This window comes from Methanohalophilus mahii DSM 5219 (assembly GCF_000025865.1).
GTDB lineage: Archaea > Halobacteriota > Methanosarcinia > Methanosarcinales > Methanosarcinaceae > Methanohalophilus > Methanohalophilus mahii.
Window position 1 is genome coordinate 576,717 of the sequence record NC_014002.1, and the last position, 57,671, is coordinate 634,387.

General features: G+C 42.5%; 59 protein-coding genes and 1 tRNA gene (2 of these 60 cut by a window edge). 28 read left to right on the forward strand and 32 right to left on the reverse strand.

The annotated features are described in order from the left end of the window. Positions 1-954, reverse strand: partial view of a CCA tRNA nucleotidyltransferase gene (cca, locus tag MMAH_RS02780; RefSeq protein ID WP_013037020.1) — the 5' portion only. It extends 384 nt beyond the left edge of the window; only the first 954 of its 1,338 coding nucleotides appear in the window; it begins with the start codon at positions 952-954; its stop codon lies off the left edge, out of view. 259 nt (positions 955-1,213) lie between these two features. Between cca and MMAH_RS02785 the strand changes: the two genes are divergently transcribed. The 5 genes from MMAH_RS02785 to MMAH_RS02805 are packed head-to-tail and all read left to right on the forward strand — an operon-like array spanning position 1,214 to position 3,472. After that, complete coding sequence (locus tag MMAH_RS02785) at positions 1,214-1,729, forward strand: ferritin (protein ID WP_013037021.1); 516 nt, start codon at positions 1,214-1,216, stop codon at positions 1,727-1,729. A gap of 21 nt (positions 1,730-1,750) precedes the next feature. Beyond that, entirely contained in the window at positions 1,751-2,137 is a 387-nt protein-coding gene (locus MMAH_RS02790; protein WP_013037022.1) for a desulfoferrodoxin family protein, read from the forward strand. Positions 2,138-2,152: 15 nt separating this feature from the next. Next, positions 2,153-2,512, forward strand: a complete 360-nt coding sequence (locus MMAH_RS02795; RefSeq protein WP_013037023.1) for a carboxymuconolactone decarboxylase family protein — start codon at positions 2,153-2,155, stop codon at positions 2,510-2,512. Between the two features lie 19 nt (positions 2,513-2,531). Then, on the forward strand, positions 2,532-3,212 hold the full coding sequence (locus tag MMAH_RS02800; RefSeq protein WP_013037024.1) for a peroxiredoxin: 681 nt from the start codon (positions 2,532-2,534) through the stop codon (positions 3,210-3,212). A 35-nt stretch (positions 3,213-3,247) separates the two neighbouring features. Further along, entirely contained in the window at positions 3,248-3,472 is a 225-nt protein-coding gene (locus tag MMAH_RS02805) for a YgaP family membrane protein (protein ID WP_013037025.1), read from the forward strand. Here MMAH_RS02805 and ahbC read toward each other — a convergent pair whose 3' ends face one another. From ahbC to MMAH_RS02835, 6 genes are all read right to left on the reverse strand, one after another. After that, the gene (ahbC, locus tag MMAH_RS02810; RefSeq protein ID WP_013037026.1) at positions 3,473-4,666 is read right to left on the reverse strand and encodes a 12,18-didecarboxysiroheme deacetylase; all 1,194 of its coding nucleotides are present in this window, start codon (positions 4,664-4,666) and stop codon (positions 3,473-3,475) included. Between the two features lie 13 nt (positions 4,667-4,679). Continuing rightward, complete coding sequence (locus tag MMAH_RS02815) at positions 4,680-5,468, reverse strand: uroporphyrinogen-III synthase (protein WP_013037027.1); 789 nt, start codon at positions 5,466-5,468, stop codon at positions 4,680-4,682. 1 nt (position 5,469) lies between these two features. Then, positions 5,470-6,234 (reverse strand): uroporphyrinogen-III C-methyltransferase, encoded by a 765-nt coding sequence (gene cobA / locus MMAH_RS02820; RefSeq protein WP_013037028.1) that lies wholly within the window; start codon positions 6,232-6,234, stop codon positions 5,470-5,472. 105 nt (positions 6,235-6,339) lie between these two features. Further along, positions 6,340-6,738, reverse strand: a complete 399-nt coding sequence (locus MMAH_RS02825; RefSeq protein WP_013037029.1) for a DUF1699 family protein — start codon at positions 6,736-6,738, stop codon at positions 6,340-6,342. Positions 6,739-6,824: 86 nt separating this feature from the next. After that, entirely contained in the window at positions 6,825-8,111 is a 1,287-nt protein-coding gene (gene hisD, locus MMAH_RS02830) for a histidinol dehydrogenase (RefSeq protein WP_013037030.1), read from the reverse strand. 43 nt (positions 8,112-8,154) lie between these two features. Next, positions 8,155-10,344 (reverse strand): ATP-dependent DNA helicase, encoded by a 2,190-nt coding sequence (locus tag MMAH_RS02835; protein ID WP_013037031.1) that lies wholly within the window; start codon positions 10,342-10,344, stop codon positions 8,155-8,157. A 229-nt stretch (positions 10,345-10,573) separates the two neighbouring features. Between MMAH_RS02835 and MMAH_RS02840 the strand changes: the two genes are divergently transcribed. After that, positions 10,574-11,509, forward strand: coding sequence for a mechanosensitive ion channel family protein (locus tag MMAH_RS02840; RefSeq protein ID WP_013037032.1), 936 nt, complete (start codon positions 10,574-10,576; stop codon positions 11,507-11,509). 15 nt (positions 11,510-11,524) lie between these two features. Here the strand turns inward: MMAH_RS02840 and MMAH_RS02845 are convergent, their stop codons facing one another. Further along, positions 11,525-12,826, reverse strand: coding sequence for a TrpB-like pyridoxal phosphate-dependent enzyme (locus MMAH_RS02845; protein WP_013037033.1), 1,302 nt, complete (start codon positions 12,824-12,826; stop codon positions 11,525-11,527). Between the two features lie 118 nt (positions 12,827-12,944). Next, positions 12,945-13,478, reverse strand: coding sequence for a hypothetical protein (locus MMAH_RS02850; RefSeq protein WP_013037034.1), 534 nt, complete (start codon positions 13,476-13,478; stop codon positions 12,945-12,947). Positions 13,479-13,757: 279 nt separating this feature from the next. Between MMAH_RS02850 and hmgA the strand changes: the two genes are divergently transcribed. Beyond that, a complete protein-coding gene (gene hmgA, locus MMAH_RS02855) occupies positions 13,758-15,002 on the forward strand; it encodes a hydroxymethylglutaryl-CoA reductase (NADPH) (protein ID WP_013037035.1) in 1,245 nt (414 codons plus the stop codon). Here the strand turns inward: hmgA and MMAH_RS02860 are convergent, their stop codons facing one another. From MMAH_RS02860 to MMAH_RS02875, 4 genes are all read right to left on the reverse strand, one after another. Continuing rightward, entirely contained in the window at positions 15,003-16,688 is a 1,686-nt protein-coding gene (locus MMAH_RS02860) for an ATP-dependent DNA ligase (RefSeq protein WP_013037036.1), read from the reverse strand. A 16-nt stretch (positions 16,689-16,704) separates the two neighbouring features. Further along, positions 16,705-17,703 (reverse strand): homoserine dehydrogenase, encoded by a 999-nt coding sequence (locus MMAH_RS02865; RefSeq protein WP_013037037.1) that lies wholly within the window; start codon positions 17,701-17,703, stop codon positions 16,705-16,707. Between the two features lie 12 nt (positions 17,704-17,715). After that, a complete protein-coding gene (locus MMAH_RS02870; protein ID WP_013037038.1) occupies positions 17,716-18,222 on the reverse strand; it encodes an amino acid-binding protein in 507 nt (168 codons plus the stop codon). Between the two features lie 90 nt (positions 18,223-18,312). Then, positions 18,313-19,149, reverse strand: coding sequence for a helix-turn-helix transcriptional regulator (locus tag MMAH_RS02875; RefSeq protein ID WP_157198682.1), 837 nt, complete (start codon positions 19,147-19,149; stop codon positions 18,313-18,315). A 262-nt stretch (positions 19,150-19,411) separates the two neighbouring features. On the opposite strand from MMAH_RS02875, the gene MMAH_RS02880 reads away from it, so the two are divergent. The 5 genes from MMAH_RS02880 (at position 19,412) to htpX (ending at position 23,602) form a co-directional block, all read left to right on the forward strand. Beyond that, a complete protein-coding gene (locus MMAH_RS02880; protein ID WP_013037040.1) occupies positions 19,412-21,154 on the forward strand; it encodes a hypothetical protein in 1,743 nt (580 codons plus the stop codon). Next, complete coding sequence (locus MMAH_RS02885; protein ID WP_013037041.1) at positions 21,151-21,414, forward strand: hypothetical protein; 264 nt, start codon at positions 21,151-21,153, stop codon at positions 21,412-21,414. Before MMAH_RS02880 ends, MMAH_RS02885 begins: the two co-directional genes overlap by 4 nt. 75 nt (positions 21,415-21,489) lie before the next feature. Continuing rightward, positions 21,490-22,446 (forward strand): DUF5667 domain-containing protein, encoded by a 957-nt coding sequence (locus MMAH_RS02890; protein ID WP_013037042.1) that lies wholly within the window; start codon positions 21,490-21,492, stop codon positions 22,444-22,446. 79 nt (positions 22,447-22,525) lie between these two features. Beyond that, a complete protein-coding gene (locus tag MMAH_RS10730) occupies positions 22,526-22,654 on the forward strand; it encodes a hypothetical protein (protein WP_013037043.1) in 129 nt (42 codons plus the stop codon). Between the two features lie 93 nt (positions 22,655-22,747). Then, positions 22,748-23,602: a zinc metalloprotease HtpX gene (gene htpX / locus MMAH_RS02895; RefSeq protein ID WP_013037044.1), complete on the forward strand. Its 855-nt coding sequence runs from the start codon at positions 22,748-22,750 to the stop codon at positions 23,600-23,602. Here htpX and MMAH_RS02900 read toward each other — a convergent pair. Continuing rightward, complete coding sequence (locus MMAH_RS02900; protein WP_013037045.1) at positions 23,599-24,042, reverse strand: DUF488 domain-containing protein; 444 nt, start codon at positions 24,040-24,042, stop codon at positions 23,599-23,601. The genes htpX and MMAH_RS02900 overlap by 4 nt on opposite strands. Positions 24,043-24,163: 121 nt before the next feature. On the opposite strand from MMAH_RS02900, the gene MMAH_RS02905 reads away from it, so the two are divergent. The 3 genes from MMAH_RS02905 to MMAH_RS02915 are packed head-to-tail and all read left to right on the forward strand — an operon-like array spanning position 24,164 to position 27,306. Beyond that, positions 24,164-24,817 carry a thymidylate synthase gene (locus MMAH_RS02905; RefSeq protein ID WP_013037046.1) on the forward strand — a complete coding sequence of 218 codons (654 nt, stop codon included), beginning with the start codon at positions 24,164-24,166 and terminating at the stop codon, positions 24,815-24,817. Continuing rightward, positions 24,818-26,101, forward strand: a complete 1,284-nt coding sequence (gene aroA, locus MMAH_RS02910) for a 3-phosphoshikimate 1-carboxyvinyltransferase (RefSeq protein ID WP_013037047.1) — start codon at positions 24,818-24,820, stop codon at positions 26,099-26,101. Positions 26,102-26,109: 8 nt separating this feature from the next. Beyond that, the gene (locus MMAH_RS02915; protein WP_013037048.1) at positions 26,110-27,306 is read left to right on the forward strand and encodes an NAD(P)/FAD-dependent oxidoreductase; all 1,197 of its coding nucleotides are present in this window, start codon (positions 26,110-26,112) and stop codon (positions 27,304-27,306) included. A gap of 2 nt (positions 27,307-27,308) precedes the next feature. Here the strand turns inward: MMAH_RS02915 and MMAH_RS02920 are convergent, their stop codons facing one another. After that, positions 27,309-27,812, reverse strand: coding sequence for an amino acid-binding protein (locus MMAH_RS02920; protein ID WP_048902096.1), 504 nt, complete (start codon positions 27,810-27,812; stop codon positions 27,309-27,311). 281 nt (positions 27,813-28,093) lie between these two features. Between MMAH_RS02920 and MMAH_RS02925 the strand changes: the two genes are divergently transcribed. Continuing rightward, on the forward strand, positions 28,094-29,425 hold the full coding sequence (locus tag MMAH_RS02925; RefSeq protein WP_013037050.1) for a homocitrate synthase/isopropylmalate synthase family protein: 1,332 nt from the start codon (positions 28,094-28,096) through the stop codon (positions 29,423-29,425). Between the two features lie 33 nt (positions 29,426-29,458). On the opposite strand, the gene MMAH_RS02930 is transcribed toward MMAH_RS02925, so the two are convergent. Beyond that, positions 29,459-30,475 carry an isocitrate/isopropylmalate dehydrogenase family protein gene (locus tag MMAH_RS02930; protein ID WP_013037051.1) on the reverse strand — a complete coding sequence of 339 codons (1,017 nt, stop codon included), beginning with the start codon at positions 30,473-30,475 and terminating at the stop codon, positions 29,459-29,461. Between the two features lie 162 nt (positions 30,476-30,637). Between MMAH_RS02930 and MMAH_RS02935 the strand changes: the two genes are divergently transcribed. Together MMAH_RS02935 and MMAH_RS02940 are read left to right on the forward strand one after the other, a co-directional pair. Next, a complete protein-coding gene (locus tag MMAH_RS02935; RefSeq protein WP_013037052.1) occupies positions 30,638-31,480 on the forward strand; it encodes a TatD family hydrolase in 843 nt (280 codons plus the stop codon). An 83-nt stretch (positions 31,481-31,563) separates the two neighbouring features. After that, positions 31,564-31,860 carry a carboxymuconolactone decarboxylase family protein gene (locus MMAH_RS02940; protein WP_013037053.1) on the forward strand — a complete coding sequence of 99 codons (297 nt, stop codon included), beginning with the start codon at positions 31,564-31,566 and terminating at the stop codon, positions 31,858-31,860. A gap of 27 nt (positions 31,861-31,887) precedes the next feature. On the opposite strand, the gene MMAH_RS10830 is transcribed toward MMAH_RS02940, so the two are convergent. From MMAH_RS10830 to MMAH_RS02950, 3 genes are read right to left on the reverse strand one after another with little or no spacing between them, the layout of a single operon-like run. Continuing rightward, on the reverse strand, positions 31,888-32,127 hold the full coding sequence (locus MMAH_RS10830) for a desulfoferrodoxin family protein (RefSeq protein WP_083774859.1): 240 nt from the start codon (positions 32,125-32,127) through the stop codon (positions 31,888-31,890). After that, positions 32,037-32,315, reverse strand: a complete 279-nt coding sequence (locus MMAH_RS02945; RefSeq protein ID WP_013037054.1) for a desulfoferrodoxin family protein — start codon at positions 32,313-32,315, stop codon at positions 32,037-32,039. Before MMAH_RS02945 ends, MMAH_RS10830 begins: the two co-directional genes overlap by 91 nt. 37 nt (positions 32,316-32,352) lie before the next feature. Next, positions 32,353-33,378 (reverse strand): DUF21 domain-containing protein, encoded by a 1,026-nt coding sequence (locus MMAH_RS02950; protein WP_013037055.1) that lies wholly within the window; start codon positions 33,376-33,378, stop codon positions 32,353-32,355. Between the two features lie 264 nt (positions 33,379-33,642). Between MMAH_RS02950 and MMAH_RS02955 the strand changes: the two genes are divergently transcribed. From MMAH_RS02955 to MMAH_RS02965, 3 genes are all read left to right on the forward strand, one after another. Next, positions 33,643-33,846 carry a DUF378 domain-containing protein gene (locus tag MMAH_RS02955; RefSeq protein WP_013037056.1) on the forward strand — a complete coding sequence of 68 codons (204 nt, stop codon included), beginning with the start codon at positions 33,643-33,645 and terminating at the stop codon, positions 33,844-33,846. A gap of 118 nt (positions 33,847-33,964) precedes the next feature. Continuing rightward, positions 33,965-36,790 carry an excinuclease ABC subunit UvrA gene (uvrA, locus tag MMAH_RS02960; RefSeq protein WP_013037057.1) on the forward strand — a complete coding sequence of 942 codons (2,826 nt, stop codon included), beginning with the start codon at positions 33,965-33,967 and terminating at the stop codon, positions 36,788-36,790. 86 nt (positions 36,791-36,876) lie between these two features. Continuing rightward, on the forward strand, positions 36,877-37,062 hold the full coding sequence (locus MMAH_RS02965) for a hypothetical protein (protein ID WP_013037058.1): 186 nt from the start codon (positions 36,877-36,879) through the stop codon (positions 37,060-37,062). A gap of 5 nt (positions 37,063-37,067) precedes the next feature. Here MMAH_RS02965 and MMAH_RS02970 read toward each other — a convergent pair whose 3' ends face one another. Continuing rightward, a complete protein-coding gene (locus MMAH_RS02970) occupies positions 37,068-37,655 on the reverse strand; it encodes an FmdE family protein (RefSeq protein WP_013037059.1) in 588 nt (195 codons plus the stop codon). Positions 37,656-37,663: 8 nt separating this feature from the next. Then, the gene (gene purB, locus MMAH_RS02975) at positions 37,664-39,007 is read right to left on the reverse strand and encodes an adenylosuccinate lyase (protein WP_013037060.1); all 1,344 of its coding nucleotides are present in this window, start codon (positions 39,005-39,007) and stop codon (positions 37,664-37,666) included. Positions 39,008-39,253: 246 nt separating this feature from the next. On the opposite strand from purB, the gene MMAH_RS02980 reads away from it, so the two are divergent. Continuing rightward, on the forward strand, positions 39,254-40,069 hold the full coding sequence (locus MMAH_RS02980) for an FTR1 family iron permease (protein ID WP_013037061.1): 816 nt from the start codon (positions 39,254-39,256) through the stop codon (positions 40,067-40,069). Positions 40,070-40,105: 36 nt separating this feature from the next. On the opposite strand, the gene MMAH_RS02985 is transcribed toward MMAH_RS02980, so the two are convergent. The 4 genes from MMAH_RS02985 to MMAH_RS03000 all read right to left on the reverse strand — a co-directional run bounded on the left by MMAH_RS02985 (position 40,106) and on the right by MMAH_RS03000 (position 45,362). Beyond that, positions 40,106-42,247 carry a histidine kinase N-terminal 7TM domain-containing protein gene (locus tag MMAH_RS02985; protein ID WP_013037062.1) on the reverse strand — a complete coding sequence of 714 codons (2,142 nt, stop codon included), beginning with the start codon at positions 42,245-42,247 and terminating at the stop codon, positions 40,106-40,108. A gap of 143 nt (positions 42,248-42,390) precedes the next feature. After that, the gene (locus MMAH_RS02990) at positions 42,391-43,143 is read right to left on the reverse strand and encodes an ABC transporter ATP-binding protein (RefSeq protein ID WP_013037063.1); all 753 of its coding nucleotides are present in this window, start codon (positions 43,141-43,143) and stop codon (positions 42,391-42,393) included. Further along, positions 43,143-44,216: a FecCD family ABC transporter permease gene (locus MMAH_RS02995; RefSeq protein WP_013037064.1), complete on the reverse strand. Its 1,074-nt coding sequence runs from the start codon at positions 44,214-44,216 to the stop codon at positions 43,143-43,145. Before MMAH_RS02995 ends, MMAH_RS02990 begins: the two co-directional genes overlap by 1 nt. A 15-nt stretch (positions 44,217-44,231) precedes the next feature. Further along, entirely contained in the window at positions 44,232-45,362 is a 1,131-nt protein-coding gene (locus MMAH_RS03000) for an ABC transporter substrate-binding protein (RefSeq protein WP_013037065.1), read from the reverse strand. 314 nt (positions 45,363-45,676) lie between these two features. Between MMAH_RS03000 and MMAH_RS03005 the strand changes: the two genes are divergently transcribed. From MMAH_RS03005 to MMAH_RS03020, 4 genes are all read left to right on the forward strand, one after another. After that, complete coding sequence (locus MMAH_RS03005; protein ID WP_013037066.1) at positions 45,677-48,721, forward strand: FAD-binding and (Fe-S)-binding domain-containing protein; 3,045 nt, start codon at positions 45,677-45,679, stop codon at positions 48,719-48,721. 120 nt (positions 48,722-48,841) lie between these two features. After that, the gene (locus tag MMAH_RS03010; RefSeq protein WP_013037067.1) at positions 48,842-49,111 is read left to right on the forward strand and encodes a ferritin family protein; all 270 of its coding nucleotides are present in this window, start codon (positions 48,842-48,844) and stop codon (positions 49,109-49,111) included. 79 nt (positions 49,112-49,190) lie between these two features. Next, entirely contained in the window at positions 49,191-49,799 is a 609-nt protein-coding gene (locus tag MMAH_RS03015) for a hypothetical protein (protein ID WP_013037068.1), read from the forward strand. A gap of 21 nt (positions 49,800-49,820) precedes the next feature. After that, entirely contained in the window at positions 49,821-50,222 is a 402-nt protein-coding gene (locus MMAH_RS03020; protein WP_013037069.1) for a secondary thiamine-phosphate synthase enzyme YjbQ, read from the forward strand. 204 nt (positions 50,223-50,426) lie between these two features. Here the strand turns inward: MMAH_RS03020 and MMAH_RS03025 are convergent, their stop codons facing one another. The 6 genes from MMAH_RS03025 to MMAH_RS03050 form a co-directional block, all read right to left on the reverse strand. Further along, complete coding sequence (locus tag MMAH_RS03025; RefSeq protein WP_013037070.1) at positions 50,427-50,738, reverse strand: nucleoside triphosphate pyrophosphohydrolase; 312 nt, start codon at positions 50,736-50,738, stop codon at positions 50,427-50,429. A gap of 100 nt (positions 50,739-50,838) precedes the next feature. Further along, positions 50,839-50,923: transfer RNA gene (locus tag MMAH_RS03030), tRNA-Leu, on the reverse strand. A 301-nt stretch (positions 50,924-51,224) separates the two neighbouring features. After that, positions 51,225-52,133: an ornithine carbamoyltransferase gene (gene argF, locus MMAH_RS03035; RefSeq protein WP_048902099.1), complete on the reverse strand. Its 909-nt coding sequence runs from the start codon at positions 52,131-52,133 to the stop codon at positions 51,225-51,227. Positions 52,134-52,143: 10 nt separating this feature from the next. Continuing rightward, the gene (gene purD, locus MMAH_RS03040) at positions 52,144-53,448 is read right to left on the reverse strand and encodes a phosphoribosylamine--glycine ligase (protein ID WP_013037072.1); all 1,305 of its coding nucleotides are present in this window, start codon (positions 53,446-53,448) and stop codon (positions 52,144-52,146) included. Between the two features lie 139 nt (positions 53,449-53,587). Then, complete coding sequence (gene pyrE / locus MMAH_RS03045; protein WP_013037073.1) at positions 53,588-54,130, reverse strand: orotate phosphoribosyltransferase; 543 nt, start codon at positions 54,128-54,130, stop codon at positions 53,588-53,590. A 17-nt stretch (positions 54,131-54,147) separates the two neighbouring features. Then, positions 54,148-54,696, reverse strand: coding sequence for a CDP-2,3-bis-(O-geranylgeranyl)-sn-glycerol synthase (locus MMAH_RS03050; protein WP_281033903.1), 549 nt, complete (start codon positions 54,694-54,696; stop codon positions 54,148-54,150). A gap of 236 nt (positions 54,697-54,932) precedes the next feature. On the opposite strand from MMAH_RS03050, the gene MMAH_RS03055 reads away from it, so the two are divergent. Beyond that, positions 54,933-55,862, forward strand: a complete 930-nt coding sequence (locus MMAH_RS03055; protein ID WP_013037075.1) for a cytochrome c-type biogenesis CcmF C-terminal domain-containing protein — start codon at positions 54,933-54,935, stop codon at positions 55,860-55,862. Next, the gene (gene ccsA, locus MMAH_RS03060; RefSeq protein ID WP_013037076.1) at positions 55,859-56,908 is read left to right on the forward strand and encodes a cytochrome c biogenesis protein CcsA; all 1,050 of its coding nucleotides are present in this window, start codon (positions 55,859-55,861) and stop codon (positions 56,906-56,908) included. Before MMAH_RS03055 ends, ccsA begins: the two co-directional genes overlap by 4 nt. Positions 56,909-56,929: 21 nt before the next feature. On the opposite strand, the gene MMAH_RS03065 is transcribed toward ccsA, so the two are convergent. Further along, a protein-coding gene (locus MMAH_RS03065) for an ATP-binding response regulator (RefSeq protein ID WP_013037077.1) crosses the window boundary here: on the reverse strand, positions 56,930-57,671 show its end. 791 nt of this gene lie beyond the right edge of the window; the window shows 742 of its 1,533 coding nt (coding positions 792-1,533); the start codon falls outside the window, past its right edge; the stop codon is at positions 56,930-56,932.

Below are 57,671 nucleotides of genomic sequence, written 5' to 3' on the forward strand. Positions count from 1 at the left end.
TTTTTCAAGTAATGCTTCCACTGATTTTTGCATTTTGAAAAGCTGGGGATATAGTATATCTTCGACAATTTTGGGGCTCTGGAACTTCAGCACAATTATGGAGCTTGTTCTTTTATTCATTCTCTGGATTATTTCACCATCAGATAGCGGGTTTGCAATCTTCCTTGAAAAGTAGGATTCCTTTGGCTCTTCTAGGTATTGGCGGCAGAGATCAATGAATAGGCAAAACTTGTCAAGTGATAGAGCAGCAGCTACGTTTCTTCCTGCATCTGTGGGGTCAATCACCTGAAGAGGCTCGCTAAATTCTTTTGTAGGCTTCAGGAACTCTATTTTCTGATTCGGCTCCCATGCTGATGCGGCTTCAAGCACGTTTTTGAAAGAGCCGTAATGGATTATTAGCAGTTCAGTGAGATAGCCCGAGAAACCCCGGGTTTTCAGTTCTGAGCCATATATCCTTCCGGCTTTCATGAATTGTTTGAGTAACAGGACATCATCTTCAAGTCCTTTGATTCTCTCTTTTATGAAGCGGTTGTGAAAAGGCGTCCTGTCAACAGCTGAGATTATTCTGGAGGCATCGGTTACACGGTAGCAGGGCACGATATCTACATCAAATCCCGCATAGTTCATTTTAGTGTAGGGGTGTTCTGCATAACCTTCCTCCCAGGACCGGGCTTCTTTTGCAAGTTCGTGCCCTATGAACAAACCATACTCTTCAAGTTTTTCCCGTGGAAGAGTTGGGTCAAAACTTATGAATATATCAAGGTCATGTGTGCCGGTGATCCATGTATTGCGAGCAGCTGAGCCTACCAGCTGGACCTTTGCATCGGTAATACTTTCTCTTTTGGCAATCTGGATCACTCTTTTCATCAGATAACCGGCAGTTTGTTCCAGTTTTTCTTTTTCTTCCAATGAAGGTTTGATATGTTCCAGTACTTTTTTTTCAAGAGGCAGCATGTAAATCCTTTTGATTTCTGTGTTTTTAGTTATGTTATGTATGGTATTTCAGTCATCTTTTGCTATATATTATTTGAAGCTATATACTGTTTCTTTTATTGTTATTTTATAATTTAAATAAACATAAAACTGTCTAACGATAAAAATTTATAGCTATCGATCTTTTCTTCTATGGATAACGGGAGTTTGACAGATGGAGAACAGGTGGGTGCAGTTTTAACTGTCGTTGTCTTTTTTGAGTTGATATTTGGAGGAAAATATGTTAAGTGAAAAGATGACCGATGCGCTGAATGAGCAAATTAACAGGGAAATGTATTCTGCCTATCTTTATATGGCAATGTCTGCTGCAAGTTCCTATAAAGGACTTGACGGGTTTTCTAACTGGTTCATGGTACAATATCAGGAAGAAATGACCCATGCCATGCGCATATATGATTACCTGAAAGGGCAGGGAGCCCAAATTGAACTTAAGGCAATAGAACAACCTCCAAAGGAATTCGGTACGCCCCTTGAGATGTTCAAGGCAACCCTTGAACACGAACAGTTCATCACGAGGTCCATCAATGAATTGGTAACCCTTGCAAATGAAGAGAAGGATTATGCAACAAATATATTTTTGCAATGGTTTGTCACTGAACAGATCGAAGAAGAGAGCAACGATAATGAGATAATCAGCAAACTCCAGCTTGCAGGTGAAGAAGGCAATGGCCTGTTCATGATTGACAAGGAACTCGAGGCAAGAGTGTTCACCCCGCCAGCACAGGAAGGACAGTAATAAGTTAAAGGAGGATTTGATATGGAAATTGAAGAGTTAATTAAAGGAAAAGTATCGGAAGGCAAAGAGAAACATGTACCTGACATTTCAATTGGTAAGTCGCATGGCTCAGACGTGGAAGATCTTGTGACGGTTCATGTAGGTAAGGAAGTTGCACACCCAAATACGGTTGAGCATCATATTGCATGGCTTGAGCTCTACGGTGTTAAAAAAGGAGAGCATGCTGCAGGTTCCAGCTATGGCGGGGATAAATATGGTCAGGTCGTGGATCTGGGCCGTGCAGAATTTGGTCCCTCTTTCACCGAACCCCTTGCGAGATTTAAGGTAAATGTTGCAGATTTCAGTGCTTTATTTGCGATTTCCTACTGCAATGTACATGGTCTGTGGCAAAATATCATCGAACTCTAAAGGATTGGTAAATTCATGGGTACAAATGCAGATAATGTAAAAGAAATCAAGGGTTTTCTTCCAAGGTCCATAAGGTATGCCCAGGACATAAATGAAGACTTCTCTGAAGCTCTTGCGTCCTTTTATACTGCTGTGTGGGAAGATAGGGAGGATGGTCTCTCAATGAAGGAGAAACACCTTCTTGTCTTTTCCATTGCCTGTTCCAATAACAACAGTGAAAGTGCAGTAAAAATTCTTGAAAGACTCAAGAAATTCGGAGCTACCCGTACTGAGGTCACGGATTGTATGATGATCGCTGCCTGGACAGGCGGGATCCAGAATTTCACTGATTTCAGCAGACAGGTATTAAAACAGATGGATAAATTGGGATTTTGAAATAAAGTGGGGATTAATTATGGAAGAAGCAGAACCAACAAGAATGCCTTTGATAGGCGATGAAGCACCGAGTTTTAAAGCAACAACCACACAGGGAGAAATTAATTTCCCGAAGGATTATAAGGGTAAATGGGTAGTCCTGTTCAGCCATCCGGCAGATTTTACACCGGTCTGTACTACCGAATTCATGACCTTTGCTACAATGGAGGATGAATTCAGGGAATTGAATACCGAACTCATCGGACTTTCCATTGACGGTATCCATGCACATATTGCCTGGCTGCGTACCATTAAAGAGAAAATCGAATACAAGGGTATGAAAGATGTAGAGGTCAATTTCCCTGTAATTGCGGATATCAAGATGGAAATAGCGAAGAAATTCGGTATGGTCCAGCCTGGTGCATCGGATACTCAAGCCGTACGTGCGGTATTCATTATCGACCCGAAGAACAAGGTACGTGCAATCCTCTACTACCCACTCAGTAACGGACGGAATATGGATGAAGTCAAGAGACTTATTATTGCCATGCAGAAATCCGATGCCGAACAGATTGCCACTCCGGCAAACTGGCAGCCCGGTGACGATGTGATTATACCTCCACCCGGTTCATGTGGCATGGCAAAGGAGAGGGTCGAGACCAAAGAAGATGATAAGTATTGTCTTGACTGGTTCATTTGCTTTAAAAAGGATAAGAAATAAGCAGGCATAGTCCTGCTTTCTTTTATAGGTGGCCTATGACTTTAAAAGATATATTGCTCGAGGAAAATGTTGGCGGATTTGATCTGGTTTTCAGGGCCCTAATTGGTTCAGTGGCAACGATAGCATTGGCTATGGACCTTGTGGAAACTTCTCCCTGGAACTGGCTGGTTGCACTTGTGGCTTTGGCCGGATTATTTACGGCAATGACAAGGCACTGTACACCCTATCATTACCTGAGTATCAATACCGCAAAAAAATAATTATTCCAGCCCGATCTCTTCATCTGTAAGATAACAGGCCGGGTCATCTGCCCAGACATTGCCATAAACAGCTTCTGCACGTACTCGGAAATTTCCGTTACAGATGTCCAGCCACTTGCACTGGCCACATCTTTTTGCATTTTCCTTCAATAGAGGTTTGCGATCCTTCAGGCCTGCAAGTAAGTTGTCGCTGAGGTCTGTCCATATCTCGCTGAAAGGTCTTTCCCTGATATTCCCGATGGTGTAATGGCGCCAGAACTGATCCGGGTGCACTGTACCATCCCAGGACACACAACCAATTCCTACACCGGTGGAATTGCCTCCGTTCATTTTCATAAGATCGAGGACCTCGGCTGCACGTTCAGGTTCTTTCCCCTTCAATTTCATGTAGAGGTATGGGGCATCACAATGATTATCCACTGTGAGTACCTCTGGTTTAATTCCCTTTTCATACAGCTGTTTTGTACGATCCATAATCAGATCTACGGTCTCCCTGCTTTCTTCATGTGTCAGGTCTTGTTTTATGAGGTCGCTACCTCTGCCTGCATACACAAGATGATAGAAACAGATCCGTGGAATTTTTTCTTCTTCCAGCAGGTCGAATATTGCAGGGATTTCCCGGAAATTACTCTTATTAATTGTAAAACGCAGACCAACCTTGATTCCTGCTTTCATGCAGTTGTGGACGCCTTCAAGTGCTTTTTTGAAAGCCCCCTGTTGTCCCCGGAACCTGTCATTTGTCTCTTCCGTGCCGTCAATAGATATTCCAACGTAGGACAGGCCGATTTCCTTTAGTTTTTTTGCCATGTCCATATCTATCAGTGTGCCATTTGTGGAAATTACTGCTCTTAGGCCCTTTGAGACGGCGTATTCAGCCAATTCGGGCAAATCTTTCCTGACAAGAGGTTCTCCTCCGGAAAAAAGTATGACAGGCGTTTTGAATGCTGCCAGGTCATCGATGAGTCTTTTTCCTTCTTCTGTGGAAAGTTCACCTTCAAAATCTTTATCGTCTGCCTGGGCATAACAGTGAATGCATTTGAGGTTACATTTGCGGGTGATATTCCAAACTACAACAGGTTTCTTGTCTTTTGAGAACTGGAGTAGGTGGGAAGGTAATCTGGAGGAATGTCTTCCGTATCTCAGGGCATCCGATGGTTCGACAGTTCCGCAATAGAGCTTTGAAATACCTATCATTTCTAAACCTTCTTTAATCAAAGTATTCGTCTTTAATGGTCCTTAGCATTTCATCGAAGGTGTACTTGCAGGGCTTTATAGTTGTTTCCACGCCATATTCCTGAATGGTATTTGCCGTAGGTGTACCAATTGCAGCCACGATAGATTTTTTCATAACTTCCTTTATGTCATCGGTTTTTCCCATCTCTTCTGCCAGACTGAAGAAATTGCGTACCATCATGGAACTTGTGAAGGCAAAAATAGCAATATCCCCGGCTGCCGCTCTTTTGATAAGCTCCTTTTGCGTGTCTCCTTCGGGTCGCACAAGTGTATATACCTGTGTTTCCAGAACCGATGCGCCACATTTTTCAAGCCCTTCTATGAGCAGGATTGAACCATAAGCACTGCGCGCGGTATCAACTATCTTTCCCTTAACATCAGGACAGAGATATTCAACCAGTCCTTCTGAGCTGTAGACACCTGGTATACCAAGAACTTCAATATCAAGTTCTTCTAGTCTCTTTTTTGTATTTGGGCCGATGGCTATCACTTTTGTTCTGTTCAGGGCATTGGTGAATTCATTCCTGTTATCTACCTTGTCCAGGGTATAGTCGATACCGTTGGCACTGGTAAATATAACATAGTCGCTCTTTCCAGAAAGGACATGATCGGTGAATATATCAAACATGTCATCTTTCATATCGGCGAGTTCGATCATTGGTGCCTCGAATACCTCGTATCCCATGGATTGTGCCATCTCACGGGATTTTGTGAGGTAACTGCGCGGCCTCATTATTGCTATGGTATTACTCTTTCTATCCATGTTATCCCCATACGACCTCTTGCATACCCAGGATATCATGTACGGAAACCACGTCACCCACAACTGTTATTGCAGGAGCCTTTACACCGGCTTTTTTTGCTTTTTCTGCTATGTTCTCAAGGTTTCCTGTGGTGATCCTCTGATCGGGGTGGGTTCCTTTTTCGATAATTGCTACCGGAGTTGTTGGAGACTTGCCATATTTTTTCAGTGCATTCATATTCTGTTCCAGCCTTTTCACTCCCATAAATATGACCAGGGTCCCCGGGAATCGAGCCAGGTTTTCCCAATCAAGGCCGGTTTCTTTTTTGGTCGGGTCTTCATGGCCGGTGATGAATGTAACCATTGATGCATGGTCCCTATGGGTTACAGGGATTCCGGCATAAGCAGGTACTGCAATAGCAGAGGTGATACCGGGTACAACCTCAAAATCGATCCCTGCCTGCACAAGTTTTTCAGCTTCTTCGCCGCCTCTACCGAACATATAGGGATCCCCTCCCTTTAATCGAACGACATTCTTTCCTTCTTCTGCCTTTTTCACTATCATATCGTTGATTTCTGTCTGGGTTAGTTTATGATTGCCTGCATATTTTCCTGCATCTATTTTTTCTGCTGTTTCAGGCATGCTCTGCAGGATTGCTTCTCCTGGCAACTGGTCATAGACTATGACCTCTGCGCTGTCTATCAATTTTCTTGCTTTTATTGTTAGCAGTTCCGGATCTCCGGGACCGGAACCAACAAGATATACTTTCCCGTATCCGCTATTCATGGTATTAATCCTCTATTGACGTGTTTGAGGAACTAAGGAATTGATTGCTTAAAAAGGTTATATGTACTGGATAGAAGTTGGAGGAAGAAAAAGTGAAAAATATACTCATTGTTTATCGAGTATATATAATAAAATGTCCTTGTTGAGTTTTCCTTCTCTTTCTATCTTTCTGGCAATTTCTTCGTCTGCCATGCCCTCTGATTTCAATTCCTTTATTCTTTCATTAACAGAAGGTGAGATGCTGTAATACTCATTTATGTCTTTCCTGTGCCCCCACACATCTCCCTCTATAAGTCTGATTCCTTCCATCTCAAGGAACATTTCAATGGATTTTGATACAGTTTTCCTGTAAGATGAAGGTATCTGGATCACTTCTACATTCTTACATCTTTTAACGAGATCAAATATGTCCTTATTGGAAGGTCGGAAAGCCAGATGAATTACTCTTTCCCCCTCATCGAGTGTTTCAATTTCTTTCCTTTTACTGACAACTCTGATTTTCATGATTCCACTCCTGATATTAAGCTCGATGCATAACTCAATAAATTATTATTAAGTCTTACCTCTTAAATAATTATCGAGTGAGGAGATCATTCATTTTTCTTCAAACGCAACTTTACAGCATCAGCATGAGCGTACAACCCTTCTTCTTCTGCAAGTGTGATTATCGTATCACTCAGGGACTGCAAGCCTTTCCTGTCCAGCTGCTGTATTGTGGAATATTTCAGGAAATGATTGATGTTTAATCCGGAGTAGAGTCTTGTATATCCGGCTGTGGGGAGAACATGATTTGTTCCTGAAGCATAATCACCGGTTGAAACGGGAGCATATTTTCCCATAAAAATCGACCCGGCACTATCAATTCTGTCCAGGACTGCCTCATCATCTGCTGTCACTATCTCAAGATGTTCGGGTCCGAATTTGTTGGAAAATCCAATACACTCATCAAGAGAATTACCTATAAGGATGGCCGCATTTTGCAGGGCTTCTTTCACAATCTCTGACCTGGGTGTAGTATCTGCAAGTTCTTCTAAGCGTTGTTGTGTATTCGCTGCAATTTCCTCAGAAGTAGTCGTTAATACACAGATTGCGTTGGGGTCATGTTCGGCCTGTGCCAGCAGGTCAGCTGCGATGAAATCCGGGTCTGCAGTTTCATCTGCGATTATCAGGATCTCACTGGGCCCTGCCGGAAAATCTATCTCTGTATGTGTGCGGATAAGCATCTTTGCCGTAGTCACAAATACATTTCCCGGCCCCACAATCTTGTCTACGGGTTTAACGCTTTCAGTTCCATAGGCAAGAGCTGCAACAGCCTGCACACCGCCGAGTCTGTATATCCTGTCAGCACCAGCGACCTTTGCAGCTGCAAGTGTCAGGGGATTTACCTTTCCATCGGTCCCGGGAGGAGTACACATGGCTACGTCTTTCACACCTGCAACTTTGGCTGGGATTATTGTCATAAGGGCTGTTGAAGGGTAAGATGCTCTTCCTCCGGGTACATAGGCACCTACGGATCTTAAGGGTACGGTTTTCTGTCCGGCTTTAATTCCAAGGGAAATTTCCACAAACCATTTGTCCCGGGGTAATTGTGCTTCATGGAATTTCCGGATGTTCGATGCAGCCTTATCCAGATGTTTCAACAAAGACGGGTCTACTTTTGTCATTGCTTCATTAATTTCGTCTTCAGTTACTTCGATGGCACCAATACGGGCTTTGTCAAATTTTTCAGTATAATAACGCAGGGCACTATCCCCGTCCTTTTTCACATCTGCAAGGATTGTTTCAACTGCATCCCTAACAGTCATCAGATCTGATGCCCTTTCCATAAGATTATTTAATTCATTATTGGTGAGGTCTTCAATTTTCTTATAAAGCATGGGGTAAGTCTCCGTCTTTGTATTTATGTATTAGATCGTTATTTCAGATAAAATCCTGAAATGTTTTTTGTTGTTTTTTATTTTCCAATGTTTCCGGCTCTACATAACCATTGCTGTCAGTTTCTCTGCCCAGATATGACAGGATTTTTTGGGCGATCTTTGGCCCGACTATCCCTGCAAGTTGCTTTTCATCTGCTGTTGCAAGTTTCTGGCGGCTGCGATATCCTTTCTTGAAAAGTTTGCGTGCTCTTGCTCTGCCCACGTTGGGAATTTCCACCAATTCGATTAGTTCACTGCCTGCGCCATAATGTATCCTTTTTTCAAGTTTAGCACATTCAGTTTCAAGTTGTGGATTTATCCTGGATGCAATCCTTTGGGTGGCATGCATCAGCCACTCGGCAATATCAGAGCTGGCATAAATGTCTCCTTCTCCGACCTGATAGTTCTCAACAATTTTTTCCAGGCTTTTTTCATTGATCCATTCCAGCAGTAACAAAGCGGTCTTGACCTCTGAAAGAAACCATTCATATTCTATCTGCTTGAAAGGACTGGGAACTTCGATAAACTCTTCTGTATGATTCATAACATAATCATTTATTATTTCATAATCCCTGTTGCGCAAGTAAAGCAGGCGCATATCCGGTGTACTGCAAATCAGTTGCAACAAAGTCATATCTGTGACATGTGTGGTTTTTTCAAGTCCGCGGATAATTTTTGAAGCCGAAAGGGGGTCAATATATAGCGAGGATATCATTTTACCCAGTTCGGTTGCTCTGATGGTCTCATTGTCCTGTTCAAGCATTCCCTCATTCTTGAGGAAGATCAGGCAGTCTTCCAGCAGTTCTTCGAAATTCCAGCTCTGTTGCTGGTGGGCAAAAAATGTGGAACCCAAAAAGGTAAGTATCTCCCTGTGGCAATTTGCAAAACCGCTTGCAATAGTTGAAAGGATATGAGTGCGCAGTGCATTCTCGGTACCCAGCTTTGACCAGATATCTTCTGCAGAAGCGCTGATATATCTCTCCAGCACATCGGTGAATTCTTCATAGGTTTTCACTATGACTACAGCCTCTCCGTAAGGGTCCAGATGTGGCCTGCCTGCCCTGCCGGCCATCTGTTTGTAGTCAAGTACAGGGATGGGTTGCATTCCTGCATTGGGATCATAACGTTTGTAACTGCGGATGATCACACGACGGGCAGGCAGGTTCAATCCGGCTGCCAGTGTTGGTGTGCTGCAGATCATCTTTATTAAATTGTTCCGGAAAGCATCTTCTACGATCCTGCGATGGGCGGAATTCAGTCCTGCATGATGAAAAGCAACCCCTTTTTTTATGCAGTAGGCAAGAGTTTCAGTAAGTTTAGTCTCCCCGTTTTCCAGAACCTCTTTTGCAACTTCTTCCAGTTCATTGCGATTTTGCCTGTCGAGCAGTTCTCCGACAGCAGGAGCACATTTCTTTGCAAATCCGACGCAATTTCTCCGACTGCTGTCAAATACAAGACATTGTCCTCCCTGGATAACAGTGTCTATCACAAGGTTCACAGAATCTTCCTTGTGGCGTCTTTCGATAAACGTCTGGTCTTCATCGAAATTGATGGCATCCCCGTAAAAAATCCCCTCATGTAAGTATGTGGGTCTCCATTCACTCAATACGAGTTTGGCTTCCAGCCACTGTGCAATTTCCATCGCATTACCAACTGTAGCTGAAAGAGCAACCACCTGTGCCCCGGGATTGAGTCTTTTGAGTTTTGCCAGGGTTACTTCCAGTGTAGGTCCTCTGTTTGCCGAATCCAGCAGGTGTACCTCATCAACGATCACAGCGGTGATATCTTTCATCCAGGGTGTGGAATTACGCAAAAGGGAATCTGTTTTCTCGGAGGTAGCTACTATTATGTCATTGGAACCCAGCCATTCATCCCGTGAATCAAAATCCCCGGTTGATATGGCTGTCTTTATTCCTAGACTCTCAAATCTTTTAAAATCCCTGAATTTTTCAGAAGCCAATGCACGAAGGGGTACAATGTAAAGGGCTTTTCCTCCCTTTTTAATAGCCTTTAACATCGCCATCTCTGCAAGTAAGGTCTTCCCTGATGCTGTAGGGATTGCTGCAAGGAGGTTTTCTCCTTGCAGAAGTCCTTTTTCTACAGCATCTGCCTGGGGCGGATAGAGTTCTTCTATACCGGCCTGAAGATATACTTCAATGGCTTCTGAAGGCAGGTCCAGTTCTTCTATTTTCATGAAATTTCACATCTAAGGCGAGTTTGGATATCACTTTTGCTGTTGAAAGGTACAAATACAATTAATAGCATTTATTATTAAAGGGAATACAGGTTATTTTGCAAATAGATATTCTGCTTCAAAGTAAAATCATCGGCTAAATCCCGTTCTGGACATTTAATGGTAAAAACTAAATTATAAGCACTATTATTTAGTGAATGTTTTATTAAGAATAAATATGGTAGGTCCAATGGCAAACACATCAGATGTACTTTCTGAAACTTCGTGGCATTTCGGGAATTTCGGGAATGCACTGGATGTTCTATTCGTAATTTTCATTATTGTACTTACGTTTGTTGCATCAAAATTAGTTGGCAGGCTAATTCAGCATCAATTTGAACTGGCCAACCGTAGGATGGCTGTAGATGAAACTGCTTATCGAATGATCAGGCATACCTCCGTAGCTCTTGTCTATGTATTTGGATTAGTTCTGATAATTATGCGTTTTCCGACACTGCAAAATCTTTCTTTTGCTATCTTTGCAGGTGCAGGGTTTTTGGGTATAGTTGTTGGTCTTGCTGCCCAGAGCACAATGTCAAATATTATTTCAGGTGTATCCCTTGCCATATTTCGTCCCTTTAGGGTGGGAGATCGTGTTAATGTAAGGGATGATTACGGCAAGATTACGGACATCACTTTGCGTCATACGGTCGTTAAAACCTGGGACAACCGCAGGCTTATCATACCAAACCATGTAATCAGTGACGAAGCGATTGTGAATTGGACTATAGAGGACCCAACGGTATGCTGGCCTATTGATATCGGTATAAGCTATGATTCAGATATTGATCTGGCTCGTAAGATAATGGTCGAAGAAGGTCGCAAACATAAAAATACGATGTCTTTCTCTGAACTTCGTAAATATGATGAAAACTTCAGTGATGATGATGTTCTTGTCCTTCTAACAGGACTCGGAGACTTTGCAGTTAACCTAAAATTATTTGTTTGGGTGCGGGATAGAAGTTTTGCTTATGGTGCAGGATGTGAGATTAGGGAAGCCATCAAGAAACGTTTCGACAAGGAAGGAATAGAGATTCCATTCCCGTACAGGACATTGGTGTACAAAAAAGACCTGATTGCAGAAAAAAGTTACGTCGGGCAAAAAGAAGGAAAAGAGGATTTTTAATATCCTCTTCTTTTTTTATTCGTTTCCAAGTTCCCCATTGAAATACTTGTCATAGGAAGTCATATCAAAATGACCATGGCCACTCAGATTGAGCAGGATTGTCTTTTCTTCCCCTGTTTCCTTGCATTTCAGTGCTTCATCGATAGCACATTTGATTGCATGGGATGATTCAGGAGCTGGGGCAAATCCCTCTGTGCGGGCAAAGGTCACACCTGCTTCGAATACTTCGATCTGGTGGTAGTTTGTGGCTTCCATGAGACCTTCATTGACAAGCTGGCTGATTATGGGTGAACAACCGTGATAGCGCAGTCCACCGGCATGTATTGCAGGCGGGATGAAATCGTATCCCAGGGTATGCATTTTCAACAATGGTGTCATTTTTGCCATATCACCGTAATCATATCTGAATTCCCCTGCGCTTAAGGTAGGACATGCGGATGGTTCTACACCGATAACTCTCAGATCATTACCATCTATTTTATCTTTGATGAATGGAAGCCCGATTCCTGCAAGGTTACTACCGCCACCACAGCAGCCGATTACGATGTCTGGGTAATCCTCGGCCATTTTCATCTGTTCCTGGGTTTCCAGTCCTATTATTGTCTGGTGATGCATTACATGGTTAAGTACACTACCCAATGCATATTTGGTATTATCATTGAGAGCAGCATCTTCCACAGCTTCACTGATGGCTATACCCAGACTTCCGCTTGTATCAGGGAAATCTTCCTGTATCTTCCTGCCAAACTGGGTCTCATTGCTCGGGGATGGAATTACATTTGCTCCCCAGAGGTTGATGAGGGATTTTCTGTAAGGTTTCTGGTAGAAACTGGATTGTACCATGTATACCTTACATTCAATATCAAAATAGTTGCATGCAAGAGAAAGAGCACTTCCCCACTGTCCTGCTCCCGTTTCAGTAGTGATCCTTTCGGTTCCCTCTTTCATGTTGTAGTAAGCCTGGGCAATGGAGGTGTTGGGTTTGTGGCTGCCAGCAGGGCTCACACCTTCATGTTTGTAGTAGATTTTTGCAGGTGTGTCAAGTTCCTTTTCAAGTCTTGAGGCACGGTAGAGGGGTGATGGTCTCCAGAGCTTATAGATATCTTTTATTTCATCGGGGATGTTTATGTAACGCTTATCAGACATTTCCTGTTTGATAAGTTCCCTGGCAAAAAGAGGTTCGAGTTCCTCCGGTTTGATTGGTTCATTTGTTGCAGGATTCAATGGAGGCTCAAGGGGAGTGGGCATGTCAGGTAATATGTTATACCATTTTTTTGGCATATCATTTTCATCGAGTATATATTTTGTATATTCCATGATAAGTCACTCTTCTGTGTACACTTTAGTACTGTTTTGTACGCACAGTTGTTTATTTAAGACTATCGGATAATCATACCGGAAAAGGTTGCAAAAGAAAAGATATATTCGTGAATTTTTAGGGTTTGCAACCCAGTTTTACTCTTTCTTCTGGTGAGAGGGATAAATAAAAATCGACGATTTCAAGATCATTATAATGTTTGCTATGCAAAACTTCAAAAAAACGGTCAAGTTTTTGGATAGTTTCCTTGTGCATGGGCTTTAAAGACATGAATTCTTTTGATTCTTTTTCCAAACCCACTTTTGCAAGCTTGTCTGCCAGTACTTTCACTGTTTCTCTATCCTGTTTCAAAAATTGTTGCCTTATGTAATCTATGTCATCCCTGGAATTATCAAATCCCTCTTTGTTTTCCCTGAATTCTTTTGCAGTAATATCATCATAAAGATGCATATACCTTTGATGCAATTTTGCACTTTTTTCCATGTACCAGTACCAGAAACCATTGTCCATATCAGGATTACTTTCCCTTGTACCATGGCTACTTCTTTCTTTTGCCTTTTTGACCAGCCATTCCCTTCTCCATTTATTGAATTCTGAATCGGGGTTCTGACTGGTCTCAGAGGCTTGGTTTGGACTATCCCCACTCTTCATTAGCTCATACCACCACGTCTGCTATAAAGGTAGAGAAGCACAACAGATAGCCTAAACTAAGGCTGTTAATGTAAGCTTTCTTGTTGTACCACCTGCTATACCACTAGCAAGGTTAAATTATATTTATTCTTATTTAACGTTATCCGCATTGTTTTGTATAGTAATCATTAGTATGAGGAATTATGTTTTAATATTTTATTTTCTAAAGATTATTATGCGTGGAATACTTGTAACAATATGTGCTAATTATACATATTCACAAAATCATTAGTGATCACAATGAATCCAGAAAATCAACTTTCTATGGCAGAAGAGGAATTATTGGGCCAACTTGTAAGTGGCGACCTTTCAATGCATCGTTTGGACAAACATGTCGAAAAGGACAGGGCTGTGCTCCTTCGCAGAATGGCTCTGGAAAAAATCAGGGATGTACAATTGGAACATATTGGTAGCTTCAGTATAAATGAAAATGAAGCAAGTAAGCGCAATATTGAAAATATGATTGGGGCGGTGCAGGTTCCTCTGGGAATAGCAGGTCCCGTAAAAATAAGGGGGGAATTTGCGCAAGGGGATTATTATCTTCCTCTTGCCACGACAGAAGGGGCCCTGGTTGCCAGTGTTAACCGTGGGTGTTCAGCTATTTCTGCTTCAGGTGGTACTGTAGTGAGGGTCTTCAATGAAGTGATGACCAGGGCACCTGTGTTCAGGATGAATGATATCAATCACGCAAAAGAATTTGTTGACTGGATAAAAGACGGGGACGTTTTTGAACAACTTCAAAATAAAGCTTCTGAAACAACACGTTTTGGTAAACTTACCGATGTTGGGCCATATGTCCTGGGTAACAATGTTTACCTGCGTTTTGAATTTGACACCAAGGATGCCATGGGAATGAATATGGTAACCATTGCTACCCAGGCAATTGTGGACCTGATCAGTGATGAATTCGGTGTTTATCCGGTGTCGCTTTCCGGAAACATGTGCTCCGACAAAAAACCCGCAGCAATCAATAACATCAAGGGCCGGGGTAAAACTGTGGTTGTGGAAGTTGAGTTAACTGCTGAAGTTGTAGAAAAGAAGTTAAAGACCACTCCGCAAGCGATGGAAGAGGTGAATTACAGGAAAAACCTTCTGGGTTCAGCACGTGCCCAGTCCTTGGGATTCAATGCCCATGCGGCTAATATAATCGCTGCCATGTATATTGCCTGTGGCCAGGACCCTGCTCATGTTGTTGAGGGTAGCAGTGCGATAACTACAATGGATGTCACAAAATATGGTTCCCTTTATTGTACTGTGACCCTGCCGGCATTGCAGCTTGGTACCGTAGGAGGAGGCACCAAAATAGGTACTCAGGCAGAATGCCTGGGTTTGCTGGGAGTTGCTGGTGGAAGTGATGTGCCCGGTGCCAATTCAAAAAAACTGGCTGAAATCATAGCATCAGCGGTACTTGCAGGAGAAATCTCTCTTGTAGGTGCACAGGCAGCCGGTCATCTGGCACGTGCCCATGCCGAACTGGGACGATGATCAGGATCTCTGGGAGTGATATATCTCCCCTATCCTTTCCAGGCTCTCTGCTTCTTCAGGGGATTTATCATCCCTCACATTAACAAGCCTGGGAAAACGCAGGGCATATCCGGATTCATAATTGGGACTCTTTTGTATCTCTTCAAAAGCAATCTCAAAGACAATTTCCGGTTTTAATTCTATTTTTCTGCCCGCTTCATAGACAACAAGATCAGAAAAAAGTGTGGTAAGTTCTGCCAGTTTTTCATCTGTAATGCCGGTGGCTACCTTGCCAATGGCAGGGAATTTTCCGGTGTCCGGGTCATAACAACCAAGGGCATAGGAACCAATCAGGTTTGCACGACGTCCATATCCCCACTCAGCACCGATAACCACAAGATCCAGGGTTTCCATGAGTGGTTTCTTCTTAAGCCAGTTTTTGCCTCTTTTACCAGGGGAATAAGGTGCATCGGGCTTTTTAATCATTATTCCTTCATGGCCTGCCCTGAGAGCATCTGCATAGATTTCCTGTATCTCTTCCTCATTATCGGTGATTACTTGTCTGTCTACGAGTATCCTGTCACTGCTCTGGACATTCTGGAACAACAACTCTCTTCTTTTCCTGAGAGGATTGTCAATCAGACTTTCCCCGTTAAGATAGAGCACGTCAAAGAGGTTTAGTTTGAGAGGGATTGCTTTGGCAATTGCTTCAACATCATATTTTCTTCTGAACCGCTTAAGTATGTCCTGGAATGCCCGGGGTTTGCCATCTTTTCCGATCGCCACGGCTTCTCCTTCTAGAATAGCCGTGTCTGCATTCACATTTTCCTGCACTTCTTTTACTACATCGGGCAGGGAGGATGTTACATTCTCAAGTCTGCGGGAAAATATGTGTATGTTCTCTCCTTCTTTATGTATCTGCACTCTTGCCCCGTCAAATTTCCATTCTACGGCAACTTCTCCTAGGTCATTAAGGGCTGACTGGATACTGGATGTTACCTGTGCAAGCATCATTTTGACAGGGCGATTCAGCTGGATGTCAAGTTTCTGTACTTCTTCATTGCCACCATTGCAGGCTGCAACGGCTACAAGCCCCAGGTCGTTTGTCAGCATGAGTGCCCGCTCGACTACGTCCACATCAGTTTCAAAAGCTTTGGAGATCGCGTCTCGGACGATTCCTTCTCCCACTCCGATACGCAGCTGTTCGATAGCAAGCCGGGCGAGGTATCGTGCCTCTATAGGTGTTGCCGAATTGAAAAGATACTGTAGATTTTTTATTTTGGTACCGTGGGAACGTTTACCTGCAGTATCTGCAATATGGGTAAACCTCTCATAGACTTCTTTGATCTCCATGCCGGGTTTTTCTTCAATAAATGCTGAGAATGTAGATTGTCCGGCAGGATTGGAGGATAGGGCTTGTACTGCTGTTTCCCCTATATCCCCGGTTTTGCGGATGATATTTTCTATTTCCTCCTCTGAAACCCCTGATGATTTTGAGAGAGCAGTATATAGGAGCCTGTTTCCTACACCCATCTGCCTGTCACTCCAGGCAGGGAAAACCGAACCCATTACAAAGTGGGTCACAATAGGAAGTTCTTCAATTGTGACCTCTTTTAGGAGTTTTGCAATCACATCGGTCATTTCCAGTGAACCGGGGATATGTTCGATGCTCGCACATGTATTTGCAAAATATTCAAAAGAAGTCACTTATGAACACCTGTTCTCAATCTTCCCTGTAAATGGATATAAGGTCGCTCAGGATCGCACTTGCGGTCTCGATAGAACCCGCACCCCTGCCAGTTGAGGTAACCGTGCCTGCCAGGTCGGTCTGCACCGAAATCACATTAAGGGTTCCCCCTACAGCAAGTGGGTGGCTTTCCGGTACAAGACGTGGTGATGTTTGGATTAATCCGTCCTTTACTTCCCCGATCTGCTTGATGACATATCCTTCGGATTGAGCCAGTGCAAGTGCTTCCGGGGTAATGCTGGTAATACCTTTTACATCCACATCATGGTATGTTGCTTTCATATCGAATACATAGTTTGCAAGGATTACAAGTTTACAGGCAGCATCGATCCCTTCCACATCATAGGTTGGGTCGGTTTCAGCAATCCCTAACTCCTGGGATTCTGCAAGCATCTGTTCATATGATGCGTGCTCTTCCATCATCCTTGTTAAGATGTAATTGCAGGTTCCATTCAGGATTCCTTCAATACTGATAATTGAGTTGCCTGCTATAGTATCACGTATCAGGTTTATTGCCGGCATGGCACCACCGACAGTTGCCTCAAACCTGAATTTAGCATTGTTTTTTTGGGCAGCTTCTGCAAGTTCCCCGTATTTGAGGGCCAGGGGGCCTTTGTTGGATGTGACCACATCCATTCCTTTTTCAAAAGCTGTCAACATGTTTTCAAGGCCCACTCCTCCGGTTTCAATATCGGTAGGGGTGGTTTCAATGACAACTTCATGTTCTACATTCCTGATAATTTCCAGGCCACTAAGTGTTTCGGATCCCACTCGTCCATTTTCCTTTTTACTGTTGAGGACCATTTCAAGATCAAGGCCTTTCTCATCGATAGCAGCACTTCTCGAATCTGCCACAGCAACAACTTTCAGGTCAAAACCCTTTTTTTGAATCTCTTTTTTTTTCTGGAGGAATACTTGAGCTGCTCCCTGTCCTACAGAACCAAAACCGATTATAGATGCACGAATCATTTTCATATGTATAACACCTCAGGAAAATTCTGCCCGTATGGGCTCAACAACAAGCAGGTCTTTTTTCTCTGCAACATCTTTGAGTATGCTGATTGCTTCATGCAGTTCCTTTATCCCGACAGCACAAATCTTCAGGGAAGCAGATGAAGTGGTGTTTATGTGGGGCATGGAAAGGGAAATATCCACAACTTCTGCATAGCCGGTCCTGTCAATGCTGTCGATGGTGTCCTGAATATCAGTATGGACGATATGGCCAATCAGGATTACTGCTCCTTCCTCGATCAACCTCTCTTCATCTACTCTGCTGATGCCGATACCATTTTCTTCCAGTTTTTCTATAATTGCATCGAGATTATCAGGTTCAGCCTCAAAAACGAGCTGTACTGGAATGGTGCCTCTTGGTGTCCTTTCTTCATGATGGTGGACAATTGATTTCAGGTTCCCGCGTAATTCTGATATGGGTGTCAGAGCGCAAAGGAGCTGACCTGGCGTGTCTTTCAGTTCTATATCCATTGAAACTCTCATAGGTGACCTCCTTTTGGTATAATTCGGATTATCTGTTTTACATTCCTAACGGGTAATAGACAATTATAGGTTTTGGTGGTCGGGAACTTTTCAATCTTTCAATACCAGTATATTTCCTCTTCCTTTTTTGAACTTGTCAATAAGTCCTCTTCTCTGCAGATCTGCGATCATCAGGCTTGTTTTTGCCTCTGAACAATTAAGTTTCTGCCGGAGGTCTTTCTGGGTGATTCTTCCTCCGGCTTTCTGTATGATTGCCAGAATTTCCTTCAGGTCTGCGGGTAGTTCCTCTTCTTTTGTTTCCGCCTCTTTTGGCCTTGAAGTATGAGATTTTTCACCCGCTTTCTCCAATTCATGTGCCTGTTCTATTTCGGATATATCTGGACTGCTGGTAACAGAATTTTTGACATTCTTTTCTTTGTTGTGCCTATAAAAATAGATGGCAACAATAAGTAATGGAATTATGAGAATTAGTAGGTAGTAGGAATTGTCCCTGTCATCAGAAGTTTCTTCAACGATTCTTGTGTCTTCCTCTACAGAGGTTGTCAGGTTGTTTAATTCAGTATCGTTGAAGTCTTCAATATCTTCTTCATATGCCGGATAAAGGAGAATGTCGATTACGTAATCTCCTTGCTTTTTGATTGTAATTTCTTCTTCGGAGTAAGATGTAAGTTTGCCGTTTTCATAACCTCTGGCTTTTATAAGATATGAACCGGGTTCCAGGGTGAATGCATATATCCCATTACTTGCCACTATGGTTTGTGCAGGAGTTGTGTTTATTTCGAGTATGACATCTTCCTGTGGTTCTAAAGTATACCAGTTATATAGTGAGCCATGGACTGTTGCAGTTTCTTCGGCTGCGGCACAGTAACCCAACATCAGCGTGCACAGAAGAACAATCGTGGCTATTCGAAGTTGTTTTTTAATCACACTCCTAGTTTAATGCAGTATTGCATATATTGTTTATTGAAAATATAATTCTTCTTTTCTTGGTATTTTTTGTATATTAATCGGTTTTATTGGCTTTAATTAGATTTTAAACCAAATTTAAACCTTATTTATGAAAATTAAACCTTTGTAAAGTTTTAAAATCCTTTGTTTTTTTTAAAAATTGCCTGTTTTATAAGTATATTTATATTCTCATCCGTCCAATATGCAATTGATAACGATGCTAAATACAAGGAGGATTGGAATGAATTTCAGAAAAATATTGACATTTATTATGGTCATTGCAATGTGTGCAAGTATGTTTACATCTGTTGCAGTTGCAAAGCCAGATGATGGAAGGAATATGGACCGGGCCAACATGAGCCCTAACAATACTTCCGTCCCTGATGAACCAGGAAGGAATATGGAAATGAATACGGACAGGGGCAATATGAACCCTGGCAATACTCCAAACCCTGAAGCTTCTGCTCGCGACAAGGCTCTTGACCAGAGGGAGCGGATGAAGAACAATTATGAGAATTCTAGGAATAAACTCCTGAATGTAAAGGACAGGGTCCAAAAGGGACAAATAGCCGCTAATTCCGAAGAGGTATACAATGTATCCAGTGAGTATCTAAATGATACGATTAACTACATGGTAACCCGTCTGTCCGATACAAAAGAAGATTTCGAGGATAAAGGTGTACCAGAGGATTCCATCGACAGAATCGATGGATATATTGTGCAACTTGAAGATCAGCAGGAAAAACTCGAAAATGCCAAAGACCGGAAAGAGCTTGCAGAGATCGCACGGGATGTACGTAAGATATGGCAGAATGCCTCAAAAGATCTCTACAAATTCAGGTCACTCAGCGTTTTGAATGGTGTTGAAAACTATCTTGATAAAGCCGACTCCATTTCCGAGCGTCTTGAATCCGAGATAGAAAACCTCAATGAAAGCGGTGTGGATACCACAGAGGCCGAGCAGATGCTGGACCAGTATAACAGTTTGGTTGAGGATGCATCCGAATTCCGTGAACTGGCTCTGGATGATGAACAAGGTAGCAGTGAATCCCTTGCCTACATGCAACAGTCAGTGAATGCTACACGTCAGGCAAATGATGTGCTCCGTGACATCCTGGAGTTCCTGAAAGATCACAGGCAGGGATTTGCTGATCTTTCAGAAGATACAAATGTCAGTGCACAAGGAAATGGTACAGCTGTGCTGTCCGGTATTTTTAATGTAAGCCTCTCGGCAACAGATGCAAAACTTGTTGTGAAGGACCTGGCAGGTGATGCAACCATAGAGATTGATGGGGAATATGAACGGATCACTCCTGAAGAATCCATGGGTAGGGGTACTCCTGCAGCAGTATACCTTGACTTCACGGGAGATGCTCATATCAACGGCAGCCGTCTTACTATGATGGTATCAGGAGAGAACATCTCCATTGATGCAGAGGGTCAAGGCAGTACGGTGTTTAGCGGGGAAGGTACCTATTCCACGGATTCTGAAACCATGGATTGGGCCGGAACTTATTCTGCGGAAGATGAAGATTCTGTAGATGGGGAAGAAATCGAGATTGAAGTAGAAATTGAGGGCCAGCAATCAGAAGTAAAAATTAAGATCAATGAAACAGAGGATGAGTTTACCCTCAATACCACCGATATGAATGAAATAATGGCCGAGATCGGTAATAGAACCTCATTGACAGATGAACAAATCGAACAGTACATGGAGATTGATGATGGGGAAGATTTTGTAGATGGGGAAGAAATCGAGATTGAAGTAGAAATTGAGGATCAGCAATCAGAAGTAAAAATAAAGTTCAATGAAACCGAGGATGAATTTACCCTCAATACCACCGCTATGAACGAAATCATAGCCGAGATCGGTAACAGAACCTCATTGACAGATGAACAAATCGAACAGTTTATGGAGATCGATGATGGGGAAGACTCGGTAAACAGTACAATGAATGACAATGACGAGGCGGGAGAGGAATGAATCGAATGAAAAGAGCCATTTCATTCATGATAGTCTTGCTCATGTTTTCATCCCTGATGGTATCGGGTTGTACAGACCAGGGTGATTCAGAAATGGAAAATGAAACTGTATCCAAAGATGTTGCAGAAGATATTTTTTCAAAAGAAGGTGCAGCTCTTACAGGTGAGGAGATATCATCATTGGAAGATGACCTCGCAGAACTTGAATCAATGCTTGAAGGGGTGGATAATGAATCCGATATAACTGTGGAGGATATATAAATTATCCTCTTTCTTTTCAAGTTCCGTTTTGTAAATAAAATTAATTGCAAGTAATTTAATGATGGAGGAATAAAGATGAAGAAAATAATATTGTCAGTTTTATTAATGTTCTTGTTAAGTGGTGCAGTTGCTGCACAAACAGAATTGCCTGAAACAGGGATATTGCCTGACAGTCCCTTTTATGGTCCAAAAAAAGTAATAGAACGTGTAGGGAATGTCTTTACATTTGGTGAAGAGGCCAAAGTTGATAGGGCACTGGAACATGCAGAATTAAGATTGGCTGAAGCCGAGGCGATGGCTGATAAAGGAAAGCCCGAATACATAGACGATCTTACTAGGGAATATGAGGAGAATATCAATAAGTCAACCGCAATTGCAGCTTCAGCACAAAATAGTGATGATAAAGAACAATTAGCAGAACGTGTTTCGAATGCAACTTACCAGCATATAGTTGTACTTGACGATTTACAGGAAAGAGTCCCTGAGCAAGCAAAAGAAAAGATTGCTGATGCAAGGGAGAGGTCCATAAGAGGAAATCAGGAAGCATTAAAGGCATTGGCTCAAGAAAACCCGGAGAAATCTGCTGAAATAGCAATGGAAGTTGCAGATAATCGGTTGGAAAAAGCTAACGAATCTGCAGAGAACGGAGATGCAGAAGGAGTTGTTGAAGCATCTGAAGAGTATCAGAAATATGCACGGTTTGGAGAGGAGATATCAGATATTGCACAAGAGGCTGGCAAAGATCCTTCAAAAGCCAATGAGATAGTTGCAAAAGCAACATCATTACACCTAAGTGTTCTCGAAGATGTAAAGCAAAAAGTTCCTGAACAGGCCAGAGCATCGATACAGGATGCAATAGAGCAATCAGAAATGGGCAGAGAGTCTGCTAAAAATGAATTGGAGGAAAGAGGAATATCAGTGCCTAGTATATCAAAAGATATGAACAGATCATCTGGTATTGATGAAGAAGCAGGAAATAATAATGAAGCAGCGAATGGTACTGGATCCAACACTACTGTAGAGGATATCTGACTATCCTCTTTCTTTTTTGAGGGACATTTACTAATAGAATGGTTTAGATAATAAAATATGATGACATCAGGAGATGGTTATGAAAAGCACTAAAAATTATGGAGAGGAAGGTGCACAATACAATCCAGGTGCCGTGCTCCTCATTTTTGCTCTTGTAATCATGTTTCTGTTAGCCCTGTTTTTTGTAGGCATTGTAGGGGTAACCTAAATTATCCAAAATGTTTTTATAGAATTACAAATCATTCTCATTTACTAATATGAGCTTATTTTGACATAATCCGAAGTATGCTCGAGGTATATCATGAAGAACATGCTTAAAACTACAATATTACTTGCGACACTCACTGGTCTGCTGGTAATGGTTGGTTCGTACTGGGGTACAGGGGGAATGCTGGTTGCTTTTGCCTTTGCTATCCTCATGAATTTCGGTACCTACTGGTATAGTGACAAGATTGTGCTTAAAATGTACAAGGCAAAGGAAGTTACAGAAACCGAAGCTCCACAGCTGTACCGGATAGTGCATAATTTAGCTTATAATGCCGGCCTTCCAATGCCGCGAGTTTATATCGTTGAGACATCCATGCCCAATGCTTTTGCTACAGGCAGGAATCCTGAGCATGCTGCCGTGGCAGTGACTACAGGTATTATGAATATTCTGAATTCAGAGGAGATCGAAGGTGTTCTGGCTCATGAACTTGCTCATGTCAGGAATAGGGATACACTGATCAGTGCAATAGCTGCAACAATTGCAGGTGTAATCACCCTGGTTGCCACATGGGCCCAGTGGGCAGCAATATTTGGAGGACTCGGCGGACGTGACGGTGAAGGCAATAATATCATAGGCTTTCTGGCTCTTGTAATCGTTGCTCCCCTTGCAGCCACGATTATACGCCTTGCAATCTCCAGGTCCCGTGAATTTGCAGCGGATTCAGAAGGAGCTCGTATTTCCAAAAACCCCCGGGCTCTTGCAAGTGCTCTTTCTAAACTTGAAAAGGGTACAAGCAATTACAGGCAGAATCCCAGGGATGTAAAGGCATCTGAAAGTACTGCCCATATGTTCATTGTCAATCCTATAAAGAAAAGTACGATTGCCAACCTTTTCCGCACGCATCCCTCTACAGAAGAGCGTGTTAAACGTCTGGAAAATATGCATTAAAAGGTGAGTGATTCCTGTCCCGTTTCGGTCAGGTGCATCACCTTTATCCCCTCTTTTTCAAGTCTTTCTGCAATATGCCTGCGATGGCAGTTGCGCGGATTTTTTTCTGCACACATAAGAGCGATCTTTGTATCGTTGTCTGCACTTCTTTTTATCTGGTATAATAGGTCTGCAAACCCCTTCATGAAGTCTGCACTTTTCATATATTCTATATAAGAACGCTTGCCCCTTCCTCCAAGCAAAGGGTAGTGATAATAGACAATTTCATTCTCTGGGAGTTTCATTTTCAGGTTTTCTGCATTGAATTCCAGACGCTGTGATTGCGGATAACTACGTACATCTATAACGATTTTTACGCTGTTGTCCAGTAATCTATTCAGGAATTCATTAAAAATGCTATTTCCATAACCAATAGTATAGCATATCCGCCGGTCTTCCATAAATACTCTGTTTGATTCCCGGTTTCATTAGTATTTCGATGGGTTGTTATATATGGGTCTATTCAGGTAAGGATTATATATTCATGAAATTCTATTCCTTTGCATCTGGAGAGGATTTGACATGGTTCACAACACGCCCATAGGACGAATAATTAAGGCCGATACGATTAGCGATGCATGGTATCGCGGACTCAATATCATATGGAATCACGGGGAAAATGTAACTGATGAAAGGGGTAGCAAAATCAAGGAATTCATGAATCTTATGGTTGTTATTAATGATCCTTATTCCAATGAGATACCGGCTGACATTTCCTGGAACCAGGAGCGTCTGGATGAATATGCAAAACAGCTGATCACGGGGCAAAATCCTCAGGACTTCGAATATACTTATGGGCAGCGATTACGCAACTGGGATGAGCGAGTGGATCAGATCTCTTATGTAATTGACAAACTCAAAAACAGTAAAACCACTCGCAGGGCAACTGCGGTAACATGGATTCCATATATTGATACTGAAGTTGATGAAGTACCATGTATGATTCTCGATGATTTCAAAGTCCGAAACAATCAAGTTCATATGACCACTCTTTTCCGCAGTCATGATTTCGCAGGAGCCTATCCTGCAAACCTTTACGGTCTTTCACAGCTTCTAAAGTATGTGGCACAGAATGCCGGTTATGATACAGGTACGATTACAACGATCAGTGTATCTGCACATATCTATGAACATGACTGGGATCGCATTGAAAAGATTGTAACAGGAGTGTGCTAAATGAGGGTAAAAATAAGTCGTACCAGTGTGGAGGGTGAAGTTTTTGCACCTCCCTCAAAAAGTTACACGCACAGGGCAATAACCATTGGTTCCCTGTCTGAGAAGTGTGTTGTTCGCAGGCCACTTATTTCGGAAGATACCAAGGCCACGATTCATGCATGTAAAATGCTTGGTGCACAGATTAACGAGGAGAAAGGAGACCTTTTTATTGAGGGAGTGAAGGGCAAACCTCACATTCCTGAAGATGTAATTGATGTGGGTAATTCGGGTACAACACTGCGTTTCATGACTGCTGTGGCATCCCTTGTGGACGGTGTATCGATTCTTACGGGTGACAACTCCCTGCGAACCAGGCCAAACGGACCCCTTATTGAAGTTTTGCATGACCTGGGTGTGGAAGTAATATCCACTTTGAATAATGGTTGTGCTCCCCTTGTAGTAAAAGGGGGATTGAAAGGAGCAATAGCCAAGATAGATGGGTCCATCAGTTCCCAATTCATCTCCGCACTTTTGATAGCATGTCCGCTCACAAGCAAGAGTACTACACTTTCAATAAAGGGTGAGCTTCGTTCAAAACCCTATGTCAATGTCACTCTCGAAATACTGCGTGAAGCCGGAGCTGAAATATTTGAAGATAGTAACCATAATATCAAATTCATCATCCCTCCCAATCAGGATTACAATTTAAGGGATTACCTGGTTCCAGGAGACTTTTCTTCTGCATCATATTTACTGGCCGCTGCCGCAATGACCGGCTCCAGGGTAGTTGTGAAGAACATGTTCCCCTCCCAGCAGGGGGATATGGCTATAATTGGTATACTCAAGCAAATGGGGGCAGGAATATCCTGGGATAAGGATAATGGTCGGGTCACGGTTAACGGACGTGATCTTAAAGGTGTACGGGTGGATGCTGCAGCAACGCCGGACCTTGTGCCAACCATAGCCGTTCTGGGTGCTGTTGCTGAAGGACAAACTGTGATAGAGAATGCCGAGCATGTCAGGTATAAGGAAACTGACAGGCTACATGCCATGGCTGTAGAACTCAAGAAGATGGGTGTTTCTGTGAAGGAAGATCAGGACAAACTGACAATAAAAGGAGGTAAACTTAAAGGAAGTGAACTGCACGGCTGGCATGATCATCGTATCGTAATGGCACTTACGATTGCGGGTATGGTTGCGGGTGATACAACGGTGGATACGGCAGAATCAATATTCATTTCTTATCCCAATTTCTTTGATGATGTCAGATCTCTGGGTGCTGATGTTGTTGTGAATAAACAGTGATTGTGACCATGAGGTATGATGTTGCAGTGGTGGGAGCCGGGCCTGTGGGTTCGGTTGCCGCAAGACATGCTGCTCTACACGGGGCAAAGGTTGCTCTTCTTGAGGAACATGCAACTGTCGGAAGTCCGGTCCAGTGTGCAGGCCTTTTAAGCGTTCGAGCCATGGATGAGTGTGATATAAGTCCCACTGACCCTTCAGTTATTAACAGCGTCAGGGGTGCTTTTGTGCATTCCCCAGGAGGGACCTGCCTTCCGGTAGATGGTGGGCGTACCCGTGCTTTTGTGGTATCACGTAAGATGTTTGACAGGAAACTGGCAGCATTGGCAACGTCTGAAGGTGTGCATATTTTCCTGAATTCAAAAGTTGTTGCAATAGATAACAATTCAGGCTTTAAAAGGTTGCACGTCCAAAGAGCAGGTAAATCTGAGATGATCGAAGCCTCTGTGGTCATAGGTGCAGATGGTGTACGTCATGGTGTGGCTTCCATGGTGGGTCTGCCGGCACCATCACGGATCATGTCCGGAATCCAGTTTGAAGTTCAAATGGAAACGATTCGCCAGGACTTTGTGGAGCTTTTCGTGGGTGCCTGTGCGCCCGGTTTTTTTGCATGGGCAATTCCTTTGTCAGACGGTACTGTAAGGCTTGGACTTGCAACCGATAATCTGGAAAGTCGTGATTCTCTGTCATATCTCTGTGAACTTAAAAGAAATCTTTCAAAAGTAGGGCGTGCAGTAGACGGTATGCTGGATTTTGTAGTGGGAGGCATTCCTATAGGTGTTGCAGACAGGACCTTTTCTGACGGTGTACTGATCTGCGGTGATGCAGCAGGCCAGGTAAAACCAACATCTGGAGGTGGTGTTTATACAGGAGCGGTCTGTGCAAAGATAGCAGGTGAAGTTGCTGCAAAAGCAGCATTTGAAAAAAATACTTCCAAATCCCGGCTGGAAGAATATGAAATTCGCTGGAAACAGGCTCTGGGAAAAGAGCTAAATCTGGGAATGAAAGCGCACGATTTCGTTGGTAATTTGTCAGATGAACAGTTCAATGAATTATTTTCATCCCTGACAGAACCGAATGTCATCTCATTAATTGAAAAGTATGGGGATATGGATCAGCCTTCCATATTATTGCGTAAATTCCTGAACCCTTTAAATTCCAGGCACCTTAAAGGTTTTTTTGTAGTTTTTTTGAAAACCCTGCTGTGAATTCAGTATATACTGACCCCTTTTACACTTTTTATGCTAAGGATTTCATTTACAGTGTCCCCTGATACCTTTGAATCAGTGATGATTGTCATTTTAGCCTGATCGGTAAAATATGGATCATCTGAAACTGCTTGCCTGATACTGATACCGTGGGAGGCGATCACACCTGATACTTCTGAAAGAATACCTACTGTTGCCGCATCCTCAGGTGTAATAATTATTACACCAAGTCCCAGTGCAGGAGCCACATCCCTTAAGAAGGGGATCGAACGCACATTTTCGAATATGTTTCTAAGGGTTTCATCTTCAAGTATTGTGTTGGTAGTTGCATCTACTATCCTACGGTCCACACCTGCCTCTTTTGCGAGTTGGGTATGTGCAATATCTATCTTGCCGGAGGTCACTTTCCCGTCCTCTCTTACCTGAAAACCTCTTTCAAATAAAATTTTTAGTACCTTTTGTTGGGCAGGATGTTTTTCAAACTTTTCAAGTAACATTTTCCACATACAGATCACTATTCATTCAAATTATAAATAGAATTAAGTTCTTTCATAATTTGTTGTCTCTTGCAATGTGTATGTGGTCACTTCTTATTTTGTTTTTCTATGTAGGAAGAAAGACATTTTAAGGATAAAGTCCATCTTAATACAACCTGATTTGATCGGTTAAATGTGCTTTTTACGAATAAACAAATCCCTTTTAGGGGTTATACGCAAATATTTTACAATGTCCAATTGTTAAAAATACGGAATTAAGATTATCATATTTGTGTGGAAGGAGGTATTTTGTGAAGGTATACAAAGATTATGGAGATCTGCCAAAAATCAAGCTTCCTCTTGATCAGGAGGTTTGTATCAGTGATAGTACCATAAGAGATGGAGCCCAAATGCCGGGAATTGTCTTAAAAAGCGGCCACAAGGTTCGAATTTATGACTATCTGCACGAGATCGGCATTGAAAAACTGGAAACGTTCGTTTATAATGAACGAGATCGCAAAGCCATTGAGCTCATGCTTGACAGGGGATATGAAGTACCTGAGGTAACGGGCTGGGCACGTGCAAAAACTGAAGACATAGATCAGGTACTGCAGATTGATGGTCTCAATGAAACCGGGATATTGATGTCTGTCTCAGATGTCCACATTCTGGAAAAGATGGGATTGCCCAGCAGAGAAGCTGCCGAAGAAAGATACCTTGAAGCCCTTCAGTATGCAGTAGACCATGGCCTTGCTACCCGTGCTCATGTGGAAGATATGACCCGTGCAGATAATTATGGTTTTGTTTATCCAATGATTGAGAAGATAATGGAAATTGACCCGGAATGTACCATAAGGATATGTGACACTATCGGCTATGGCATACCTTTTGATGGAGTGGACGAACCCTATGGTATTCCCTCAATTACCAAATATCTCAAAGATGAGATTGGTGTCAAGAACATTGAAAGCCACTGTCATGATGATTTTGGTTTTGGTTTTGCAAATTCTATGGCAGCTTACTGGTATGGTGCCAACTGGTCCAATGTAACATTTATGGGTATAGGTGAAAGGGCCGGAAATGCTGAAATGGAAAAATTACTTTTGTTCTTGAATCAACGTGTGGAAGGCTTTGAGAAATATAATCTGGATATAATAACTGAATTCTCTGAATTCATGCAAAAAGAAATAGGCATACGTGTACCTCGTAATAAAGCCGTGGTTGGTAAGAATGTATTCTCTCACGAGTCAGGTATACATGCTGCTGGAGCTATTAAGAATCCTTTCACATATGAACCATATCCTCCGGAGGTTGTGGGTGGAGAACGTATATTCCTTATCGGTGATTCTTCAGGTACCGAGGTATTGAGGTATAAGATTCAGGAGACCCTGAGGGAATTGCTTGAGGTACAGATCACTGTGGAGAAGAGGGACCCCAGGCTAAAATCCATACAGAAGGATATCCAGGCACTCTATGACAATGAAAAGCGTGTATCCTGTATCTCTGATGAGGAAATTCAGGGTTATGTCGAGAAATACTTCCTGTTTGAACCAGTTGTAGAAAAGAACATGAGCAGGGAAAGCGAGTATTCAGGTGAGTATGTGCCTGATCCGCTTTCAAGAAAGAAGAAGAAGGATGTATAAGGTAATTATTCACCTTATACATATTTACTGTTTTTACTGAATTTTGTTGACAATAGCATCTGTCATTTCACTGAGTTTTGCACTGCCACCCATATCATAAGTTACATATTTGCCTTCGGAAATGACTTCTTCGGTTGCTTTGAAAATAGCATTTGCATTGTCTTTTTCTCCGAGATAGTCAAGCATCCAGGCACCGGCAAGAATTGTTGCAACAGGATTCACTTTATCTTCTCCTGCGTATTTTGGTGCTGAACCGTGTGCAGGTTCAAACATAGCAAAATTATCTCCGATGTTTGCGGAATATATCAGGCCTATACTTCCAATAAGAGCGGAGCATTCTTCGCTGATTACATCCATGAATAGATTAGTGGAAAGTAAGACTTTCTTGTTGAATAGTTGCGGGTTCTTAATAAGTTGCTGGGCTATGTTGTCGATGTGGTATTCCCAGATGTCAATATCGGGATATTGTTTTCCTATATTCTCGACTTCTTCTATGAAAGTCCCGCATGTCTGTTTGAGGATGTTGCTCTTGTGGATTGGAACGACTGTATCATACCCGCGCTTCTTTGCTTCTTCAAAGGCGTACCTGGCAATGTTACGGCAGGCCGGCCGGGTAATCTTACGCAGTGCAATATACACATCATCCGTCAGTTTTACTTCTTCACCTATGTACATTCCTTCCGTTCCTTCACGTACGCAGATAAAGTCAACATCACCAAGGGGTGTATTTGTGTTGGGGAATGTTTTTGTAGGCCGGACATTTGCGTAAAGATTGTATTTCTGCCTGATTGATACTGCGACACTTTTTGGAGAACCTGCACCTCCGGGTGTGGTAGTTGGTCCTTTGAAGCAAGCATGGGAATTTCCCAGAATTTCCCATGTCTTATCAGGGATAAGGGTGCTTCCTCCATTTTCTTCCCACCATGTAGCACCGGCTTCACAGGTTACAAACTCCACATCCGTGCCTGCTGCCTTTGCGACTTTTAACATGGCATCGACAAGTTCCGGCCCGACTCCGTCTCCTTTAATAACTGCTGCAGTTTTACTCATTTTAATCACTTCTGTAGTTGCTTATGTTAATAAGGCTAGGTGTGCCTCTGTAATGGTTCCATCATATATATGCTATCTGCCTGCAGGAATATATTAAAGAGAGATTAAGGTCTTGTCATCTTCTCACTTATTCTTATATCACAGGGAAGCATAATTCCATTTATGCCCTCAAATATTCCTATCACCGATGAACATATCCATATCGATCCCAGGGCAAAGGGAATTGAAGCCGTAAAGCAATTCCGGAATGCAGGGGGAACTCATATGATGGTGGTCTCCAAACCTACCTGGACGCTTGGGGTCGAAGTTGTAAAACCAGAAGATTACCGTATTGTATTTGATGAAACGGTGGATATTGTCCGCCAGATTAATGAAATCGGAGTTGGTGGTTTCCCTGTTCTTGGTGTCCATCCGGCAGAAATCACCAACCTATGTGAAAGAATGGAAGTCGAAAAGGCCGTCTCCCTTATGAAAGCCGGCCTGGAAATTGCGGCTGAATACGTGGATGAAGGCCTTGCTGTGGGTTTGAAAAGCGGACGTCCTCATTATCCTGTTTCGGATGAGGTGTGGCAGGCTTCTAACTCAATAATGTCCCATGCCTTTTCCCTGGGCAAAGACCTGGGATGTGCTGTCCAGCTACATACCGAAAGTGTAGGGGAAGTTGAGCTGGAGGATATTGCCAGCAGGGCAAAGAGTGCTGGTATCCCTCTGGATAAGGTTGTGAAACATTACGCTCCTCCGCTTGTGGATGTCTGTGAATGGATAGGCCTCTATCCCGGTGTACTTGCCGGCAAAGGAGCAATTGAAGAGGCCCTTAAGCAGGGTAGTCGTTTCATGATGGAGACGGATTATATTGATGATCCGCAACGTCCCGGGGCAGTACTGGGGCCAAAAACTATCCCCAGGCGAACCCTGAAACTTGTTGAAACCTATGGGGAAGAAGTTTTCTGGAAGGTTCATAAGGAAAATATCGAAGCTGTGTATGAAGTGGACATTGAAATTTAAAGAGCTGGAAATCGATTTGTACAGTTTACATTAGCAATAATTATCTATATTCTTGTTTGTTATATTCTATCAGGAGATAATTAATGAAATTTCTCATCGATAAATTACCGGAAACTGCAAATGCATTTGCAGACATGCGTGCATCGCTTTTCAAGGACAGCGCTCTGGACACAAAGACAAAAGAATTGATTGCTGTATCCTCATCGGTCCTTATGAGATGTGAAAAATGTGTAGAAATCCATGCATCCCGTGCAAAAGACAATGGTGCAACAGAGGACGAAATAGCAGAAGCAATTGCGGTCTCAATGTTTATTGCCGGAGGTTCACAGTTACACTGGACCCGGAAATATGATCAGATTTTTGAAAATACAAATGAATGAAACCTGAGGTGACAGTTTTATTAAAGTTTAGACTCCGAATCCTTCCTGCAAACATTTTTCTCTGCGGCATCCGGCTGTTAAACGGAGTTCTTCTCTTATTTCAATACAATTTTGCCATAATCCGTGAACATTGCAGTATGCAAGGGCGCAGAACTCTCTGTATTTGCCAAAATATATCAGTCTGAATAATGCATCAGGTGAAGTTCCCGGGGCGAAGTTGACCCTCCGATTTTGATCGTATCCAGCATTTGAGTGCGTGCATACAATTCAATCCATTGAATTTGATGCTGCAGTGAATTTGGATGTTTCACATTTTCCCCGACTACAATATGGATATAATCCTTGCCGCTGTTGTCATAATTTTTGAGCACTTCCATATATGGTATGTGCCTTTCTTCCGACATGGAATCATAATATTTTGTGTCTTCTGCTTTAATGATGTTTTCGAAGTTCATATCTTCAACCGGCTATTCTTATTTATGAAGTAAAGTCTTAAAATGTCGTTTCTACTCTCCTGACGACTCCTTTGAGTAATCTTGCAAGGATATCGGAACCCGTCATTATTCTTTTATCATCATCTGTCCAGTAGATTATGACATCCTGATCAATAATTTCCCCCTTATCATGATCAGGATACATCCTTAGTTTTGGAATTACTTCTTCTAGCCTGGTTTTTGGTGACATTACGATAACAGGCCTGTGACAATAATCTTCAGGATAAATGGTCATGTTACCGTAGGCCAAATCTCTCAACAGGTCATCGCTGTTAAGTGTACGTATGGGATTTCCTTCTGGATCTGTGATGATTACCCATTTTTTCCCGGATTCACTGATTTTTTTGAGGAACGGATCTTCAAGGGTTTGTTTTAATTCCGGGAACACCGGTTTTCTGTTTTTTGTGGGAAGGGAAATGATACTTTTTGGGTCAATCGGGTTACCTTCCTTTGTGATCTTTGTATCATCCAGAGTCAAAAAATTGAGAGCTCCCTGTCCCTCCACACTTCCGATATCCGATCTTGCGGACTGTATATGCCTCTGGAGGACCTTTTTAAGAGATCGTTCCCTGAAAAATACTATTTCCTCTTTCCCAAGCCACCAGTCAAGCATTATTGCCGTGGGCTTTGCGAACGGAAACAGGAGCAACTGATATACCCTGACAAGTGGTACAAGGTATGCGCCAGCTTTCAGGGCTTTTCTGGTAAAATATGCTTGCGGCATAATTTCCCCAAAACAGGTAATAATAATTGTGGAGAAAAGGAAGGCAGCCGTCCCTCCCATTAGAGAATTTGTTAATAGGGTTATAATGACGTTTGCAGCGACATTCCCCCACAGTAAGGTTGTTAAAAGATAGTTCGAATCGTGCCTGACTTCCAGCACTTTTTTTGCAGCAACATTGCCAGATTCAGCTTCAGTTTCCAGCCCCATTCTGCTCAATCCGAAAAGTCCAATGGTAAGGCCGGAAAACATTGCCGATTGACTGACAAAAAATAAAAGTAGAATCCAGGTTATGATTTCCATATTTCGCTTCCACTATAATTGTGTGACAATATATTAAAAGTTACTTGAGCATTTACAGAATCAATTATTGTTCCCACTCTATCACATGAGATAATAAGGTTGCAGTTTATAGTTTTCGTTGTTGTACATGAAATATATAATATGGGCATTTTTGAATTCGATTTTATATTAGAACTTTTATGTTTTCTATGCCCAAAAGTTATAATAGTTTTCGATGTAATATTCATGTGCCTATACAAAATAGGTTTTTGGGTGAGGGTAAATATGACTGAGAAAACAGCATTAGACTGGATAGCAATTGCTCTTGTAGTAATTGGAGGTTTGAATTGGGGATTGTTTGGTATATCACAGGACTATAATCTGGTAGCACTTATCTTTGGATATAGTGCCATAGCACGTGTAGTCTACATTCTTGTAGGACTTGCCGCCCTGTATATGATATACTTTGCAAGCAAAGACCACCAGTAATTTGGTGGTTTTATTTTTTATACTTCTCATTTCTGGCAATAGCAAACCTTTAATTCTTCCCTACAATATTCTCCTCCCCAAACCAACCTAAAAAAATCCTTTTAATTTTTCAGGACACATGTCTCTCAAAAACATAATGATAAAGGGTGCCAAAGAGCACAATTTAAAGAATATTGATGTAGTGTTGCCCAGGGATAAATTGATTGTTATCACGGGTTTAAGTGGCTCGGGCAAGTCATCTCTTGCTTTTGATACTATCTATGCCGAAGGCCAGCGTAGGTATGTTGAATCGCTTTCATCATATGCCCGGCAATTCCTGGGGCAGATGGAAAAACCTGATGTGGAATACATTGAGGGTCTCTCTCCTGCTATTTCCATCGAGCAGAAAACTACCAGTAAGAATCCGCGCTCTACTGTGGGTACAGTTACCGAGATATACGATTACCTGAGATTGCTGTTTGCCCGTATAGGGGCTCGTCACTGTCCGGATTGTGGGCGTGCCATCGAACCCCAGAGTGTTGACCAGATTGTGGACAACATAATGAAATTCCCTGAAAAAAGCAAACTTCATATCCTGGCGCCTGTTGTCCGGGAGCGTAAAGGTGAATACAGGAAACTTCTCGCTGACATCCGTTCTGACGGTTATTCCCGTGCACGTGTGGATGGGGAGATAATCCGTCTCGATGAAGCTGATTCCCTGGAACTGGGGCGCTACAACAAACATAACATCGAGATTGTGGTTGACAGGCTTTCCATCAAAGAAGGAATAGAAGAGCGCCTCTCTGATTCTGTGGAACAGGCCCTTGCCAGAAGTGGCGGGATTGTTATAGCTGATATTGTCGATGGTGATGAATTCGTATTCAGTGAGAAACTTGCATGTCCGCATTGTGGAACTGGATTTGAAGAACTGGAACCTGCCATGTTTTCCTTTAACAGCCCACAGGGAGCATGTGATGTATGTCATGGCCTGGGTACTTCGATGGAATTCGATCCTGACCTGATAATCCCTGACATATCCCTGTCTCTCAATGACGGAGCAGTTGAACCGTGGGGTACGAGAAAAGATGGCTATTACATGCAGTCTCTCCAGTCTCTTGCTGACCATTTCGGATTTTCTATGGATGCTCCTTTTGAAGATCTGGAGCCACAGTACCAGAATATGATTCTCTATGGCACGGCCACCAAAGTTCCGATGGTCCATACTGGTAAAGGTGGAGGGATCTGGAAACGCAATAGTCGTTTTAAAGGTGTTATTGCTGCCATTTCCAAGATATACAATCGTACAGATTCAGAAAATACCAAGGACCGGCTAAAACGGTATATAAGCACCAAACCATGTCCTGCCTGTGAAGGTGAAAGGCTCAAACCAGCCAGTCTGTCTGTTTTCATAGACGGGTTCAATATAATCCAGACAACTCATATGTCTATTGAGGATTGTCTCCACTTCTTTGAAAAACTGGAACTTCATTTGGACCAGCGGGAATTTACCATAGCCCGCCTGATATTGAAGGAAATCAAGTCCAGGTTGGGCTTTTTGGTTGATGTGGGTCTGGATTATCTTACTTTGAGTCGTTCAGCATCCACTCTTTCCGGAGGGGAGGCCCAGCGTATCCGTCTTGCCACCCAGATAGGCTCCAGCCTCATGGGGGTACTGTACATTCTGGATGAACCGAGTATTGGTTTGCATCAGCGGGATAATCTCAGGCTTATCAACACTCTCAAACACTTACGTGATATCGGTAACACCGTTATTGTTGTGGAGCATGACGAAGAAACAATTATGAGTGCCGATCATGTTGTGGATATGGGTCCCGGAGCCGGTATTCATGGAGGTGGTCTGGTAGCGGAGGGAACTCCTTTGGAAATTATGCAAAACCCGGATTCTCTCACAGGGAAATACCTTGAGAGGAAACTAAAGATTCCGGTTCCGTCGGAAAGGCGTACTCCTGAGGGTTTCATAAAATTGATAGGAGCTGGTGAAAACAATCTCAAGGAAATTGATGTGGAATTTCCTCTTTCTGTAATGATATGTGTAACCGGGGTTTCAGGGTCAGGTAAAAGTACACTTATCAATGAAACCCTGAATAAAGTGTTAGCCCGCAAACTCAATCGTGCCAGGGAGAGAACCGGAAAATATTCCGCTATCGAAGGTCTTGAAAATGTTGACAAGGTGATTACAATAGACCAATCTCCCATTGGCAGGACTCCCAGATCCAATCCGGCTACCTATACCAATCTCTTCACACCCATACGTGAATTATTTGCCCAGACAAAACTTTCCAAGTCTCGCGGCTATAAACCGGGTCGTTTCAGTTTCAATGTACGTGGAGGCCGCTGTGAGACCTGTGGTGGCGAAGGAATAATAACTATTGAAATGCATTTTTTGCCAGATGTTTATGTGCCCTGTGAAGTCTGTCATGGCAAAAGGTACAACAGGGAAACCCTTGAGGTAACTTACAAGGACAAAAGCATAGCCGATGTACTGGATATGACAGTTGAAGAGGCTCTTGGTTTTTTTGAGAATGTCCCTAAAATAAAACGTAAACTGCAGACACTTTTTGACGTTGGTCTGGGCTACATCAAACTTGGCCAGTCTTCAACTACGCTTTCCGGGGGAGAAGCCCAGCGTGTCAAACTTGCTACTGAACTGAGTAAACGTTCTACCGGTAAAACGGTCTATATCCTTGATGAACCAACCACAGGGTTGCATTTTGATGATGTCAGGAAGTTACTTGAAGTGCTCCAGCGCCTCGTTGAGGGAGGGAATACAGTAATTGTCATAGAGCACAATCTGGATGTTATCAAGGTTGCGGATTGGATTATTGATCTTGGTCCCGAAGGTGGAGAAGGTGGAGGACTTGTTGTTGCAGAAGGCATCCCTGAAAATGTGGCAAAGGTCGAAGGTTCCTATACCGGTGAATTTTTGAAAAACATTCTCTCCTGAGAATTCGGGCACAAGGTTTATTTTCTTTCAGGAAAAAATTTATATGACCAATAATACTGGTCACCGGGTTTACCGGGGGTGTATGTATGGTAAGAAAAATCCGTTGCAAGAATATCAAGAATGACCTTGAATATCTGGGAGACATCATGTCACATCAGGAAGGCAGGGAGCCTACTCCTGATGTGGCCAGGTTTAAAACTCAGGTAGAATATAAGAAGACATTATGCAAAATACTAAGGAATGAAAAAGAGAAGGAAGAGCTTGATCGCTAATTCCTTCATATATCATATTTTTCAAAACAGGGAAGGCAGTAATAGTTCCCGTTCATAACTCTTGCCCGGCTTTCCATCATTCCTTCGCCGCATTCGCTGCAGATGAGGGTCTGGAAAATAACTGCCTTTTCAGGCGGCTTTATTTCGATTTCCTCAATTTTGAACATCTCTTCAAGAGGCATGTTCAGGACTTCATGGGATTTATCTTCATGTTTTTGCTTGAACCGTTTCTTTTCTTCTTCTGTAGCACTGCCTTCTCTGATCTTTGGGAACAGGTTCTGATGTTCTTCATCATTTTTTATCCCATCAGGTTTTATAACAAGCCTGAGAGCTTTATCATTTCCCCGGTTGAAGAAAGTGTATACATGTTTTCCGAGATCACGGTATACCAGATTACCTTTACCAAAGGTGCATCCATTGACCACCTGTATGGCATCCACAGAGCATGACTTGTTTTCGACTATGCACACGAGCTCTTCGTCTTCTGCCCTTTTGTTTTTGAAATGTTCCTCTGCTGCTTTTGCGACCCTGAATCCCAGGGACAATCCGGGACATAGATGGCCGTGAAATTTTATTGCGTCTTCTATTTCCATTAAATTCCTCAAAGGTATTGTTTTCTTAATTTATCAACTGTAATTTCAACTTGTCTAACAGCGGTACCGGTATATCGGTAAGGATCAACAAGTTTCTCGACATCCTCTTCATTAAGATAGCCGGATACTTCCTTGTTTGCGAGTAATGTTTCACGCAGGTGTTTTCCGCTTTCATGGGCCTGCATAGCAGCTGTACGCACTATCTCATGGGCTTCCTGTCTGCCGACACCTCTTTTTGCAAGTTCTATCATGACCGCTTCGCCCATATTAAGTCCTTTGAGCAATTCGAGGTTACGCTTTATGTTTTCCGGATAGAAGCGCAGATTATCGGTCACACGGATGCCGAGTTTCAGGATGTGGTCGGTTAGCACACATGTTTCAGGGAAAACAATTCTCTCACATGAAGAGTTTGTAAGGTCTCTCTCATCCCATAATGTGTTATTCATAAGTTCAGGTTCAATCATAGAGCGTACAATTCTTGCAAGTCCGCAGATCTGTTCGGATTTGATGGGGTTACGTTTATGGGGCATTGTAGAGGAACCTACCTGTTTTTTGCCGAAACTCTCCTCTACTTCTGCAAGTTCACTTCTCTGCAGTGTTCTCAATTCAACACCAATTTTATCCAGTGTTGTTACGACATTTGCCATCCACATGACAAATTCCGCATGACGGTCCCTCTGGATGATCTGGTTGGAGACATCCACACCTGTGATCCCAAGATATTCCATCGCTTTTTTCTGGATTTCAATACCCTTTTCACCAAAAGCAGCCTGGGTGCCTACAGCCCCGGTCATCTGGCCGACCTCTACCCTGGGTTTGAGCTGTTCAAGTCTCTCGATATGCCTGCCAATCTCGGCTGCCCAGATTGCAAAACGCAGCCCGTAGGTTGTTGGTACACCGATCTGTCCGTGGGTTCTGCCCGCACATACAGTTTCTTTGTGTTGCTCAGCCTGGCGCAGGAGTACTTCCAGTAGTTGCCTGATTTTGGGTTCCATTACTCCAATAGCGTCCTTTATCTGAAGGCCTGTGGCTGTATCCAGCATATCATTTGATGTTGCACCGAAATGGACCCATTTACTGGCATCCTCTTCACATTTTTCGGAGATGGCAAGCACAACTGCCATCATGTCATGATGGATTTCATCTTCGATTTCTTTGACCCTTTTGAGTTCCACATTTTCAATGCTTTGTTCTATTATATTGGCAGCATCTTCAGGGATTAACCCCACATAAGCTTCTGCTTTTGCAAGGGCTGCCTCTGCTTTCATGACGCATTTAAGGCGGTTTTCCTCACTCCAGACATGTTTCATTTCCTCGGTTCCGTATCGGTATTCTATGGGATGGATGGCCATTTATTTTCTCCTTTTGTGAATTGGATCAGTGCATTAATTACAATGGCATACAGATTGTTTTTAATTATAATTATGTTTGGGTTTGTAACATTAATTCTTTGATATTGATCTGAAGTTTAAATGGCTGAATTTATGGTCTGCATTTCTAAGTTTCGATTTTGATACCTGTTATATTTACGGAAACCCTAACTTTTATATAGTTCACAACGTTAATTAGGAGTACCTAAATATTACAGGAGAACAAACATGCTGGAAAGTTTTATGATTACATTCAGGGAAGGCCTGGAAGCTCTTTTGATTGTAGGAGTTATTCTGGGTTATCTGGTACAAACAAACAGAGTTTATTTGAATAAGTATGTATATGCCGGTTTGGGCCTTGGCATTCTTGCCAGTTTGATGGCTGCAGTGGTCTTCAATGTCCTTTCAATTGAATTTGAAGGCAGGAATGAGGCACTTTTCGAAGGAATAGTGATGTTGCTCGCAGCTCTTGTGCTCACTTCAATGATCATATGGATGCTCAAAGAAAGCAGCAATATATCTGCAAATATACGCAAGAATGTAGATTCCAAAACGGAATATGGCTTGATGGGTCTGGCTTTTGTGTCTGTATTCAGAGAGGGTATTGAAACAGTACTCTTTATGGGTGCTGCGGCAATGAACACAGAAACAAGTACCGTTCTGTATGGCGGTTTGCTGGGATTGGCTGCTTCTGCGGTCATAGCGTATCTGGTATTCAAATCCTCATACCACCTGAATCTGGGTATGTTTTTCAATCTTACCAGTGTTTTCCTGATACTCTTTGCTGCAGGACTCACTGCCCATGGTATCCATGAGCTTCAGGAAGCGGCTTTCATTCCGATATTCAATGAACATCTGTGGGATATTAACCACATATTGAGTGAAGATGGAATTGCAGGGTCATTGCTGAAGTCCTTGTTCGGGTATAATGGAAACCCTTCATTGCTGGAGGTAGCTTCATACATAGGTTACTATGTAGCACTTGGTATTGGCATAAAAGGTTTGAATTCAAAGAGAATAACCGATATTGTGCAGACGACATAATGTTGTAAACATATATTCTATCTGGAATATATGTTTTTATTTATCGGGAATATCCTGTTGTGGAATTGTGAAAATAAACGTGCTGCCCTTTCCTTCTTCACTTTCGACCCACACGTTTCCTCCATGCATTTCCACGTAACTTCTTACAAGAGCCAAACCCAGGCCTGTACCCTCATATCTTCTGTTTTTTGCAGAATCAATTTGCTTGAATGGTTCAAAGACCATTTCTTTTTTATCTTCAGCTATGCCGATTCCATTATCTTTTACCGATATACTTGTCTCTTTTTCTCCGGACTTGGCTGTAACAAATACTTTTCCTTTTTCTGCAGTGAATTTGGTTGCATTGTTGAGAATATTGTACATGACCTGTTTGAACATGATTACGTCCGCATAGAGCAAATTATTTGCATTTTCATAATCAACAATGATGTCTATGTTTTTCTTTGAGGCCAGAGGACGTATTAGCATCTCCACATCATAGAGTGCTTTGTGAATGTCAAAAAATTCTGCTTCAACCTCTTTTTTCCCTGCTTCAACTTTCGAAATATCCAATATGTCATTGATGAGGTGTAAGAGACTTTTCCCACTTTTTAGGATGTTAGATACATATTTGTGGTGGGCATTGGTAAGTTCACTGCCGGGAACTTCAAGAAGCATTTGAGAAAAACCGATTATTGAATTCAGGGGTGTTCTGAGTTCATGGCTCATGGTGGTCATGAACTCGGATTTAGTGCGGTCTGCTACTTCTGCTTTCATTTTTGCCTGTATGAGGGCATTTTCGTTTTCTTTCCTTTCAGTAATATCCCTGGCTGAGCCAAGTGATGCATACTCTCCTTCATATGTAATATTGCTTATTGCAATTTCTACATTCCTTTTTCTCCCTTTTTTGGTAACTATACAGGTTTCAAAAGTTGCAGGTGCATCCTTGCAATCAGCCCTTTTTTGCATGATTTGCCTGATTTTTTCCTTTTCCTCAGGGTGCACAAGGTCAAGCACTTTCATACTGTCGATTTCCTCTCTTGTATAACCTGTAACTTCACAGATTCTATCATTTACAAACAGAAACCGTTCTCCGCAATAGATGTAGACCATCTCATGAGTATTGCTTACTATTGCACGATATTTTTCTTCACTTTCACGCAGTATCTCTTCAGTTTTCTTCAGTTCTGATATATTATGTAACAAAATAAGTTTCCCTAAAGGGTTTCCTTGTTCATCAGCCAGTGGAGTAATATGGATATTATAGGTGTTTTTCACTTCATTTCTCCATATCTCCTGCTCTCTGTATACATTCCCGCACAGGTCATTTTTCCCGACTGTACTCTTCAGGTCAGGAAACAGTTGTCCTATGTTTTTACCGAGTAATTTTTCTGGCTTATTGCTGAATATCTCTTTTGCTGCAGGGTTTATGTCCACTATGCGTTCTTTATTGTCAACAACTATAATTCCGTCATTCATCTTTTCCATTAACCGATCGCGAGCCATGGGGACCAGGTCAAGGAATTTGAATTGGTGGAGGTTGAATGAAAGTACAAGCCCTGTCAGGGTGAATCCTACGATTGTAAGGTCCTGTCCGGGGAAAGGTCCCATATCTAGTAGGTATAAGATATTTCCTGTCCACGGAAATACAAGAGCAACAATAATCAATTCTAACTGTTGACGATAGATTTTTCTGGAAGTTTTTCCTGAAAACAATAATATCAGTGTGGCAACTAGCAATATCAGGTAGTTGTATGCTATCATTACCCAGAATCCCGGTCCATGACCGTAAATAATGGTATTGATTGCAGGTTTTGGAGCGGGTGTATAACTTGTCCATATCAGGCTATGCCATTCGTTGGTTAATGTAAGGATGAATATGACAGCTGGTATCATGCAAAGCAAAGCAATGTTTTTTCGGGTAAGCCATTTTTCCATTTTTGTATATTGAATTGCAAAAACAAACAACAACAAAGGTGTAGCCAGTGCTCCTATGTAACAAACCTTCGACCAGAAGATTTTTGCAGGTATCTCTGTAACAATAGATTCCAAAGCTCCGCAAAGTTGCCATTCTATAATTGCAAGCATCAGAAGAAAAAGGGTGGTCCCTCCGGTAGAGGTGCGTCTATACCACACTGTCAATGCTACAAAAACGGATATGATCGTTGATGCCAACAATATTAGAGCGTAGGGAGTCATTTGTAAAGTGATAGCCACACCTCATTGAAGGGATATAAGCAGCCTGTAATGTATTTATGATTAAAAAATAATCATCCATTTTACTTATATATTACTACTATTATATATAGAACTTACATAGTAGATAGGAACAGATGTGAATCTTATTCAACAGGCACGATTACCCTGTAGCCATTGACTTCTCCAATAGTCACTTTGACTCCATACACAGCTTCGATATTTTCAGGTGTAATTACTTCTTCCTTGCCATGTGCAAATACTTCTCCATCCTTAATAAGGACATATCGATCCGAAAACCGAATTGCCATGTTGATATCATGCATGGTGATTACTGCTGAAACGTGTTCTTTTCTGGAAACTTCCACAACAGTATTAAGTATTCCCAATTGATTTTTCAGATCCAGGCTGCTTGTGGGTTCATCAAGCAGGAGTATTCGGGGCTCCTGTACCAGTGCCCTGGCAAGACTTACTTTTTGCAATTCACCACCACTCATCTCATCTATGTAGCGCAATGCAAGTTCTTCCATCCCCATATCCGATATCACCTGGCGGGTAATTTTTATGTCTTTTTTCTTCATGCCCCATTCGATATGAGGTTTCCTTCCCAGTAAAATTGCATCAAATGCTGTCAGGCGACTGGGTTCTGTATTCTGTGGAACATAGCCGAGCCTTTTTGCGATTTCTATGCGGGGAAGTTCCAGAACATTTTCTCCTTCTACAATTATACTTCCGGACTTTGGAGCAAGAATTGTGTTGATACAGCGAAGCAAAGTGGTTTTCCCTACACCATTAGGTCCCAGAATTGTCAGTACTTCCCCTGGCTTGAGGTCAAATTCAATTTCCCTGAGTACTTCTCTTTTTTTATAATCGAAATGAAGTTGCCTTATCTTCAGCATTAGTGACTATACCCCCTGATAAGCAGGTACAGGAACAAAGGTGCTCCCATGAATGCAGTAATTATTCCCACAGGGAGGACATAGGGTGCAATAATCAGGCGTGCTGCAACATCAGAAGCAAGCAGGAGCACTGCCCCTACAATACATGCAGAAGGTATCAAGAAGCGCTGGTCATCTCCTACAAACCGGCGGGCGATATGTGGGCACACCAGTCCAACAAATCCTATTATTCCCAGGAATGATACAGCTGCTGCTGTTGCCAGTGATGCCACAAGCATGCCTATCAGGCGAACCCTGTCAACATTGACCCCTAGCCCCCTGGCAACCTCATCTCCTGCATCAATCGCATTATAGTTCCAGCGATTATACAGGAAATAGGCTGAGGATAGCAGTGTGATAAATCCCATTATGTAGATACTTTCCCAGTAAGCCCTCCCAAGATCTCCGAATGTCCAGAATACTATTTCCGGCAGTTCCGAGTCATCTGCAAAAAACTGTAACAACATAGTGGCAGCAGTAAGCAATGAACTCAATGCAACCCCAACAAGTATAAGAACTTCTGGAGTTGCATTTTTGTATTTTGCAATTGCCAGAATTGTTAAAGTCGATATCAGGGAAAAGGCAAAAGCTGAAAGCGTTGTCATATAAGGTATATCCAGCATCGGCAGCCAGTTGCGTGTACCTGCCAGGATCGAAAGGGTGGCTCCAAAAGCTGCTGCATGGGATATTCCCAGTGTGTAAGGCGACCCGAGGGGATTGCGCAGGATGGATTGCAATACGACCCCTGATATGGAAAGAGCGATACCCGCAATTATTGCAGCAATAGCACGGGGTATTCTCAGGTTCCAGATAACTGATTTGGAATGTGTCAATTCAGTTGGAATTCCAAGTATCGTGCGGATTATGTCAGTAATTGCTAATTCAGCATTCCCTACAGAAAGGGAGTACAGGAATATACCTCCAGTCAAAAATATAGAAATGAGGATAAAAGATATCTTTTTCCCAATGTAACTGCGGTATTCTTCAGGAAGTGTCCCGCTTTCATCCTCATATTTTTGGCTGTAATATTCCATGTTAAGTCCTTTGGATCATTCGAAAGAGATCTGTCCAAACCCATGGCCGAAATTGTCAGTCATAGTTTCGTAGATATCCTCATTTTCAGGCGATTCAGCATAGAGGAATGAATATATTTCATTTGCTTTTTCCTGTGGATTTGTATCCTCGAATTTTGACGGATAAACAACTTTTCCTACATACCATGCATCTGCAAGCACATTTCCATGGTTTGTGCTGTACCAGTTGTATGGTATCACTCCATAAAGTCTGCCGGCCTTTGCTGCATCCAGCTCAGCATAAACGCCACCCGTAGCAAATGATTCGATTCCATATTTTTCATTGGTATGAGTATTACCATTCTCCGAAAAATCATAGGTTCCAAGATCTATGAAAATATAATCGATACCTGGATTGGAATCCCACTGGAAAAGTGCATCATCTCCTATCTGATAACCTTCCCAGTCCCCTGTCTTTGAAACACTGGAACCGACATTGTTTACATTGACATATTCAAAGGGTGGATAATCCGGCTGGGTAGAAAGGATGCCATGTGAGCCGCGGTAACTGACTCCAGCTATATAAGCATTGACAGTCTCCTCGTCCTTAGTTCTTTCATTGAGTTCGGCAATTTCTTCTTCAAAGAAGGTTATTACTTCGCTGGCTCTTTGTTCCCTGTCCATTACCTGACCCATGATCCGGAGGGATTGCTTCATGTTTTCATCGCCGGTGTTTCCATCGTTCAGACCAACTACTGGTATTCCTACATCAGAGGACAGTTTATCTGCATCCTCGGCATTGGAATAACTATAGAATATGACATCCGGAGCAGGGCTGAGGGTCAGGATGGATTCTGCATCATATTTACCCCTGAAAGCACCTATAAAGGGATATTTTTCAGAATCTCCGAATTGGGGATTTGCTATCCTGTATGGCCTCTCCGGGGCCTCAACAGATTCTTCCCATTGTTCTATATCTTCAACTCCAACTATTGTACCCTGTTCACCCAGATAGGATAGATAGCGTAATGTACCAGCTCCTATGCAGATAGTATGTTCAATCTCATAGGGGACTGTCACCTCCCTGCCATAAGAATCGGTTACAGTAATTGTTTTTTCATCGGTAGATGTATCGGCCTTTTCGTTTTGAGTTTCAGAGGAATCCATACATCCACTTGCAGAAAGACATATTCCAATGATTAGTAATAAAAATAATATTTTCATTTCATTCACACAATCACCTTAACCGCATATATATCAGAAATAAATACAACTGAGTTGCATTTAGTGTTACTTTTTTTGCTTTCGTATTATTTAATTCTATAAATATCTATTGAGTATGAAAAGAGGTTATGTTTAAAACACTGTTAACACTCAATAAATAAGTGATTTGTGGGATTGTGTATTATCTATCCACAACCATTAAATAACATTGCCATTTTATATATTATATAAATCCAGCTACAAACGGAGGGTATAGTATGTCACAACAGGTCTTTGAGTTTTCAGAGCAGCAGAAGAAAGAATTAACCGATATCTTTGGCAGTAGGGTCAACTTAAGTCGCAGGGAACGTCATTTCTATAATCATGATGTAGGAGCTTTGCCTTCCATGGCAAAAAAACTCCTTGGAAAAGCGGAACCTGCTGCTATTGTTAAACTCAAGAATGAGGAAGATGTAATAAAACTTATGGATTTTGCTTCTCGTTATTCAGTACCTGTGGTTCCCAGGGCTGGAGCAACATCGGGCTATGGGGGTGTGATTCCTACAAAGGGAGGAATCATTGCTGATGTTGGCCGGTTAAACCATATATATGATATTGACAGGGAGAATCTGACAGCAACAGTCGGGGCGGGAATCGTCTGGGAAAAACTTGAATCCAAACTGAACCATGTTGATCTTTCCGTCTGTGCCCTTCCTTCAAGTGCACCGGCAGCAACAGTTGGGGGTTGGCTCGGGCAGAACGGTCTGGGTTACGGGAGTTATGAGTACGGTTGGTCACAGGACACAATGCTTTCCGCACGACTGATCACTCCCGGTGGTGAGGTTCGTGAGTTTGAAGGAACTGATCTGCAAAAGATTGCAGGCAATCTGGGTGCACTTGGTATAATTACACAGGTCACGCTCAAGATACGACCACACAGGCAAACAAAAGCAGTTTCTGCAAGTTTTGAGACTCCTGCTGCTTTACAAAAGGCTCTGCAATTGATCGCTAAACGCAACATTGCGCTCTGGTCCATATCATTTATTAATCCGGGGTTTGCGGACATGAAAAATCGTGCTCCTCAAAAATTGCACCACGGTGAACCCATAGTACTGGAGGATACCGATTTACCTGAATCCTATATATGTAACTTCTTCTATCCGGATAACAGGGATGTAGATGGTCTTGAAAATGCCATCAAAGAAGCAGGTGGTTCTATCCTTCCTGAGCAAATTTCAAAACATGAAACCGGTGAATGGTTCAGGACGATGAAAGTCAAAAGGCTTGGACCCTCTTTTATTCCCGCAGAGGTAGTAGTGCCACAGGACAAGGTAAGTAAGGTAATCGATGAAATCAATGAAAAAATATCACTGCCTGTATTGATCGAAGGGATGGTTTCCCGGGACGGCGAAGTAGTACTTCTTTGTTTCATTCCTCATTCAGAGAGATCTTTCAAGTTCAATATGGCATTCTCCCTGGGTCTTAGCATCATCAGGATCGCTGAAGATAACGGAGGCAGGATGTATGCTTCTGGTCTCTACTTTGCTGATCAGGCTGAGAAAGTTTACGGTGAAAGGCTCAAGCAATTGATGGGTGTCAAAAAGGAGCTTGACCCTTACGATATCATGAATCCCGAGACATTTACCGGCAGGGGATTATTCACTTCCGCGCTTTCCATGGCAGGTAAAATGGAACCTCTGATGCGCCTTGTGGGTAACATGTCGGGAGTAGATAGGACTGACTTCAAAGACCAGAAAAATATTCCCGGTGACATTATTTCCCATGCATATACATGTGCACAGTGCGGCTATTGTGTAAACGAATGTGATCAGTATTACGGGCGTGGATGGGAATCCCAATCTCCCAGGGGTAAATGGTTCTTTATCAAAGAATACCTGGCTGGAAGGGATGAGATAAATCAGGAACAAACAGATACTTTCCTTGCATGTACCACCTGTGAATTGTGTGATGTGCGGTGTCAGCTTGATCTGCCGATTGAGAATTCATGGCTGCGTCTGAGGGAAAACCTTGTGCAGCAGCGTGGCAAAATGACTTTCCCACCATTTGAGATTATGGCTCAGAGTCTGAACAAGGAACGTAATATCTGGGCGGAATACCGTCAGGGCAGGGACGAGTGGGTTCCTGAGGACCTCAAACCCAAAATCAAGGAAAAGGCCGATTATGCCTATTTTGCAGGTTGTACGGCTTCTTTTGTGGAAAAAGATATCGCAGAAGCATCTGCTCGAATGCTTTCAGATGCCGGAATTAATTTTACGATTCTGGGTAAGGAAGAATCCTGCTGTGGTATTCCTATGCTTACAGCCGGGAAGTGGGATGTTTTCGAAAACATCATGAAAATGAATGTGGGCAACATGAAGAAAAAAGGTGTCAAAACCGTAATTACTTCCTGTCCTGCATGCTGGTTTGTGTGGCACACCTATTACCGTCAGTGGGCCGAAAAACTGGGAATTGATTATGATTTCGAGGTCAAGCACTATTCCGAAGTACTTGCTGAAAGGATGGATATAATTGGACCCAAACTCAAGGTTCCACTTGAAAAGACCGTTACAATCCATGATGCCTGCCATATGGGGCGTGCCGGAGGTATCTATGACCCTCCCAGAAAGCTTGCAAAAGCTATTCCCGGTGTTGAATTCCGTGAGATGGAGCATAACAGGGAAAACGGACACTGTTGTGGTTCAGTATTAACGCTGGTGGCCGAGCCGGATGTTGCCAATGTAATCGGTGGTTTGCGGCTGAAAGAAGCCGAAGCCGTGGGTGCCGATGTTATGCTTGCTGCCTGTCCATGCTGTCAGGTGCAGCTGCGTGTGTCTGCACAGAAGAGCAATATCCCTGTGGATGTGCAGGATCTGGGTGCAACCGTGGCACGTAGTATGGGGTATGATATTGCGGATACTACAAATGATGCTCTGGCGGGCTGGGCTGTCTTTGAGCAGATGATCTATCTTATGAAACCTGAGAACATGACCAATCTGATGATGGAACTGATGCCACAGATGATGGCAGCCATGCCTTCGTATATGAGGGGAATGATGAAAACGGTCAAATATGTACCGGGAATGGATAAACTAATGGCGCCGATGATGCCCAGAATGATGCCGATGCTTCTGCCTTCCCTGATGCCGAAGGTCATGCCGGATATGCTTGAAGCAGTTACCCGTCATGTCCAGATGCCCGACTACATGGAAGAACAGCTCCCGGACCTGATGCCAAAAGCAATGGAGAATCTGATGCCCAACATGCTCCCACAGATTGCACCGCTTTTGACACCCCGGATGATAGAATACATCAAGCAGAACTAAGAGTAGATACACCCCTGTAATGGGGTGTCATTTTCTATTTTCCTGCTTCCATTGTGCTGTTAACTGTGTTTCCTTATATTATTTATAAAATGAACACTTGTCTTTTATAGGGGCTGAAAGTTGTTATCGGAAATTCCTGCAATACTTGAAGAACTAGATCCTGAAAATATCGATAAAGAGGTATTAAGGGCAGCTATAATCGCAGAATTCGATGCTGTTAATATCTATGAACAGATGGCAGGCTTGACAAAAGATGAGAATCTTCGTGCAATCCTTCTGGATATAGCCAGGGAAGAAAAACTTCATATTGCAATGTTTCAATCTGTTTTACTTGAATATGACCAGGAGTATCTGGAAATAATGGCAGATTATTCCCTTGCTCATAGATGATTCTTTTTCGGATAAAATTTATATATTTGACGCTGTTTATTTTGATGTTAGAGGTGGGTAGGGGACCCTGTGATCAATTATGAATCTAAAAAATAATCATATTCTGATAGTTTCAATTGTCGCGTTTGTTATATTTGCGTTATTTCTGGCGTTTGTGGATGCCGGTGTTTCCACTTCAAATACAGGAGTTGATCAAAAGATAAGTGGCTATTCATTCTCTCAACCCAATTCATCCGCTCCGGCTCCAACAGGTGTTGTTTACCTTGATTTAAAAGGTGAGAATGGATTTTCTGTAATTCTTGAAGATGAGGTTGCAGACCTTGTTGAAAAGAAAGGATTTAAAGTGGAAACTGTTTCAATGGAACCGGTAATTTATGACAGTACTGCACTTGCTGTTGTTGTAAATAAATCAGATATTTTCTACAATCCTTTTTACTCAACTGCAACTATGGATGTGGATTTTGTTTATTCCCACACAGGCAACATGGAATATCTGGATATGCTGATCGATGATTTTGATAAGCCGGTTGTCTTTTCTTCTATGGATGGTTATCAGTTATTGCGACATGGACAACTCACCTTAAATGATACTACAAAGGGTCTTGTAACTTATCCCTACTATAGACGCCATCTTGCTGAAAATATAGCAGCCGGTGTAGTCGAAAAAGCATTCAGTGATGATTTGTGATTTGATAATGGAGGGAACTGTATGCAATTGTCCACCAGCAAAAGTGTTGAAATCGTGGATATTACCGATAAGGTGTCCGATGTGGTGAGAAGCAGTAATATCAATGAAGGAATGTGTACGATCAGTACTTCCCACACAACATGCGCGATAATAGTCAATGAAAACGAGTCGGGCTTGGTTTCTGATATTATGGAATTGCTGGAAAAACTGGTTCCTTCAAATGCAGACTACTATCATGATAGGATAGATAACAATGCAGATGCCCACTTAAGAGCTGTTCTTCTGGGAAACAGTGAAACAATGCCTGTGAGAAAGGGCGACCTTGAACTTGGTACATGGCAGAGTATATTCCTTGTGGAACTGGATGGGCCGCGCAAGAGGAGTGTAGATATAATGGTATCCTCATATGGTTTCAGGGGATGAATTAGCATCCCTAATACATTAACCAGTGCTAATTATGTATAGGTGGTCTATTATGGTGGATAAAGAGAATAAGGAAGAGAATGAAACTGAAGGCAAAGATAAGAAAAAGAAAGTGGCACATATAGAGCCGGTGCATCCGGGAGATGAACGGGTAGGAAAAAGCCGACATCTGCTGGATACCTGTGAATGTTTTTTACTTCTTTTTCATCCCGATGTTTCAAATAAGTACAGATTCCTCATGAAAGCACCGTTATTGACCTGTTTTTGCATCCTTATTCTTTCAAGTTCTGCTTTGGAATAACCTCGCAGTTGTGCAATCCTGTACACAACTTCCAAGATATCGATCAGTTCCTCTACATCTTGAGAGTCTATATATTCATCGATTTCTTCATGCAGTTTCTTTTCCAGCTCGGGTAAAAAAGTCTCATCATCCAATGATTTCAATGTGCACTCTCTGCCGCTGCTTCTGATTATTTCAGGAATTTTATCCCTGATTACTTTATTAATTCTAGTCAAAACACCACCCTTCTTATATGTATACTGTAGGGATGTTTCTATGAAGATGATTATTAGACATAGTACAGTTAAACAGAACTATTAATAAAAAATTTCATGATGCGAGGGAAGGGATTCGAACCCTCGAACTCCTACGAGAATAGGCCCTGAACCTATCGCCTTTGGCCTGGCTGGGCAACCCTCGCACACGATTTCTGGCTATAGATAGGGCTTTTGATTCTTAAGGGTTTTGGTTCTGGATAAACAGTAGGTCAGGGATGTTTCACCCTGACATCTAAATATAGGAGTCTTTTTTGGAGGTTGTAAGCCGGAAGTTTTACCCCCGGCGCATGGGTTAGAATTTTTATTCTGCCCTATCAACAGAATGCATGGCCGGTATATAGCCTCTTTTGCCTGTTTTTTCCAATGAGGGGTGATTATGAATATGCCATTAAAAAAGATAAAGGGTCATTAAAATGAAAAAGGAACAAACGGATGAGCTATTTCTCATCCGATAAGTTTCAATATCAGGGCTTTCTGTGCATGCAACCGGTTTTCTGCCTGATCGAAAACCACGGAATGGGTACCGTCCATGACCTCGGCAGATATCTCTTCTCCCCTGTGGGCCGGCAGGCAATGCATAATGATTACATCATTCTTTGCGACATCAAGCAACGTACTGTTAATCTGGTAGTCCGCCAGGTCACTCAGCCTTTTATCCCTTTCCTCTTCATCTCCCATGGATATCCAGACATCTGTATAGAGAACGTCAGCATCAGTAGAAGCCTCTATCGGATCTCTGAGTATCTCAACCTTGCCACCCATTTCACGTGCCATTTTTACGATATCATCGTCCGGTTCGTAGCCATCAGGACAGGCCACGGCAATCTCCATTCCTACTATGACACAACCAAGTATCATTGAATTGCACACATTGTTACCATCGCCCACCCAGGTAAGTTTTTGCCCTTCCAGTGTGCTTTTGTACTCCTTGATGGTTAACAGATCTGCCAGGATCTGGCAGGGGTGTTCCTTGTCGGAGAGTGCATTGATAACAGGCACGGTAGCATGTTCTGCGAGTTCTTCCACAGTTGAGTGGCTGTTCACTCTGGCCGTAATAGCTGATACATACCTGGAAAGGACCTTTGCAGTGTCTGCAACCGTTTCACCTCTTCCTATCTGCATGTCTCTCTGGTTAAGATACAGGGAATGGCCACCCATATCACTCATGGCCACCTCAAAGGAAACGCGGGTTCTGGTAGATGATTTTTCAAAAATCATCGCAAGGCTTTTGTTTTTCAGCAGATCAGTGACCTTGCCTTTTATTCTCTTTTCTTTCAGATCCTCTCCGGTCTCCAATATATCCATTATGTCTTCTTTGGAAAGGTCCGTCATTGACAGAACATGTTTCATTATATCAGCCCTGTTAAAATTCTCTTATCTTATTCATATGTGTGATTTTCTTTCGTACAAGAGCCCGGGTGCCGATATCCCGGCGTGAATGCAGATCGCCGATGATATTCTCAAGTGCATCCTGTGCTATTCTTTCAGCCTTGCTTATGGAATCCGCGATACCGACAACAGCTGCGGATCGAGACGTGCTGGTATAGATTTTACCATCCTTTTCATATACACTGGAATAGAACAAAATTGCATCGCCCATATCCCCGAAAACTATCTCTTTGTCTGAATCAGGGTTATCCGGATATCCTGCAGGAACCACGTACTTACACACAGTTGCCCTTTTGCTAAATACCACATCGAGGTCTTCCAGACGCTCCTCCACGATAGCCTCCATGACATCAAGTATATCGGTCTCAAGCAGAGGCATTACGTTCATAGCTTCGGGATCTCCGAAACGCGCATTGAATTCTATTACCTTTGGTCCTTTCCTAGTAAGGATGAACTGGCCGTAAAGGATGCCCTGGTATGGGATTCCTGTAACCTCACAGAGTTTTTCTACTACCTTTTGCATGATAGCCTTAGCCTTTTCCAGGTCATCTACCATCATGAAAGGCAGGATTACATCGGTGTTAGAATATGCCCCCATTCCGCCGGTGTTGGGTCCCAGGTCATTTTCGAATGCCCTTTTGTGGTCCTGTACGCAGGGAGCAAAAGCAAGAGTGCTTCCGTCAACAAATGCCTGCAGGGTAAATTCCTCTCCTTTCAGGTTCTCTTCAACAACCACACTATCTTTTTCGAGGATGCTCAGTGCATATTCATAGGCATCTGTGGTATCTGGCAGTTGATCGCCCATAACCCTGACGCCTTTGCCTCCGGTAAGCCCGGCGGGTTTTATGGCGACATCCCCGAGTTCTTCGATATATTCTTTCAATCCCCTTTCATCTTTGAATACTTTAAAAGCAGGGCATCCCTCGATATTTTCTTCCTTCATGAAGGTCCTGGCCCACGATTTATCGAATTCAATTTGGGCAACATCCTTTTTCGGACCCACAGAAGGAATTTTGACTTTTTCAAGAGCATCTACAAGACCGGCTGCAAGAGGAGCTTCGGGACCTATGAATGCAATGTCTATATTTCGTGAAGTGGCATATTCAACCACTTTTTTAATATCTGTTTCTTTTTCAAGTAAGAAATCCCTGCAAAGTTTTGCTATACCGGGATTTTTTTTGCTCATTACTGCATACAGTTGCGGCTCTCTCTTACTTCTGGAGATGGCTTCAGCAATGGCATGCTCCCTGCCGCCTCCACCGATAAGCAAAACATTCATGTGTAGACCTCTCTGATTAAAAATCCTATAGAACACGTCGATAAATATTCATTTGTATTATGCAAACTTGTGTTGTAAACAGTTAGTATTAGAATAGAGCATTCAAGATAATTGAATAAATACTTTCCGCTTTTACCGCTTATTCTTCTTTGAGCAGATCGGATGCTTTCACAAGCGGATTCAATGTCACATTTTCATTCCACAAATTCGCTTCTGCTCCTTCTTCCCTGTCAACAACGGTAATCACTTCATCAACAGTGGCACCGAAGTCCCTGAGAAGATTGATCGCTTCAAGAACTGATCCACCACTTGTGGTAACGTCTTCTATCAGTATGACTTTATCTCCTTCTTCCAGATCACCTACAAACCTCCCGCCGGTTCCATATGCCTTTGCATCCTTGCGTATGAGTAAAAGAGGGATCTCTGTTTTCAGGGAGACGGCCGTTGCAAGAGGTACTCCGCCAAGGGCCACTCCACCAATACGGTTTGTTTTAGAAAGGTCAATCCTGGCCGAGGCAATGTCAGAGATTTTTTTGAGGGTTACAGGATCTGAAATTGCCTTTTTTATATCAACGTAATATTTACTGGTTTTTCCCGAGGCAAGGGTAAACTGGCCGAACTTGACGGCTTCACACCTTTTGAGAGCTTCTATAAGTTCATCTTTCTCATTGTTTTCCTGCATGGCATAATCTCCTGAGGTTACCAGGGTTCTTTCTTGATTCCAAGTATATAACCTATTATATTGGTCCCTATGTGTAAAAGAGGTGTTAGTATCACTAACACTATAATGATATTCAGGGTAAAATTTGCAACAAACCATTGTGGGGATACCAGGTAGGTCAATATCCACGCACCTGCTACAAAATCAAGCTGGTCTGCAACTGGCAAAGGAGCTCCTCTTTTCAGATTTATTCTTCTTTTAACAAAACTCATTGCCATATCTCCAAGGAGAGAGCCAAACGAAAGAGCAGCAATCGGAATTATTACATCCGGGATTGTAAACCCAAAAGGTGGTAATCTAATCCCCATAAATTCGATTTTTGTAAAGGCAATCCACGTTTGTAGGATTCCGGCAAGAATTCCAATAGAACTTCCGGCAATAAATCCCCGTATCGTTTTTCCGTCACCAAGTATCCTTCTTCCGTCTCCCATGGTCCTTTTGCCATCAATAGGTCTTCCTCCTCCCAAAAGAGCTGCAAAAGGATTTGGAAGATAGGCAGGCACCATTAGCCACACAGCGAGAATAATTGTATCAAGCGTCTTGATCAGCCCCTTTTGCCTTCAATTAATTTCGTTTTTATATAAGGGTTTGCTGTTTTTCCTGTATTACCGTTGTACTTTGAAAAATTACCTGAACATGATTCCTTTGAGGGAATCATTATCAGTTCAAATAATTAACAGCGTGAACTAAATTAGGCAAATCCCTTTATACCCGAAAAACTTTCCATTTGCTAATATAATTCTTACAGGACAGGTTTGTTTACATGAACCCTAAAAACCTCATTTCCAGAAAAAACCTTATTTTTGCAACTGTGACAGCATTCGGGATACTTGCAGCTTTGATAACGATTGGAATGTTGACACCCCTGGTGGTTCAGTTATTAAGTGGTATGCAAATAGGTATGGATGCAACATATTTCAATAACAGGGCAGGTCCTATTGCCGGTTTACTTGTAATCCTGCTATGTGCCTGCCTGCTTGTCACCTATATCTCCGGCAGGTATATTGGTGTCCTCCTTGGAAGTATAGTTTTATTATCTGCACTTATGGCAGTTTTGTCTCCTGTCGGGAATATGCTTGTAGACATTTCTATAATTCCCATGATTGCGGTTTTTGCGGCATCCCTGTACAGGTTAGTCGATGTTATCAGAAACCGCAGTGGCAAATCTCGTTTCAAGGGAATAGGTGCCCATGTAATCCATATTGGGATCTTGCTGGTGATATTCGGTACCATTTTCAGTTCAGCAATGAAAGTAGAAGATTCAGCTGTAGTTAGCATTGGTGAAGAAACATCATTTGAGGGAATTCCTTATTCTGTAAGTGTGATGGGCATGGCTTCAAATTTTGAAGGTACTCCCTATGACAATTATCCCGGTTCTTCCTATGCAACGAATGTTGGTCTTGTTATTTCTAAAAACGGAAATGAGTTTGACAGGGGCACAGTTCGGTATATAACCGATATAAAATGGAGGCAGACATATACTTCTACATACATCAACAGGGGAATTATGGAGGAAGTTTTTATTGCTCCCAAAGCCCTCGATGAAAATTCCGGAGAAGTTGACCTGTATCTGCGGGTAGTTCCATTTATCGGTTTACTCTGGGCTGGTATTTACATAATGCTTGGGGGTATGTGCATACTGCTTCTTGGAAGTACAGTGCTGAAAGAAGGTGAAAAGGAGGTGGCCGCATGAATTTTGGAATGATTATTATATGGGTGGCATTTCTGCTTGGTTTATGTGCTATGGTCTATTCGTATCTGGGTTTTCGCAGGAAAAATGATAATTACCAGATAATTTCATCAAGACTTGAAATTGCCTGTGCTGTTTTGATCACAGTTGCTTCTGCCATGCTGATGTACTATCTTTATGATGTTGCTGCTTTTTTTGAGTATGTTTATATGCATTCCAGTCTTGATCTTTCCACGTATTATCGTCTTTCAGCTTTCTGGGCAGGCCAGGAAGGTTCTCTTTTGTTGTGGGCCTGGGCCATTTCGGTTATGCTTTTGGTCCTCAGGTATGCCTCCCGCTTTTCTACAGGAAACGTATTCACGGTCACAAGGATACTGTCCCTGGGTATTCTTTCGGTATTTCTAATGCTGCTTGTACTTGACAACCCGTTTGCGGTATATTACTCAAAAGCCGGCTCCGTTCTGGTAAGCAACTGGAATCCGTTTGTCCATCCCTATCACATAACAGATGGACAGGGCATGAATCCGCTGCTTCGCAATCCCTGGATGGCTGTCCATCCTCCCATCCTTTTCTTGGGCTATGCAGCTTTTACTATTCCTTTTGCGTCTGCTATTGCGGGTTTGCTCCTTAGTGACAGTAGCTGGCGTAAAATAGCCAATAACTGGATGCGGGTTTCCTGGTTATTCCTGACCGCAGGGATCGGTCTGGGTGGTTTCTGGGCTTATGAGGTACTTGGTTGGGGTGCGTGGTATTGGAGCTGGGATCCGGTTGAGACCTCTTCGTTGATTCCCTGGATTACAGCGACAGCTTATCTGCATACAATATACGGCAGGCAGGGGCAGTTCAGATTCCTGGCGCCAGCAATGGCCATTTTCTCATTTATACTTGTAATTTTTGCAACTTTTGTTACGAGAAGTGGTATGTGGGCTTCTGTCCATTCCTGGCAGGATTTCAATGCAGAAAGTTTCTTAATAGGTATGTTCTTGGCAGGAATTACGCTTGTGGGCACATCCTTGCTTGCAAAAAGGTATTTTGAAGAACAGGATTGAACTGTTCTTTGCTTTTTATTTTTAATTGGCAACAGCAAGGTTCTCAGTAGTGGTATAGTCATCAGGTTGTGTGCGAATCGGGAGTTGAACTGTGAATTCACTTCCCTTCCCTTTTACGCTTTCCACCAGGATTTTACCTTTGTGGCCTTCCACGATTTTCTTACAAATGTAGAGACCGATGCCAGTTCCTCCATATTTTCTTCTGGTGGAACCATCTACCTGATAAAAGCTTTTGAAAATATTTTCCACCTTGTCTTTGGCTATTCCGATTCCTGAATCCCTTATTTTCATCTCGACGTATTTGCCTGTTCTACTGGTGGAAACTTTTATCTTACCATTTGCGGGAGTAAATTTGATTGCATTGTCGAGTATTTGGAAAATAACATTTTTCAGTTGTGTCTCATCCGCATTTACTTGTGGAATATCTTCCAGATTTATTTCAAGTGTTAGATTATACTTTGCAAAATTAATTTTCAGTTCATCCAGGGTCTTGTTGAGAAGGGAATTTATATCTGTAGCTTCAAAATAGTATATCACATTCTGGCTACAGTCCTCACTGGCATAGAGAAGGACATTGACATGTTTTTGTAGCCTATCACAATTCCTGGTTATTGTAAGCAGGGCGTCCCTTTGTTTGCTGTTTATTTCCCCATACTCGCCTCTAGCGAGCAAATTGCTGAAACCTTTGATGGATGCAAGAGGCATCTGTAATTCCTTGCTTATATTGGCGAGAAATTCATTTCTCATTTTGTCCAGTTCCTGA

Coding starts and splice junctions, on each gene's coding strand:
- MMAH_RS02785 (WP_013037021.1), top strand. CDS start 1,214: ATGTTAAGTGAAAAGATGACCGATGCGCTGAATGAGCAAATTAACAGG.
- MMAH_RS02790 (WP_013037022.1), top strand. CDS start 1,751: ATGGAAATTGAAGAGTTAATTAAAGGAAAAGTATCGGAAGGCAAAGAG.
- MMAH_RS02795 (WP_013037023.1), top strand. CDS start 2,153: ATGGGTACAAATGCAGATAATGTAAAAGAAATCAAGGGTTTTCTTCCA.
- MMAH_RS02800 (WP_013037024.1), top strand. CDS start 2,532: ATGGAAGAAGCAGAACCAACAAGAATGCCTTTGATAGGCGATGAAGCA.
- MMAH_RS02805 (WP_013037025.1), top strand. CDS start 3,248: ATGACTTTAAAAGATATATTGCTCGAGGAAAATGTTGGCGGATTTGAT.
- ahbC (WP_013037026.1), bottom strand. CDS start 4,666: ATGATAGGTATTTCAAAGCTCTATTGCGGAACTGTCGAACCATCGGAT.
- MMAH_RS02815 (WP_013037027.1), bottom strand. CDS start 5,468: ATGGATAGAAAGAGTAATACCATAGCAATAATGAGGCCGCGCAGTTAC.
- cobA (WP_013037028.1), bottom strand. CDS start 6,234: ATGAATAGCGGATACGGGAAAGTATATCTTGTTGGTTCCGGTCCCGGA.
- MMAH_RS02825 (WP_013037029.1), bottom strand. CDS start 6,738: ATGAAAATCAGAGTTGTCAGTAAAAGGAAAGAAATTGAAACACTCGAT.
- hisD (WP_013037030.1), bottom strand. CDS start 8,111: ATGCTTTATAAGAAAATTGAAGACCTCACCAATAATGAATTAAATAAT.
- MMAH_RS02835 (WP_013037031.1), bottom strand. CDS start 10,344: ATGAAAATAGAAGAACTGGACCTGCCTTCAGAAGCCATTGAAGTATAT.
- MMAH_RS02840 (WP_013037032.1), top strand. CDS start 10,574: ATGGCAAACACATCAGATGTACTTTCTGAAACTTCGTGGCATTTCGGG.
- MMAH_RS02845 (WP_013037033.1), bottom strand. CDS start 12,826: ATGGAATATACAAAATATATACTCGATGAAAATGATATGCCAAAAAAA.
- MMAH_RS02850 (WP_013037034.1), bottom strand. CDS start 13,478: ATGAAGAGTGGGGATAGTCCAAACCAAGCCTCTGAGACCAGTCAGAAC.
- hmgA (WP_013037035.1), top strand. CDS start 13,758: ATGAATCCAGAAAATCAACTTTCTATGGCAGAAGAGGAATTATTGGGC.
- MMAH_RS02865 (WP_013037037.1), bottom strand. CDS start 17,703: ATGAAAATGATTCGTGCATCTATAATCGGTTTTGGTTCTGTAGGACAG.
- MMAH_RS02870 (WP_013037038.1), bottom strand. CDS start 18,222: ATGAGAGTTTCAATGGATATAGAACTGAAAGACACGCCAGGTCAGCTC.
- MMAH_RS02880 (WP_013037040.1), top strand. CDS start 19,412: ATGAATTTCAGAAAAATATTGACATTTATTATGGTCATTGCAATGTGT.
- MMAH_RS02885 (WP_013037041.1), top strand. CDS start 21,151: ATGAATCGAATGAAAAGAGCCATTTCATTCATGATAGTCTTGCTCATG.
- MMAH_RS02890 (WP_013037042.1), top strand. CDS start 21,490: ATGAAGAAAATAATATTGTCAGTTTTATTAATGTTCTTGTTAAGTGGT.
- MMAH_RS10730 (WP_013037043.1), top strand. CDS start 22,526: ATGAAAAGCACTAAAAATTATGGAGAGGAAGGTGCACAATACAATCCA.
- htpX (WP_013037044.1), top strand. CDS start 22,748: ATGAAGAACATGCTTAAAACTACAATATTACTTGCGACACTCACTGGT.
- MMAH_RS02900 (WP_013037045.1), bottom strand. CDS start 24,042: ATGGAAGACCGGCGGATATGCTATACTATTGGTTATGGAAATAGCATT.
- MMAH_RS02905 (WP_013037046.1), top strand. CDS start 24,164: ATGGTTCACAACACGCCCATAGGACGAATAATTAAGGCCGATACGATT.
- aroA (WP_013037047.1), top strand. CDS start 24,818: ATGAGGGTAAAAATAAGTCGTACCAGTGTGGAGGGTGAAGTTTTTGCA.
- MMAH_RS02915 (WP_013037048.1), top strand. CDS start 26,110: ATGAGGTATGATGTTGCAGTGGTGGGAGCCGGGCCTGTGGGTTCGGTT.
- MMAH_RS02920 (WP_048902096.1), bottom strand. CDS start 27,812: ATGTGGAAAATGTTACTTGAAAAGTTTGAAAAACATCCTGCCCAACAA.
- MMAH_RS02930 (WP_013037051.1), bottom strand. CDS start 30,475: ATGAGTAAAACTGCAGCAGTTATTAAAGGAGACGGAGTCGGGCCGGAA.
- MMAH_RS02935 (WP_013037052.1), top strand. CDS start 30,638: ATGCCCTCAAATATTCCTATCACCGATGAACATATCCATATCGATCCC.
- MMAH_RS02940 (WP_013037053.1), top strand. CDS start 31,564: ATGAAATTTCTCATCGATAAATTACCGGAAACTGCAAATGCATTTGCA.
- MMAH_RS02945 (WP_013037054.1), bottom strand. CDS start 32,315: ATGAACTTCGAAAACATCATTAAAGCAGAAGACACAAAATATTATGAT.
- MMAH_RS02950 (WP_013037055.1), bottom strand. CDS start 33,378: ATGGAAATCATAACCTGGATTCTACTTTTATTTTTTGTCAGTCAATCG.
- MMAH_RS02955 (WP_013037056.1), top strand. CDS start 33,643: ATGACTGAGAAAACAGCATTAGACTGGATAGCAATTGCTCTTGTAGTA.
- uvrA (WP_013037057.1), top strand. CDS start 33,965: ATGTCTCTCAAAAACATAATGATAAAGGGTGCCAAAGAGCACAATTTA.
- MMAH_RS02965 (WP_013037058.1), top strand. CDS start 36,877: ATGGTAAGAAAAATCCGTTGCAAGAATATCAAGAATGACCTTGAATAT.
- MMAH_RS02970 (WP_013037059.1), bottom strand. CDS start 37,655: ATGGAAATAGAAGACGCAATAAAATTTCACGGCCATCTATGTCCCGGA.
- purB (WP_013037060.1), bottom strand. CDS start 39,007: ATGGCCATCCATCCCATAGAATACCGATACGGAACCGAGGAAATGAAA.
- MMAH_RS02980 (WP_013037061.1), top strand. CDS start 39,254: ATGCTGGAAAGTTTTATGATTACATTCAGGGAAGGCCTGGAAGCTCTT.
- MMAH_RS02985 (WP_013037062.1), bottom strand. CDS start 42,247: ATGACTCCCTACGCTCTAATATTGTTGGCATCAACGATCATATCCGTT.
- MMAH_RS02990 (WP_013037063.1), bottom strand. CDS start 43,143: ATGCTGAAGATAAGGCAACTTCATTTCGATTATAAAAAAAGAGAAGTA.
- MMAH_RS02995 (WP_013037064.1), bottom strand. CDS start 44,216: ATGGAATATTACAGCCAAAAATATGAGGATGAAAGCGGGACACTTCCT.
- MMAH_RS03000 (WP_013037065.1), bottom strand. CDS start 45,362: ATGGATTCCTCTGAAACTCAAAACGAAAAGGCCGATACATCTACCGAT.
- MMAH_RS03005 (WP_013037066.1), top strand. CDS start 45,677: ATGTCACAACAGGTCTTTGAGTTTTCAGAGCAGCAGAAGAAAGAATTA.
- MMAH_RS03015 (WP_013037068.1), top strand. CDS start 49,191: ATGAATCTAAAAAATAATCATATTCTGATAGTTTCAATTGTCGCGTTT.
- MMAH_RS03020 (WP_013037069.1), top strand. CDS start 49,821: ATGCAATTGTCCACCAGCAAAAGTGTTGAAATCGTGGATATTACCGAT.
- purD (WP_013037072.1), bottom strand. CDS start 53,448: ATGAATGTTTTGCTTATCGGTGGAGGCGGCAGGGAGCATGCCATTGCT.
- pyrE (WP_013037073.1), bottom strand. CDS start 54,130: ATGCAGGAAAACAATGAGAAAGATGAACTTATAGAAGCTCTCAAAAGG.
- MMAH_RS03055 (WP_013037075.1), top strand. CDS start 54,933: ATGAACCCTAAAAACCTCATTTCCAGAAAAAACCTTATTTTTGCAACT.
- ccsA (WP_013037076.1), top strand. CDS start 55,859: ATGAATTTTGGAATGATTATTATATGGGTGGCATTTCTGCTTGGTTTA.